The sequence below is a fragment of the Dactylosporangium sucinum genome (assembly GCF_014647515.1).
Classification (GTDB): Bacteria; Actinomycetota; Actinomycetes; order Mycobacteriales; family Micromonosporaceae; genus Dactylosporangium; species Dactylosporangium sucinum.
In genome coordinates this window covers 169155-226825 of the sequence record NZ_BMPI01000002.1, presented here as the reverse complement: position 1 = coordinate 226825, position 57671 = coordinate 169155, and the positions used below count along the sequence as shown (strand labels likewise).

Annotated in this window: 32 protein-coding genes (2 of these 32 cut by a window edge); 20 read left to right on the top strand and 12 right to left on the bottom strand. The window is 75.0% G+C overall.

Annotated features, from left to right (window positions below):
- The 3 genes from IEZ31_RS02040 to IEZ31_RS02030 all read left to right on the top strand — a co-directional run.
- Positions 1-153: the 3' portion of a LacI family DNA-binding transcriptional regulator gene (locus IEZ31_RS02040; RefSeq protein WP_190247945.1), read on the top strand. Its footprint begins 870 nt before the window's first position; the window shows 153 of its 1023 coding nt (coding positions 871-1023); the start codon falls outside the window, past its left edge; the stop codon is at positions 151-153.
- 84 nt (positions 154-237) lie between these two features.
- Positions 238-1194, top strand: coding sequence for a glycoside hydrolase family protein (locus IEZ31_RS02035; RefSeq protein WP_190247944.1), 957 nt, complete (start codon positions 238-240; stop codon positions 1192-1194).
- Positions 1194-2153 (top strand): carbohydrate kinase family protein, encoded by a 960-nt coding sequence (locus IEZ31_RS02030; RefSeq protein WP_190247943.1) that lies wholly within the window; start codon positions 1194-1196, stop codon positions 2151-2153. The genes IEZ31_RS02035 and IEZ31_RS02030 overlap by 1 nt, the downstream gene beginning before the upstream one ends.
- Here the strand turns inward: IEZ31_RS02030 and IEZ31_RS56005 are convergent.
- Positions 2140-2544: a ricin-type beta-trefoil lectin domain protein gene (locus tag IEZ31_RS56005; protein ID WP_229833981.1), complete on the bottom strand. Its 405-nt coding sequence runs from the start codon at positions 2542-2544 to the stop codon at positions 2140-2142. The two genes, IEZ31_RS02030 and IEZ31_RS56005, sit on opposite strands and share 14 nt — an antisense overlap.
- A gap of 251 nt (positions 2545-2795) precedes the next feature.
- On the opposite strand from IEZ31_RS56005, the gene IEZ31_RS02020 reads away from it, so the two are divergent.
- Positions 2796-4235: a family 43 glycosylhydrolase gene (locus IEZ31_RS02020; RefSeq protein WP_190247942.1), complete on the top strand. Its 1440-nt coding sequence runs from the start codon at positions 2796-2798 to the stop codon at positions 4233-4235.
- Between the two features lie 683 nt (positions 4236-4918).
- Entirely contained in the window at positions 4919-6376 is a 1458-nt protein-coding gene (locus IEZ31_RS02015) for a DUF1996 domain-containing protein (protein ID WP_190247941.1), read from the top strand.
- 63 nt (positions 6377-6439) lie between these two features.
- Here the strand turns inward: IEZ31_RS02015 and IEZ31_RS02010 are convergent, their stop codons facing one another.
- The 11 genes from IEZ31_RS02010 to IEZ31_RS01965 all read right to left on the bottom strand — a co-directional run bounded on the left by IEZ31_RS02010 (position 6440) and on the right by IEZ31_RS01965 (position 18163).
- Positions 6440-6982 (bottom strand): NUDIX hydrolase, encoded by a 543-nt coding sequence (locus tag IEZ31_RS02010; protein ID WP_229833980.1) that lies wholly within the window; start codon positions 6980-6982, stop codon positions 6440-6442.
- 452 nt (positions 6983-7434) lie between these two features.
- Entirely contained in the window at positions 7435-8013 is a 579-nt protein-coding gene (locus tag IEZ31_RS02005) for a GTP-binding protein (RefSeq protein WP_190247940.1), read from the bottom strand.
- Positions 7994-8305 carry a DUF742 domain-containing protein gene (locus IEZ31_RS02000; RefSeq protein ID WP_190248052.1) on the bottom strand — a complete coding sequence of 104 codons (312 nt, stop codon included), beginning with the start codon at positions 8303-8305 and terminating at the stop codon, positions 7994-7996. The genes IEZ31_RS02005 and IEZ31_RS02000 overlap by 20 nt, the downstream gene beginning before the upstream one ends.
- 56 nt (positions 8306-8361) lie before the next feature.
- The gene (locus IEZ31_RS01995; RefSeq protein WP_190247939.1) at positions 8362-8784 is read right to left on the bottom strand and encodes a roadblock/LC7 domain-containing protein; all 423 of its coding nucleotides are present in this window, start codon (positions 8782-8784) and stop codon (positions 8362-8364) included.
- Positions 8785-8799: 15 nt separating this feature from the next.
- The gene (locus tag IEZ31_RS01990; RefSeq protein WP_190247938.1) at positions 8800-11139 is read right to left on the bottom strand and encodes a sensor histidine kinase; all 2340 of its coding nucleotides are present in this window, start codon (positions 11137-11139) and stop codon (positions 8800-8802) included.
- Positions 11140-11265: 126 nt separating this feature from the next.
- The gene (locus IEZ31_RS01985) at positions 11266-12720 is read right to left on the bottom strand and encodes a prenyltransferase/squalene oxidase repeat-containing protein (RefSeq protein WP_229833979.1); all 1455 of its coding nucleotides are present in this window, start codon (positions 12718-12720) and stop codon (positions 11266-11268) included.
- On the bottom strand, positions 12717-13598 hold the full coding sequence (locus tag IEZ31_RS56000; RefSeq protein WP_229833978.1) for a terpene synthase family protein: 882 nt from the start codon (positions 13596-13598) through the stop codon (positions 12717-12719). Before IEZ31_RS56000 ends, IEZ31_RS01985 begins: the two co-directional genes overlap by 4 nt.
- 23 nt (positions 13599-13621) lie before the next feature.
- Entirely contained in the window at positions 13622-15007 is a 1386-nt protein-coding gene (locus IEZ31_RS01980; RefSeq protein ID WP_190247937.1) for a cytochrome P450, read from the bottom strand.
- Between the two features lie 242 nt (positions 15008-15249).
- The gene (locus tag IEZ31_RS01975; RefSeq protein ID WP_190247936.1) at positions 15250-16071 is read right to left on the bottom strand and encodes an ABC transporter ATP-binding protein; all 822 of its coding nucleotides are present in this window, start codon (positions 16069-16071) and stop codon (positions 15250-15252) included.
- A complete protein-coding gene (locus IEZ31_RS01970; RefSeq protein WP_190247935.1) occupies positions 16068-17123 on the bottom strand; it encodes a FecCD family ABC transporter permease in 1056 nt (351 codons plus the stop codon). Before IEZ31_RS01970 ends, IEZ31_RS01975 begins: the two co-directional genes overlap by 4 nt.
- The gene (locus IEZ31_RS01965; RefSeq protein WP_190247934.1) at positions 17120-18163 is read right to left on the bottom strand and encodes a FecCD family ABC transporter permease; all 1044 of its coding nucleotides are present in this window, start codon (positions 18161-18163) and stop codon (positions 17120-17122) included. Before IEZ31_RS01965 ends, IEZ31_RS01970 begins: the two co-directional genes overlap by 4 nt.
- Positions 18164-18294: 131 nt before the next feature.
- On the opposite strand from IEZ31_RS01965, the gene IEZ31_RS55995 reads away from it, so the two are divergent.
- The 15 genes from IEZ31_RS55995 to IEZ31_RS01895 all read left to right on the top strand — a co-directional run.
- Positions 18295-19311: an ABC transporter substrate-binding protein gene (locus tag IEZ31_RS55995; RefSeq protein WP_229833977.1), complete on the top strand. Its 1017-nt coding sequence runs from the start codon at positions 18295-18297 to the stop codon at positions 19309-19311.
- Entirely contained in the window at positions 19312-19902 is a 591-nt protein-coding gene (locus IEZ31_RS01960; RefSeq protein ID WP_229833976.1) for a GNAT family N-acetyltransferase, read from the top strand.
- A gap of 236 nt (positions 19903-20138) precedes the next feature.
- Positions 20139-20384, top strand: a complete 246-nt coding sequence (locus tag IEZ31_RS01955) for a phosphopantetheine-binding protein (RefSeq protein ID WP_190247933.1) — start codon at positions 20139-20141, stop codon at positions 20382-20384.
- Positions 20381-21874: a tryptophan 7-halogenase gene (locus tag IEZ31_RS01950; RefSeq protein ID WP_190247932.1), complete on the top strand. Its 1494-nt coding sequence runs from the start codon at positions 20381-20383 to the stop codon at positions 21872-21874. The genes IEZ31_RS01955 and IEZ31_RS01950 overlap by 4 nt, the downstream gene beginning before the upstream one ends.
- Positions 21871-22089: an MbtH family protein gene (locus tag IEZ31_RS01945; RefSeq protein ID WP_190247931.1), complete on the top strand. Its 219-nt coding sequence runs from the start codon at positions 21871-21873 to the stop codon at positions 22087-22089. The genes IEZ31_RS01950 and IEZ31_RS01945 overlap by 4 nt, the downstream gene beginning before the upstream one ends.
- Before the next feature lie 89 nt (positions 22090-22178).
- A complete protein-coding gene (locus tag IEZ31_RS01940) occupies positions 22179-36929 on the top strand; it encodes a non-ribosomal peptide synthetase (protein WP_190247930.1) in 14751 nt (4916 codons plus the stop codon).
- On the top strand, positions 36926-48475 hold the full coding sequence (locus IEZ31_RS01935) for a non-ribosomal peptide synthetase (RefSeq protein WP_190247929.1): 11550 nt from the start codon (positions 36926-36928) through the stop codon (positions 48473-48475). The genes IEZ31_RS01940 and IEZ31_RS01935 overlap by 4 nt, the downstream gene beginning before the upstream one ends.
- The gene (locus IEZ31_RS01930) at positions 48472-50142 is read left to right on the top strand and encodes an ABC transporter ATP-binding protein (RefSeq protein ID WP_190247928.1); all 1671 of its coding nucleotides are present in this window, start codon (positions 48472-48474) and stop codon (positions 50140-50142) included. Before IEZ31_RS01935 ends, IEZ31_RS01930 begins: the two co-directional genes overlap by 4 nt.
- Positions 50135-51826 carry an ABC transporter ATP-binding protein gene (locus IEZ31_RS01925; protein ID WP_190247927.1) on the top strand — a complete coding sequence of 564 codons (1692 nt, stop codon included), beginning with the start codon at positions 50135-50137 and terminating at the stop codon, positions 51824-51826. The genes IEZ31_RS01930 and IEZ31_RS01925 overlap by 8 nt, the downstream gene beginning before the upstream one ends.
- Entirely contained in the window at positions 51817-52623 is an 807-nt protein-coding gene (locus tag IEZ31_RS01920) for an alpha/beta fold hydrolase (RefSeq protein ID WP_190247926.1), read from the top strand. The genes IEZ31_RS01925 and IEZ31_RS01920 overlap by 10 nt, the downstream gene beginning before the upstream one ends.
- Positions 52620-53423 carry a siderophore-interacting protein gene (locus IEZ31_RS01915; RefSeq protein WP_190247925.1) on the top strand — a complete coding sequence of 268 codons (804 nt, stop codon included), beginning with the start codon at positions 52620-52622 and terminating at the stop codon, positions 53421-53423. The genes IEZ31_RS01920 and IEZ31_RS01915 overlap by 4 nt, the downstream gene beginning before the upstream one ends.
- Positions 53416-54741: a cation:proton antiporter gene (locus IEZ31_RS01910; RefSeq protein WP_190247924.1), complete on the top strand. Its 1326-nt coding sequence runs from the start codon at positions 53416-53418 to the stop codon at positions 54739-54741. Before IEZ31_RS01915 ends, IEZ31_RS01910 begins: the two co-directional genes overlap by 8 nt.
- Positions 54738-55469 (top strand): 2,3-dihydro-2,3-dihydroxybenzoate dehydrogenase, encoded by a 732-nt coding sequence (locus tag IEZ31_RS01905; protein ID WP_190247923.1) that lies wholly within the window; start codon positions 54738-54740, stop codon positions 55467-55469. Before IEZ31_RS01910 ends, IEZ31_RS01905 begins: the two co-directional genes overlap by 4 nt.
- A gap of 28 nt (positions 55470-55497) precedes the next feature.
- The gene (locus tag IEZ31_RS01900; RefSeq protein WP_190247922.1) at positions 55498-56682 is read left to right on the top strand and encodes an isochorismate synthase; all 1185 of its coding nucleotides are present in this window, start codon (positions 55498-55500) and stop codon (positions 56680-56682) included.
- On the top strand, positions 56672-57671 hold the 5' portion of the coding sequence (locus IEZ31_RS01895) for a (2,3-dihydroxybenzoyl)adenylate synthase (protein ID WP_190247921.1). The gene runs 581 nt beyond the window's last position; 1000 of the gene's 1581 nt are visible here — the first part of the coding sequence; its start codon is at positions 56672-56674; the stop codon falls past the right edge of the window. The genes IEZ31_RS01900 and IEZ31_RS01895 overlap by 11 nt, the downstream gene beginning before the upstream one ends.

Here is a 57671-nt window from a genome sequence, read left to right as displayed (position 1 = left end):
CTGACAACCGTGGCGCTGCCGCACTACGAGATGGGCGCGTGGGCGGTCTCGACGATGATCGCGCTCGTGGAGGGCGACGCCGCGCCGGGCGAAGTCCCCCCGGTCACCATGCCCTGCCCGCTCATCGAGCGCGGATCGGTCGCCGCGCTCTAGACCTTCCGCTGTACCGCACCCGTGCATCACACGGGTGCCGATGACGGCTGCCCTCGGTGGCCGTCCACGATGTGAGGAACGACGATGCTTCGACTTCCGGACGCCTGGGTGTGGGACTTCTGGCTCGCGCAGGACGGCGACACCTACCATCTGTACTTCCTGCGCGCCTCGCGGGCGCTCGGCGACCCGGACCGCCGGCACTTCCGGGCGAGTGTCGGCCACGCGGTCTCCACCGACCTGACCCACTGGACGCAGGTCGCCGACGCGCTCGTCCCCGCCGACCGCCCCGCGTTCGACGACGTCGCCACCTGGACCGGCTCGATCGTGCGCGACCCCGGCGGGCGCTGGCACCAGTTCTACACCGGCGCCGGCAGCACCGAGAACGCCCTGGTCCAGCGCATCGGCCTGGCCACCTCCGACGACCTGTACGCCTGGCAGCGCCACCCGGGCGGCCCGGTGCTCGAGGCCGACGCGCGCTGGTACGAGAAGCTCGGCACCAGCACCTGGCCCGACGAGGCCTGGCGCGACCCGTGGGTCTTCGCCGACCCGGGCGGCGACGGCTGGCACATGCTCGTCACCGCGCGCTCGAACCAGGGGCCGGTCGACGAGCGGGGCGTCATCGGCCACGCCCGCTCGGCCGACCTGGTCACCTGGCACGCCCAGCCGCCGCTCACCGCGCCCGGCGCCGGCTTCGGCCATCTCGAGGTGGCCCAGGTCGAGGTCGTCGACGGCCGGCCGGTGCTGCTGTTCTCCTGCCTGCGCCACGAGTTCGCGGCCCGGCGCAAGGAGACGGGGGCCACCGGCGGGGTGTGGGCGGTCGCCGGCGAGACGCTCCTCGGGCCGTTCGACCCGTCCGCGGCCCACCCGGTCACCGACTCGTCGCTCTACAGTGGACGGATCGTCCGCGACCCGTCCGGCCGGTGGGTGATGCTCGCCTTCCGCAACGTCGACGCCGGCAAGCGGTTCGTCGGCGAGCTGAGCGACCCGATGCCGGTCGAGCTCACGCCCGCGGGGCAGCTCAAGCTCGTGGCGGACCGCTGATGTCCACCGCCGCGTCCGCCGCCGCGTTCACTGTCGTGGGGGAGGCGGTCGTCGACCTCGTCGAGGACGGCGACGGCCGGTTCACCGCCCACCCCGGCGGCAGCCCGCTCAACGTCGCGGTGGCGCTGGCCCGCCTGGGCCATCCGACCGCGCTGCTGGCCCGGCTCTCCACCGGCGGCTTCGGCCGCCGGCTGCGCGAGCACGCGGCCGCCAACGGCGTCGCGCTCGACCGGGCGCCCGCCGCGCCGGAGCCGGCGACCCTGGCCGCGGTCACGCTCGACGGGCACGGCGCCGCCACCTACGACTTCTACACCGCCGGCACGGCCGACTGGCAGTGGACCGACGCCGAGCTGGCGGCGCTGCCCGCCGGTACCCGGGTCGTGCACACCGGCTCGCTGGCGACCGCCGTCGCGCCGGGCGCGGTCCGGATCCTCGCCCTGGTCGAGCGGCTCCGGCGGGCCGGCGGCACGCTGCTCAGCTACGACCCGAACGTGCGGGCCGGGCTGGTCGGCGACCTCGACGCCGCCCGGGCCGGTGCCGAGCGGTTCGTCGCCGCCGCGCACGTCGTGAAGGCCAGCGAGGACGACGTCCGGCTGCTGTACCCCGGCAGCGACCCCGTCGACGTGCTGCAGCGGTGGCGGGGCCTCGGCGCGTCGCTCGCCGTGCTCACGCGGGGCGCCGCCGGCGCGGTCGCGGTCGCGGCCGGCGGCGTGGTCCGCGAGCCCGGCCGCTCCGTGGCCGTGGTCGACACGATCGGCGCCGGTGACGCCTTCACCGGCGGCATGCTGTCCGCCCTCGCCGACGCCGGCCTGGCGACACCGGCGACCGTGGCCGGCCTGTCCGCCGGGCAGGCGGCCGACGTCCTGGCCGGCGCCGGCCGGGTCGCGGCGATCACGTGCACCCGGGCCGGCGCCGACCCGCCGGACCGGGCGGCACTGCGGGCGTTCAGCAGCGGCTGATCGTCGAGTTGTTCAGCGTCACGCCGGAGATCGTGAACCGGTCGGCACACGGGTTCTCCACGATGCGGTTGTTCGTCAGCGTGAAGTTTCGCAGCGTGATGTCGGCGTTGCCGGGGAACTCGGTGCGCTCGGCCAGCCGCACCTCGCCGCCGCCGCTGATCGTGCCGCCGTTCGTGGCGATGCTGTTGTAGCCGTCGGTGTCGGTGTACTGCGAGATGCGCCCGCCGTCGGCGGTCGACCACTCCCACAGGTCCATGGCCTTGCCGCTGTTGCGGTTCACCAGCACGTACCAGGCCGACGGGTCGACCGTGGCCGCTTCGGCGGCCGGCAGCCAGACGGCGCCCACCAGTGCGGTGACGGCCGCGGCGACGAGCAGGGCGATGCGTCTCATGGCTGGCACGCTCCTTCGCCTTCGTTGTCGTGGGAAAGCCCTTTCCCGATGAGTGTTCGGGCGAAGCTATCGGAGTGCATCGATGCCGTCAACCGTGGCTGAAAGTTTCAGGCGCCCTTGACAGGCTGTGTGTTAGCGATAACAATTCGGACCCACGCCGGTCGCCGCCAATCGACCGATGTTCCGCCACGTTCCGTTCCCGCTGCGCATCTTGTGAACGTTCACACCATCGCCGAGCCGGAAGGGCCACCATGGATCGCCGAACCTTCCTCGCCGCGTCCGCCTCCGCGGCCGGCGCCGGTCTGCTCGTCGCGCCCGGCCGGGCCGCTGCCGCCCCCGGAGACACCCCGGCGCGGTACACGAACTCGCTCATCGCCCAGCGCGCCGACCCGCACATCACCAGGCACACCGACGGGTACTACTACTTCACGGCCACCGCCCCGGAGTACGACCGCATCATCCTGCGCCGCGCCACGACGATCCAGGGCCTGGCCTCGGCGTCGGAGACGGTGGTCTGGCGCAAGCACGGCAGCGGCGACATGGGCGCCCACATCTGGGCCCCGGAGCTCCACTTCGTCAACGGCCGCTGGTACATCTACTTCGCCGCCGGCTCGACCGGCGACGTGTGGAAGATCCGCCCGTACGTCCTGGAGAACACGAGCGCCAACCCGCTGACCGGCACCTGGACCGAGCGCGGCCGCATCGCGCTGCCGCTCGACACGTTCTCGCTGGACGCCACGACGTTCGTGGTGGGCAGCACGCGCTACCTGTGCTGGGCCCAGAACGACCCGGCCGTGGGCACCGGCACGAACCTCTACCTGGCCGCGATGTCCAACCCCTACACCATCACCGGCACCGTGGCCCGGATCAGTGTGCCAACGTACTCGTGGGAGACGATCGGCCACCGGGTCAACGAGGGACCGGCCGCGATCCAGCGCAACGGCAAGGTGTTCCTGGCCTTCTCGGCGAGCGCCACCGACAGCAACTACTGCGTGGGCCTGCTGACGGCCTCCGCCTCGGCCAACCTCCTGTCGGCGTCCTCGTGGACCAAGACGGCGACCCCGGTCTTCGCCACCAACGCGGCCACCAGCCAGTACGGCCCGGGCCACAATTCCTTCACCGTCTCGGAGGACGGCCGCAGCGACATCCTCGTGTACCACGACCGCTCCTACCGCGACATCAGCGGCGACCCCCTGAACGACCCGAACCGCCGCACGAGGGTCCAGAAGCTGTACTGGAAGCCGGACGGCACTCCCGACTTCGGCATCCCGGTCCCGGACGGCGCGACCCCGGTCCGCCTGCGCTCGAACAACTTCCCGGACCGCTGCATCCGCCACTGGGAGTACCGCGCCCGCATCGACCCCAACGTGGCCCCGCTGGCAGACTCCCAGTTCCGCATCGTGACCGGGCTGGCGGGCACGGGCACGGTCTCGCTGGAGTCGACCAACTTCCCGGGCTACTACCTGCGCCACCGCAACAACGAGGCCTGGGTGGACCGCAACGACGGCACGGCGCAGTTCCGTTCCGATGCGAGCTTCTACCAGCGCGCGGGCCTGGCCGACAGTTCCGGCGCCTCGTTCGAGGCCTCCTCGGCCGCTGGCCGCTACCTCCGCCACTACAACTACCTGCTGGTGACCCAGCCGGTGAGCACGGCGACCGACCGCGCCGACGCCACGTTCCACCTGGAGTGAGTCCGCGAGACCCCGGGGCCGGGCCCGCCCGCCAGCCAGACCCGGCCCCGGTCCTCCGCGTGGCGGGGGTCCACTGTGGACCCTCTCCCGCAAGGGCACTCCGTCCCGACTCCCGCAGCCGGCCCACTTCGATGAGACCTCGGGCGGGGGCGGACCGTCGCGTCTCCTGCGGTCGGGCGACGACGATCGGATCGCCCTGGGCTGCAGCGGCTTGTCCCGTCTTCCGCCGGGCCGGGACGCGAGGCTCCGTCACGGGGCTCCCACAGCTGGCCGTTGCCGGTCCGCTCGCTCCGCGGCCGCCCGTCACGCGGGCTCCCGCAGCTGGCCGCTGCCGATCCGCTCGCCCCTCGGCCGTCCGTCACGAGGTCCGCAGCCGGGTGCTGCCGGTCTGCTCGCTCCGTGGCCGCCCGTCACGACGTCCGGAGCCGGCCGCTGCCGATCCGCTCGCCCCGAGCCCGGCGCTCCTCTGTGCGACCCCACCGACCGTGAGCGTGAGCCGCTTGAGGCCGCCGATCGGTTTGATCGGGCATCGTCACCGCGGCTAAGCAAAAATTAACGATTCAAGGTCCCAAAAAATGTAATCGAACGAAGTCCCGAGCCGGACCTGCGGTGCTGTCCGGAGGCCGTCGCAATTCTTTCTTTATTTGTTGAAGTAAGCCGGTTGAGCTGCGCATACTCGCCGCGTGAAAGGATTCGGAACGAAACGTCGCGGGCGGGTGCTGCTCGGGAGTGCGCTTGCGCTCGCCGTCGCGGCGACCGGGATCTACATCGCCACCGCGAGCGCGGACGAGATCGGCGCGGGCGGGGTGCGGCTGGAAGCGGAGAGCTACGCCGCGCACTCGGGAGCGCGCACCGAGAACACCGCCGACGCCGGCGGCGGCCGCAACGTCGGCTGGCTGGCCGACGGGGACTGGCTGCGGTACGACGGGATCACCATCGGCGGCGCGGACCTCACGGCGCGGATCGCCGCCCAGAACCCGGCCGGTGGCTCGATCGAGCTGCACCTCGGCTCGCCCACCGGCGAACTCCTCGCCACCTTCCCGGTCAAGGCGACCGGCGGCTGGCAACGCTGGACGACCGTCACCGCCAAGGCCCGCAGCGTGCCGGCCGGCAAGCAGACCCTGGTCGCGGTCATGAAGAGCGCGCAGGCCGCGGACTTCGTCAACATTAACTATTTTACCCTCGGCACCGGGGCGACCCGGCCGCCGGCCACGGCCACCGTCGCGCCGCCGACCACCGCCGCGCCCACCAGTGCCACCCCGACCGCGTCCACATCGGCGGCGCCGCCGCAGGCCGGCTGGGTACCCGTCGACCAGGCCGCCTGGCAACGCGAGCTCGACGCGTTCAACGCGATCAAGCAGTTGCCCGTCCCGGCCGGCACGACCCGCGTCGCCGAGTTCCACACCGACTGTTCGGTTGCGAACGAGGCACCCGACGACCCGATCGTCTTCCCCGGCCTGGCCGGCGCCTCGCACCAGCACACGTTCTTCGGCCCGGCCGTCACCGCGGCCACCAGGCCCGCCGACCTGTTCGCGCAGAAGACCAACTGCAACGCACCGGGCGACAACAGCGCCTACTGGGTGCCGCAGCTGCTCCGGAACGGGCAGCCGGTCAAGATCAAGAGCTTCCGGGTGTACTACGGATCCCGCCTCGCCGACCCCTCCGTCACCGTCCCGTTCCCACCCGGCCTGGTCATGGTGCACGGTGACGCGAAGCGGCAGGTGGCCACGCCGAAGGGCGCCAGCGGCCAGTTCTGGTGCGCGGGCAGCGCCGAGACCGGCCGCAGCGCCGACGGCAACTGGCCGGTCTGCGCGCCGGGCGGCAACCTCATCTTCCAGCTGGTGTTCCAGGACTGCTGGGACGGCAAGCACATCGACTCGCCCGACCACAGGTCCCACATGGGCCCGATGCAGGGCGGCAAGTGCGCGGGTCAGTACCCGGTCGCCGTCCCGAACCTCTCGTTCATGGTCAACTACGACTCCCTGGGCGGCGACGGCCTCGCCCTGTCGTCGGGCATGGCATCGTCGATGCACGGCGACTTCATGAACGCCTGGAAGCCCGAGAACCTCGGCCCCCTCGTGCGCGTCTGCCTCACCGCGAAGGCGAAGTGCGGCACGCAGCCCACCTTCACGGGCGGCTGACGACCGGCGACGTGTTCACCGAGGCGGGGAACGGCCACGGAAAGCCCGTGGCCGTTCCCACGGTCAGGCGGCGGGGAAGCGGCGGGCGACCCGCGTGATCGTCTCGCGGAGGTTGGGCTTGGTCGACGCCTCCAGCGCTTCCGGGACCGTGAGCCAGCGCAGCGGGGCGTCCGGCTTCTCGGGGCGGGCGGCGTCGGGGGTCGCGGTGGCGAGCACGAACCGGAGGTCGGCGTGCTCGTGCGCCGGCTCGTCGCCCTTGGCGTTCACCGGGACGATGACGACGTGGACGATCCCGGCGTCCGGCCACGGGGCCAGGTCCGGGAGATTGGTCTCCTCGGCGCCCTCGCGCAGCGCCACCGCCACCGGGTCGGTCTCGCCCGGGTCGCCGTGGCCGCCGACCTGCAGCCAGGCCTGCTGCCGCTCGTGCCACCGCAGCAGGATCCGGGCCGTCGGCGGGTGGACGACCAGGGCCGAGGCGGTCACGTGGAGCGGGATCGCGCGGGTCCACGGGTCGTCGGTGGAGGCCAGCAGCGACCGTACGCGGTCGACATCCGCGGCCTCGGCCGGGTCGGCGGCCTGGTATCGGGAAAGCAGGTCGGCAAGCACGACCAGCAGCCTAGACGCCCCGCTCGGACGCGCCGCGAGCAGGCCAAACGCCCACCGGTGGCCTGGACGCCGCGGCCGGGAGCCAGCCGCCCGCTCCGGCGTCGAGCCGACTCGACGTGACGACGGTCGATCTACCCTCACGCCGCCAAGATTCAACCGAGGGTAGATCGACCAACGTCTGTGGGTCGGACGCCGCGCTAGAGGTGGGGCGTGGAGCGGCACCGCGGCCAGCCAAGGACGCGAGACGGGCGCCTGGCGAGGCGTGAGACGGGCGCCCGGCCAGACGCGGGGCGGGCGCCCGTGCCGGGAAGCCCCGTAGCGCTCGCGCCGGGAAGCCGCGTAGCGCCCGTGCCGGCAAGCCGCGTAGGGCCCGTGCCGGCAAGCCGCGTAGCGCCCGTGCCGGCAAGCCGTGCGGAGAAATGGCGTGGCGCCCGCGCCGGAGGCCCCGGGGGTCAGGCCGGGACGCGGGCCCGTGCGCTGCCCGCGTGGCGGAGCAGCGTGATGAGCACGTCCTTGCCCGACTGCCGGTCGCGTGCGTCGCACAGCATGATCGGCACGTCCGACTCCAGGTTGAGGGCGAGCTTGATCTCGCCCACGTCGTACTGGCGGGCGCCGTCGAAGCAGTTCACCGCGATGATGAACGGTGTGCCCCGGCGCTCGAAGTAGTCTACCGACGGGAAGCAGTCCGCGAGACGCCGCGTGTCGGCCAGGACCACCGCGCCCGTGGCGCCCAGGGCGAGCTCGTCCCAGATGAACCAGAAGCGGTCCTGGCCCGGCGTGCCGAACAAGTACAGCACCAGCTGCTCGTTGATGGTGATCCGGCCGAAGTCCAGGGCGACCGTCGTCGTCGACTTCTGCTCGACGCCGGTCAGGCTGTCGACGCCTGCGCCCGTCTCGGTCAGGACCTCCTCGGTCCGCAGCGGGCCGGTCTCGCTGACCGCGCCGACCATCGTGGTCTTGCCCACGCCGAACCCGCCCGCGATGAGGATCTTGATCGCGGTGGGGACGCCGTCAGAGTGCCCGTAGGCCATTGATCGCCGCCTCGATGATGTCCGCGTCGGGACGCGTCCCGGCTGGGTGGGGTTCACGCACCAGTACGAGCCGCCGGTCGAGCAGGTCGCCGAGCATGACCCGGACGGTGCCGAGCGGCAGGTCGAGATAAGCGGCCAGCTCGGCCACCGACAGGGGCCGCTGGCACATGCGGATGATGGAGAGGTGCTCGGGCTCCATGCCGACCTCGGGCGCCGCCGTCGTCACCGCGGCCGTCACCAGCGAGATGAGGTCGAACGTGCCCCGCACCGGCTGCGTGCGCCCACGGGTCATCGCATAGGGCCGTACGACCGGCCCCGCGTGGTCGTCGACCCACTCCTCGGGCCCGGTCACCGCGCCTCCTCGGCCGCCTCGTTCAGCCGGGGCGGGGAGCCGAGGTACTTCCCGGCGCGCGTGACCAGCATGGCCATCTCGTAAGCGAGCAGGCCGAGGTCAGCTTCCTCGGTGGCCAGCACCGCCAGGCAGGAACCGTCGCCGGCCGCCGTGACGAGCAGCGACGCCCGTTTCATCTCGACGATCGTCTGTTGCAGCGGCCCGCCGTCGAACCGTTTGCCGGCCGCGCGGGCGAGGCTCTGGATGCCGGCCGCGATCGCGCACAGGTGCTCGGCATCGTCCTGGCCGAGCTTCTGTGACGACGCCTTCAGCAGGCCGTCGACGGAGAGCACGATCGCGTGCTGTGCCTGGTCGATGCGAGCGACGAAGTCGTCCAGCAGCCAGGTCAGGTCGGCATTGGCCGCAGTCTTCTGCACCACAGGTGTCCCCTTACCTCAGGCGTCGGGCTGTGCGGGATCGGCGGCGGGTGGAGGCAGGTCGGCGCGGCCGCGCCTTGTGCCCTCCTGGTACGACGAGATGCGACTGCGGACCTGCTCCGGGTCGGTCACCGCGGGCAGCGGCGGCTCGATCGGCGGCTCGCCGCCGCCGTCGTCGTCGTCGCGCAGCGGGGCGGCGATGTTGGCCTGCCGCACCCGGACCGGCAGCCCGTGCGGGGTGTAGGAGCTGTCCGCGAGCGGGTCGGGCTCGGGAACCGGCGGCACCACGCTCACCGGTCCGGCGGCTTCCGGCTCGGGCAGCGCGGGCCGCTCAGCAAGTGCGACGGAGCTGCGGGCGCTGGTCGTCGGCGTGGTGTCAACAATCCCCTCCAGCATCCGGTCCAGTTGGACGGTGGCGGTGGCGCGCACGCTCGCCGGGATCGCGCCGTTGGTGCCGGGATCGGCGTCCACGGGCAGGTCGACCCCGCCGAGCAGGTTCGGCGGGATCAGCACGACCGCGGTCGTGCCGCCATACGCCGACTCCTTCAGCTGGACCCGGATCCCGTGCCGCTCGGCGAGCCGGCTCACCACGAACAGGCCGAGCCGGGCGGCGCTGGTCAGGTTGAACTCGGGGTGGCTGGCGATGCGTGCGTTGAGCTCGGCGAGCTCGTCGGGCGCGATGCCCAGGCCCCGGTCCTCGACCTCCAGGACGTAGCCGTTGCCGACGAGCTGGCCCTTGATGTGGACCTCGGTGTGCGGCGGCGAGAACGACAGCGCGTTCTCGACGAGCTCGGCGACCAGGTGGATCACGTCGCTGACCGCGCGGCCGGCCAGCTCGACCTGGCCGATCGGGAACACGGTCACGCGGGCGTAGTCCTCGACCTCGGCGATCGCGCCGCGGACGATGTCGACCATCGGGACGGTGCGCCGCCAGACGCGGCCCGGGCTCGCGCCCGCCAGCACGATGAGGTTCTCCGCGTTGCGCCGCATGCGGGTGGCGAGGTGGTCGACGCGGAACAGGTCGTCGAGCTTGACCGCCTCGCTCTCCCGCCGCTCCATGCCGTCGAGCAGGGTGAGCTGGCGGTGGATGAGCGACTGGGAGCGCCGGGCGATGCTCAGGAAGACGTCGCGGACGCTGCGGCGCAGCTCGGCCTGCTCGACCGCGGCGCGGATCGCGGTCTCCTGCACCGCGTTGAACGCCTGCCCGACCTGGCCGATCTCGTCGTTGCCGAACTCCAGCGGCGGCGCCTCGGCCTTGACGTCGACCACCTCGCCGCGGCTGAGCCGGGAGACGACGCCGGGCAGCTGCTCGGTCGCGAGCCGCCGGGCCGCGTCGCGCAGCCGCTCCAGCTGGCGCAGCATCGCCCGGGCGGTGGTGATCGACACGATGATCGAGGCGATGACCGTGAGGAGGCCGAGGCCGGCGGCGAGCAGCAGGCGGACGATGACCCAGGCCGCGACCGGGGTGGCCCGCTCCACGACCGAGTCGCCGCCCTTGAGCACGACGTCGAGGATCTGCGACTGGGCGGCCGTGGCCGCGGCCTGCCAGCCGGCGGCATCGACGGGGAGCCTCAGCGAGGTGCGCGAGCCGGCGACGATCTGGTCCTCGATGGTGCGGAACCGGATGAACTCGGTGGTTTCGGTCATCGCGTCGTAGCGGGCCCGGTCGGCGGCCGGCAGCTTCCCGGCGACGTGGCCGGCGAGGAAGCGCTGGGCGCCGACGAGCTGGGTGAAGCGCGCGTACTCCACGTCGGTGAACCGGTTCGCGGCGAGCACGCCGGCGAGCAGCGCGTCCTCCTGCGAGACGATCTCGCGGACCTCGTTGAGCTGGATCAGCGTGACGGTGTCGTCGGCGATGGCCTGGTCGTCGAGCTTGCCCAGCGAGTAGTACACCTGGAAGATCGACTCGATGACGTCGGTGTAGGTGCCGGCCGCGGCGGCCCGGTCGACGGTGCGCCCGTCGACCGACGACCGCGTGTCCCCGAGCCCGTCGAGGCCGGTCAGCACGTCGGCGACCCGCCGCTCCAGGTCGGCGTCGGCGGCCCAGCGGGCCCACCGGTCCTGGGCCGACCGGCGGAACTCCGCGGCCAGCTCGTCGACCTTGCGGCGCTGGGTGTCGAGGTCCGCGGGCCGGCCGGCGCCCGGGGCGCCGAGATACACCACCGACATGCGCCGCTCGGTCTGCAGCTCGAGCAGCAGCGGCTCGCTCGGGTCGTAGATCTTGCTGTTGTAGGTCTGGACCCAGAGAAGGTTGACACCGTCCCGCAGCGTCACCCAGGCGGCGAACGCCCAGAGGGCGGTCAGCGACACCAGGAGCGCCGTAATCTTGGTGCGGAGCCGTGAACTGCGGGAAGCCATCACACCGTCCCAGTCGGCAGTCTCGAACGTGTCCGGCGGCGCGATGTATTCACCTCGGACACTCCCCGCGCCGGGACACCGACGCACGCTAGCAACTTCCCGCCGCGCATTCCAACTCGAACAGGGTCAATTTCTGTTACGAAGCATCAACCGCCGCGCGGCCAGCACCGCGGCCCGGATGATCGCATGCGGTGCATAGAGGTCCTTGTCGTGCCAGAGCGGCGGGTCGGTGTGCCGGCGCTCGGCGAGGTAGCGCTCGGTCGCCCCGAGCCCGGGCCAGCCGCCCGCACCCGGCGCGAGCAGCACGTGGACCGCGTAGGCGGTCTCCTCGGCGGTCCCGCCCCAGCGGCCCCAGGAGCCGTCGTGGCGCCGGGTCGCGGCCACCCACTCGGCGGCCCGGGCGATCGCGGCGGTGACCTCCGGCCCCCGGCCGAAGCGGGCCAGCGCGAGCACGCAGCAGGCGGTCGCGTAGTACGGCGAGCTGTGCCACCGGTCGTGCCAGGATCCGTCGTCGCGCTGTTGCCCGCAGAGCCATCGGGCGAGCCGGTCGACGACGTCGCGCCGCCCGGAAACGCCGTATGCGTCCAGCACGTGTGCGTTCGTGGTGACCGACGAGCCGTCCTCGCCGGGCCAGGTACAGAAGGATTCACCGACGTCATATTGCTGTAACACGTCGGGGTCGGCCGGGTGCCCGAGCTCGCCGAGCGCGAACAGGACGACGGCCGTGGTATCGGCGTCGGCCGGCAGGCCGGGCCCGGCGGCCGTGCCGGACGGTCCCCAGTCCGCGGTGAGGCTGGCGACGAGCCCGGCCGGCGCGGCGAAGGGCACGCCGGCCCGGGCCAGCCCGCCGAGCACCCAGGCCCGCTCGAACACGGTGATCGGGGTGGCGCAGGGCACCGGGCCGCCGTGGCGGCGGGCGGCGGCGCCGAGGTACGTGACGGCCGCCGGCGCCCGCGGAGCGCCGAGCCACGCGGCGGTCGCGGCGGGCGAGGCCCCGACGGCGCCGGGCCCGACCGGCCGCACCCCGGCCGCGTCGCGGGCCGACTCGCCGAGGACCTCCAGGGCATGCAGGAGTTTCTCCGGCACCTCGGCGCCACTGCGGAAGTACTGCCGGACGGCGGACAGTCGGCGGCCGTCGATGCCCGCCGGCAGTGGCAGTGCCTCCCCGGCGCGCTCGTTGATCCGCTCGACCAGCGCCGGCACGATCAGGTCGGCGGCCGGAGTGTCCGGAATGGACGATGCCGCCGGCAGCAGGCGGCGCAGGAACCGCAGCCCCCGCTCGGCCGCCGGGCGGGGACCGGCCGTCAGCAGCGCCTCGGTCGCGCTGAGCGTCGGCACGACCGCATACCCGCCCGGCGGCCCCCAGCCGCCGTCGGGCCGCTGCGCGCAGAGCAGGAACCGCAACCGCTCGGCCTGGCCCGGCACCCACGGCGCCAGGCTCGCCACCCGGGCGGTCTCGTAGACCGAGGCGGACACCTGCCCCCAAGGCTCCTTCGCCAGGCCTTCGAGGAGGTCGAGTACCTCATGTTCCGGGCCGGGCGCGACGTAGTGCCCGGCCGGGGCGACCTCGTCGACGCTCACAGTTCGCCCCAGAAGTCCGTCACCCGGTAGAAGCCGGTGCTGAAGCCGATCTGCCGGGCGAGGTACGCCGCCTCCTGCGGGCAGCGCCCGGCGAGCGTCTCCGCGGTGCCGAGCGCCTGCCGGGCGAGCTTGCCGATGAGCCGGCCGACCTCGTCGCGGTCGGCGCCGAGCAGCAGCGCGTTGAGGTCGCCCCAGCCGACGTCGCGCTCGTAGGTGGCGAGGTCGTTGACGAGGCGCAGCACCCGCTGGACCTCGCGCCCGGCCGCGGTCAGCGCCGGCAGGTGGTCGAGGGCACCGGGCTCGCCGGCGACGAGCCAGTGCGACACGTTGACCCAGGACGACCCGAAGTTGTCGGCGTTGTCGAGGTACACCTCGAGATCGGGCAGCGTGCGGGCGGACTTCCAGGCCCACTCGCGGCGCATCGCGGCGAGCATCCGCCGCAGCTCCTCGCGCCAGGCGGGCCGGTGCGCCGCGAACGACGGCGCGGCCGCGAGCTCGTCGCGGATGGCGGCGAGCAACCGCGACAGGTGGTCGCCGGCGTCGGGCTCGGCACCGTCGGCGGTGGACAGGCAGCGCTCGACCACGCCGTCGACGTCGTCGGTGGCGCGCGCGAGGTAGTCGATCCGCCAGTCGGCGGCGAACACCCACAGCGCCGTCAGGTTGGCGATGCGCAGCTGCTCGCGGGTGCACCACGGCGCGCCGAACGCGGTGGCCAGGGCGATCGTGCCGAACACCGCCGGGTCGAACGGGTTCGCCGGGAACAGCTCGGGGTAGGCGGCGGCGGTCGCCCGCAGGTCGCGCTGGCCGCCGGCGGCCAGGCCGGAGATCCGGCCCTGTTCGGCGGCGGCGGCCAGCTCGCCGCCGAGCGCTCCGTCCATCGTGGACATATGTCGGGCCCGGCTCAGATCAGGGCGCGGTCGCGGGGCAGGAGCGTCAGCTCGACCTTCGTCTTCGGCCGCAGCGACGCCGCCACCTGCGGCTCGGGGATCGCCGGATCGGCCAGCCGGAAGCGGAACCGGCTGAGGATCGTGGCGACGATGAGCTGCGCCTCCAGGTAGAACAGGTACTGCCCGAGGCACTGGTGCGGCCCGCCGCCGAAGGGGTAGTGCGCGTAGCGGTGGCGCCGCTCGGCCCGCGGCGAGGCGAAGCGGTCGGGATCGAACTCGTCCGGGCGGTCCCAGAACGTGGCCATGCGCTGGGTGATGTAGGGGCTGGCGAGGAGGTCGGACCCGGCCGGGATGTGCACCCCGCCGACGACGTCGTCGGCGACGCTGACGCGCGGGATGAGCCAGCCCACGGGGTACAGCCGCAGCAGTTCCTCCAGGACCATCTTGGTGTAGGTCAGCTCGCCCAGCTGGGCTCGGGTGATCGGCCCGTCGCCGACCACGCGGTCGACCTCTTCGTAGAGCCGCTCGGCCACGTGCGGGTGGGCCTGCAGGATCGGCCACAGCCAGGTGAGCACGCCGAATGTGGTCTCGGTCGTGGTGGCGAACATGGCTACGGTGTCGTTGCGGGCCTGCCGCTCGTCGATCGGCCGGCCCTCGGCGTCGACCGCCCGCGCGAGCGTCGAGATGATGTCGTCGCCGTCGTTGCCGTCGCCGCCGCGCTCGCGGGCGGTCCGCACGATCGGCAGGAGGATGTCGTCGATCTGCTGCACGGCGTCGCGGAACGGCCGGTCGCCCGGCATCGGCACCGCGTTGGGCACGAACGGCACGACGAGCCGGAAGACGATCGCGGTGGCGATGGTGTTCTGCGCTTCGACGATGCGCAGGGCCTCCGGCACGGTCACCTTGTCGGCGAACAGCACCCGCATGATGGCGCCGCACACGATCGTCGACAGTTCGGTGCCCATGTCGACCACGGTCCCGGCCCGGGCCGGCTCGTCGAGCCGCGCGACGGATTCGTGGACCGCCGCGGCCAGCCCGTCGACGAGCGCGTCGACCCGCTTGGCGGTGAACAGCGGCTGCAGCGTGTTGCGGCTCGCCGCCCAGACCTGCCCCTCGGCCAGGATGCCCTCGCCGAACAGCCGCTTGACCGAACGCCAGAGCATGCCCTTGCCGTCGCGCGTGAAGTTCGCCGCGTTGTCGCGCAGCACGTGCTGCACGTGGGCCGGGTTGGAGACGAGGTATGGTCGGAAGGCGCCGAGGTTGACCCGGACGACCTCGCCGCCGGCCTGCTCGGCGAAGCCGACGAGCGCGCCGAGCGGATCACGGGCGAGCCGGGGCACCGCCCGGTGGAACCCAACGGTGCCGGCTTTGCGCGCGGCGATCTCCTGGACGGTGGACATCAAACACCCCCACAGACCCGGGCATCGCGGCGCCCGGGCCGGCTCGCAACGTGCATTTCGAAACCTGCACGATCATCGCACCCGAAGGTCCGACCGGCCATCCCCAACTGTGATCGATATGCATATTTACCGGTTATGTAACTTGTGGCAGACCGGCATCCGTCCCGAAACATTCACCATGTGAACGCATGGGAACCATCGATCAGTACCACTATAAAGGCTGCCGCACCATTCGTGTTCCCCTATGTCGCCGGGGCGGGAACGGGGGACTCGGCGCGAGCCGGGCGGGGGAGCGGGACGACGAGCGGGGTGCCCGTGGCGGGGTCGGGGACGACGAGCGCGGCCAGGCCGAAAACGTCGGCCAGCAGGTCGACCGTGAACACCGACGAAGGCGGGCCCTGGGCGACGATCCGGCCGTCGCGCATGGCGACCACGTGGTCGGCGTAGCGGGCGGCCAGGCTCAGGTCGTGCAGCACCATGACGATCGTGCGGCCGCGCTCGCGGTGCAGCCGGGCGACCAGGTCCAGCACGTCGATCTGGTGGTTCAGGTCGAGGTATGTGGTGGGCTCGTCGAGCAGCAGGATCTCGGTGCCCTGCGCGAGGGCCATCGAGATCCAGGCCCGCTGGCGCTGCCCGCCGGACAGGGTGTCGACCGGCCGGTCCGCGAGGTCGCGGATGTCGGTCCACTCCAGCGCCTCGGTCACGATCTCCTGGTCCGCCCTCGACCACTGGCGCAACCAGTTCTGGTGCGGGTGGCGGCCGCGCATCACCAGGTCGGCGACCGTGAGCCCGTCGGGGGCGACCGGGCTCTGCGGCAGCATGCCGATGGCGCGGGCCACCTCGCGGGTCGGGATGCGGTCGAGCCGGCGGCCGTCGAGCAGGACCTCGCCGGCGCGCGGGCGCAGCAGCCGGCCCAGGGCGCGCAGCAGCGTCGACTTGCCGCAGCCGTTGGGGCCGACGACGGCGGTCACCGCGCCGTCGGGGACGTCGAGGTCGAGGCCGTCGACGACGACGGTGTCGCCGTAGCCGAGGCGCAACCCGCTTGCGCGCAGCCGTGCGGTCATGCCGACACCCTTCGGTTCGTGCGGATCAGCAGCCAGAGCAGGTACGGGGCGCCGACGATCGCGGTCACCAGCCCGACCGGCAGCTCCCGGTCGGGCAGCGCCGTGCGGGCGGCCAGGTCGGCGGCCGAGACGAGCAGCGCGCCCAGGATCGCCGACACGAGCAGCGGCGGGCGCGAGCCGCCGCACAGGCGCAGGGCGATCTGCGGTACCACGAACGCCACGAACTCGACCGGCCCCGCGGCGGAGACGGCCGCGGCGGCGAGCGCGACGGCGGTGAGGACGACCGCGAGGCGCGCCGGTTGCAGCCGTACCCCGAGCGACCGCGTCACGTCGTCGTCGAACTGCAGTGCCTGCAGCGTGAACGACGTCGCCACGGCGAGCGGCAGCAGGACGGCGAGCGCGCCGGCGAGCGGCCGCACCTGGGCCCACTCCGCGCCGGCGACCGAGCCGTTGAGCCACACCGTCGCCCGGGCGGCGTCGACGATCTCGGCCCGGACCAGGAACCACGACACGCCGCTCTGCACGATCTCGCCGACGCCGAGGCCGACGAGCACCAGCCGGTAGCCGTCGACGCCGCGCCGCCAGGCCAGCAGGTACACGAGCGTCGCCGCGACCAGCCCGCCGGCCAGCGCGGCCAGGGGCACCGCACCGGAGGCCGGCCCGGCGAGCACGATGACGGCGACCGCGCCCAGCGACGCGCCGGTGGTGACGCCGAGGACGTCGGGGCTGGCGAGCGGGTTGCGGGTGAACGTCTGGGTCAGCGCACCGGAGGCGGCCAGCGCCGCGCCGACGAGCAGCGCGGTGAGGATGCGGGGCAGCCGCAGGTCGAGCACGACCAGCCGTTGCGCCCCGGTGCCGCCGCCGAGCAGCACGTCGACGACGTCGGCCGGCGCGATCGTGAAGCTGCCCTGACCGATGCTCACCACGGCGACCGCGGCGGTGGCGACCAGGCCGGCGGCACCGACCACGACGGACCGGGCGGAGACGGTGGTGGAGAGCCGGCCCGCGCGCACCAGCCGGCGCCCGGCCGGCCGGACCAGCAGGGCTGTCACAGCTGCACCACGCCGCGGCGGCGGCGGACCAGGGCGATGAAGAACGGGGCGCCGACGGCGGCGAGGACGATGCCGGTCTGCAGCTCGGCCGGGCGGACCACGACCCGGCCGAGGACGTCGGCGGCCAGCAGCGCCGCCGCGCCGGTCAGCGCCGAGCACGGGATCAGCCAGCGGTGGTCGGGGCCGGTCAGCGCGCGGGCGGCGTGCGGGACCACCAGGCCGAGGAAGCCGATCGGGCCGCAGGCGGCGGTGGCCGCGCCGGTCAGCAGTACGATCGCCGCCACACCGACCGCCCGGGCGGCGAACACCCGCTGGCCCAGCGCGCGGGCCACGTCCTCGCCGAGGCCGAGGGCGTTGAGGGCGGGCGCGTTGACCAGGGCCAGCAGCAGCCCGGCGGCGATGAAGGGCGTCACCTGGGCGGCCACGCCGGCGTCGCGCCCGGACAGCGAGCCGACCACCCAGAAGCGGAAGACGTTGAGGCTGGCGTCGTCGGCCAGCAGCATCGCCTGGGTGAACGCCGAGAGCAGCGAGCTGATCGCCATGCCGGCCAGGGCGAGCGCGACCGGGGTGGGTCCGCCCTGCCGTCCGGCGGCGATGCCGAAGACGAGGACGCTGGCGAGCAGGGCGCCCGCGAAGGCGAACCAGACGTAGCCGGTGAGCGCGTCCGCGCCGAGCTGGATGCCGATGACGACCGCGAACGCGGCGCCGGCCGAGATGCCGAGCAGGCCGGGGTCGGCGATCGGGTTGCGGGTATGGCCCTGGGTCAGCGCGCCGGCCGCGCCGAGGGCCAGCCCGACCAGCAGGCCCAGGATCGTGCGGGGCAGGCGCAGGTCGCGGACGATCGCGGTGGCCTGCGCGCCGGGCTCGGGCCCGACGATCGCGTGCCAGACCTCGGCCGGGGTGAGCGCCTGCGCACCGACCGCGAGGCTGAGCACGACGGCGGCGGCCACGGCCGCGGCCAGGGCGGCGAGCGCCGCGCCGCGGCGGGGCCGGGACCGTCCGGACCGCGCCGGCCGGGCGAGCCGGAGAGTGGCCGTCATGAATATTTCGCCTCCGAGGTATCGCTGGACGGCAATGGAAGGTTAGCCTTACCACAGCAGGGCGCCGGCCTTGCCTTCGCGGGAGATCGTAGCTTAGGTTTGCCTAACCTAACTTCGACTGTGAGGTCCCCATGGCCTTTTCCCTGCGCTCCGCCCGTCGCGCCGCGGCGGCCGGCGTCGCGCTCGCCACCGCGCTCGCGCTGGTCAGTGCGTGCGGCAGCGACACCGAGGAGCCCTCGTCGCCGGCCTCGGCCGGCGCGGCGGCAAGCTACCCGGTCAGCCTGACGCACAAGCTCGGCACGGCCACCGTGTCCGCCGCCCCGAAGCGCATCGTCGCGCTCTCGGACGCGGACCTCGACGCGCTGCTGCTGCTCGGCGTCCAGCCGGTCGGCATCGCCGAGTCCTCGGGCGAGGGCGGCGTCACGGCGTGGGCCAAGCCGCGGCTCACCGGCTCGCCGACCGTGCTGACGGCCGGCGACACCGGCTTCGACGTCGAGAAGATCGCCGCGCTCAACCCGGACCTCATCCTGGCCGGCGGCGACTACTACATCGACGACGAGTACGCCAAGCTCAGCAAGCTCGCCCCGACCACCGCGTACGAGACGACGGGCGCCTTCGAGGATCCGTGGCAGACCACGCTGCGCCAGGTCGCCAAGGCGGTCGGCCGGACGGCCGAGGCCGAGAAGATCGTCACCGACGTCGAGGGCAGGATCGCCAAGGTCAAGACCGACCACCCGGAGCTGGCCGGCAAGAAGTTCGCCATCACGCAGGTCTGGGAGGCCGGCTCGGTCGGCGTCCTGCGCTCCGACAAGGACGCCGGGGTGAAGATGCTCAACGACTTCGGCATGACGCTCGCGCCGAGCGTGGCGAGCCTGCCGGGCGAGGAGTTCGCGGTCCAGGTGAGCCTGGAGAAGGTCAGCGTCCTCGACGCCGACGTGCTGCTCGCCTACTACACCGAGGACGGGCTGAAGACCGCGCTGGAGGGCAACGCGCTGTTCAAGAGCCTCAACGTGGTCAAGCGCGGCGCCTACGTGGCGCTGACCGAGGCCCAGTTCTCGTCGCTGCGCACGCCGACGCCGCTGTCGGTGCAGTACATCATCGAGAACGTCGTGCCGCTCGTCTCCACCGCCGCCAAGGCGGCTTCCTGAGTGTCCACGCGTGAGGTGACGGCAGGTCTCGCCGCGGCGGTCGTCGCGGCGGGGCCGCCGCCCGCCCCGCGGCTGTCCGACCCGTGGGCGGCCCGGGTGCTGACGGCCGACGACGCCGGGCTGGTCAGCGCGTGGATGAACGAGCCGCACGTGGAGCGGTTCTGGCAGCAGGCCTGGCCGCCCGCCCGGTGGGCCGGGGCGATCGCGGAGCAGCTGGCCGGCGAGCATTCGCGGCCGTACCTGGTCTCCTACGCGGGCTCGCCGCTCGCGTACGTCGAGATCTACCGCATCCCGCGCGACGTGGTCGGGCTGCGGTACCCCGCCGACCCCTACGACCTGGGCATCCACCTCGCCATCGGGGACCGTGACCGCACCGGCCAGGGCCTGGGCCGGGCGTTGGTGCGGGCCGTCGCGGAGGGCCTGTTCCTGGCCGACCCGCGCTGCCCGCGGGTGCTGGCCGACCCGGACGAGCGGCACGAGGTCGCGCTGCGGATGTTCGCCGGCGCCGGATTCCAGTCGCTGGGCGTGCGCGATCTCGGTCACAAGCGGGCTGCGCTGCTGTTTTGCGGCCTGGCGCCAAAAGAGGGCTGAAGCGCCTTTACTTGGGCGAAATAATCAGGTTAGCCTAACCTAACTAGCCCACGCGGCGGGTGAAGGCGGGGGAACAGCCGGCGCCGCGGGGGTCTGGAGATCACGGAACGCGGATCGTCGCAACGCCCGGGCCCCGGCAACCCGACCGAGGCGCCCCGCAGGCCTGGGCGTCCACATCAGACCGAGCGCAAGCCCGCAGCGCGGTGCGCCCGCGCGAAGGACCGAAGGAACCCCGCATGACCGCACCCCTGAGCCCATCGATGAGCCTGGAACAGCTGCGCGGCGACGTCGCCGAGGTGCTCGCCGAGGAGCCCGGCAGCTTCGCCGACGACGAGAACCTCATCGACCTCGGCCTCGACTCGATCCGGTTGATGAGCCTGGCGACCCGCTGGCGCGAGGCCGGCTTCGCGGCCGGCTACCTCGAGCTGGCCCAGGAGCCGACGGTCGCCGCGTGGTTCGACCTGCTGGAGGGGAAGCGTTGAGCCCGATCATCGAGAACACCGACGTCGTGGTCGTCGGGGGCGGACCCGGCGGGTCCACCGTGGCCACGCTGCTGGCCAAGCGGGGACACCGGGTCGTGCTGCTGGAGAAGGAGACCTTCCCGCGGTACCAGATCGGGGAGTCCCTCCTGCCGTCGACCGTGCACGGCATCGGCCGCCTGCTCGGGGTCACCGAGGAGCTGGAGCGGGCCGCGTTCACCGTCAAGCGCGGCGGCAGCTTCCGCTGGGGCACCAACCCGGTGCCGTGGAACTTCCTGTTCGCGATCGCGCCGGAGCTGTCCGGCCCGACGTCGCACGCGTACCAGGTCGAGCGGATGAAGTTCGACGAGATCCTGCTGCGCAACGCGGCGAGGCACGGCGTCGACGTGCGCGAGAACAGCCCGGTCACCGGCGTCGTCGACGACGAGGAGCGGGTCCGCGGCGTGCGGTACACCGACCCGGACGGCGTCGAGCGCGAGGTCCGCGCGGCGTTCGTCGTCGACGCCTCCGGCAACCGCAGCCGGGTCCACCAGCACGTCGGCGGCGAGCGGGTCTACTCCGAGTTCTTCCGCAACATCGCGCTCTTCGGCTACTTCGAGGGCGGCAAGCGGCTGCCCGCGCCCGACTCCGGCAACATCCTCTGCGCCGCGTTCGACGAGGGCTGGATCTGGTACATCCCGCTGTCCGACACGCTGACCAGCGTGGGCGCCGTGATCAGCCGGGAGCACGCCGCGCGCCTGCAGGGCGACCAGGAACAGGCGCTGCTCGGCTTCGTCGACCGCTGCGCGATCGTCAAGGACTTCCTGTCCGACGCGACGCGGGTCACCGAGGGCGTCTACGGCGAGCTGCGCACCCGCAAGGACTACTCGTACACCAACAGCACCTTCCACCGGCCCGGCATGGCGCTCGTCGGCGACGCGGCCTGCTTCATCGACCCGGTCTTCTCCACCGGCGTGCACCTGGCCACCTACGCCGGCCTGCTGGCCGCCCGGTCGATCAACAGCGTCCTCGCCGGAGACGTCGCCGAGGAGCGCGCGTTCGGCGAGTTCGAGGGCCGGTACCGCCGCGAGTACCGGGTCTTCTACGAGTTCCTCTCCGCGTTCTACGACATGCAGAGCAACGAGGAGTCGTACTTCTGGAAGGCCCGCAAGGTCACCAACTTCGCCACCACCGACCTGGAGGCATTCGTCAGCCTGGTCGGCGGCGTGCACTCCGGCGAGAACGCCCTCGCGGCCTTCCGCGACTCCTCGGGCGCGCTGGCCGACGCCGTCGAGCGCACCGGCGACATGCAGACGCCGTCCGGGGAGCGCATGCACCACCTCTTCGGCACCCCCGTGGTCCGGGAGGTCATGCAGGAGATGAACAACATCCAGGTCCGCGGCGTCCAGGGCGCCGCCGCCCGCGAGCTGCCGCTGCTCGACGGCGGGCTGGTGCCCGCGCCCGACGGGCTGTCCTGGCTGGAGCCCGCCGCGCGGGTGGAGGAGGCACGATGACGACCAACCCGTTCGAGGACCCCGACGGCCGGTACTTCGTCCTGGTCAACGACGAGGGCCAGCACTCGCTGTGGCCGTCGTTCGCCGACGTGCCGGCCGGCTGGACCGCCGTCTTCGGCGAGGAGGGCCGGGCCGCGTGCCTCGACTACGTCGAGACGCACTGGACCGACATGCGCCCCAAGAGCCTGATCGCCCAGATGGACGCGGCCGGCTGACGGCCGGCCGCCGACCTCACCGCACCCCGTCGCGCCCGTCCGGCGCGGCGGGGCCTGCGCTGCGCGCACCACCAGCGAGGAGCCCCCACGTGCCCGACCGTCTCGACCTCACCGGAGCCCAGGCCGGCGTCTGGTACGCCCAGCAGCTCGACCCCGGGCCGGCGTTCACCACCGCCGCCTGCGTCGACATCGCCGGCGAGCTCGACCCCGCGCGGTTCGAGCGGGCGCTGCGCGCCGTCGTCGCCGAGTCCGACGCGCTGCGGGCCCGGTTCACCGATGCCGGCGACGGCCCGGTGCAGGAGGTCGCCGACCGGCTCGACTGGGCGCTGACGGTCCTCGACCTCGACGACGCCGCCGCCGAGGCGTGGCTGCGCGCCGACCTCGCAGCCCCGATCGACCTCGCGAACGGGCCCGTGTTCGCGCAGGCGCTCATCCGGCGCGGCCCCGGGCGCTGGACGTGGTACCAGCGCTGCCACCACATCGTGATGGACGCGTACACGTTCGCCCTCCTCTCGCAGCGCCTCGCCACCGTGTACACCGCGCTCACCGAGGACGGTTCACTGCCCGGCGAAGCTTTCTTCGGCCGGCTGGGCGACGTCGTCGCCGAGGACGCCGCCTACCGGGCCTCGCCGCGCTTCGCCGCCGACCGCGACTTCTGGCGCTCGCACCTGGCCGGCGTCGAGGTGCCCGCGCTCGCCCCCGGCCCGGCCCGGCCGAGCCCGACGTTCCTGCGCCGCCGGATCACGCTGCCGGCGGCGGCCGGCCGCGGCCTGACCGGGCTCGGCGCCACCCGGGTCGAGGCGCTGCTCGCCGCCGTCGCCGTCTACGTGCACCGGCTCACCGGCAGCGCGGAGCCCGTGCTCGGCCTGCCGATGATGGGCCGGCTCGGCTCGGTCGCCGCGAAGGTGCCGGTCACGGCGGTCAACGTGCTGCCGCTGCGGGTGCCGGTCGCGCCCGCGGACACCATCGGCGACCTCGTCGGGCGCGTCTCGGCCGAGATCCGCGAGATTCGCCGTCATCAGCGCTACCGCGGTGAGGACATCCGCCGCGACCTCGGGCTCGTCGGCGGCGATCGGCGGCTCGTCGGTCCGTGGGTCAACATCAAGCCGTTCGGTGCGGCGCTCTCCTTCGCGGGCCTGACAGGCACCCCGCGCTACCTCTCCGCCGGCCCGGTCGACGACCTGTCGATCACCGTCGACGACCGGGGCGGCGACGTCCTGGAGGTCGTGCTCGACGCGAACCCGGCCCGCTACACCTCGGTTTCCCTCGACGGGCACGCCGCGCGCCTCGCCGACCTGCTGGCGGCGTTCGCCGCCGCGGCGCCGGAGACGCCGACCGGCCGGCTCGGCCTCGCCCGGCCGGTCGTCGACGACACCACCCGCGCGCTGCCCGCCGCCGGGCTCACCGACCTGTGGCTCGCGCAGGCTGCCCGCACCCCGGACGCCGTCGCCGTGGTCGCGCCGGGCGGTGCCTCGCTGACCTATGCGAACCTCGCGGCCCGGGTCGAGACGCTCGCCGGGGCCCTCGCGGCGCGCGGCGCGGCGCCCGGCCGGATCGTCGGCGTCTGCCTGCCCCGCACCGCCGACCTGCTCGTCACGCTCCTCGCTGTGCAGCGCACCGGCGCCGCCTACCTGCCGCTCGACCCCGACTTCCCGGCCGACCGCCTGGAGTGGATGGTCACCGACAGCGCCCCCGCGCTCGTGGTCACGCCGGCCGAGCTCTCCGTGCTGTCCGGCGTCGACGCCCCCTGCCCGCCCGTCGAGCACCGGCCGCACGACGCCGCCTACGTGCTCTACACGTCGGGGTCGACCGGCCGCCCCAAGGGCGTCGTCGTCACCCGCGAGAACCTGGTGAACTTCCTGCTCGCGATGCGCGAGACGGTGCCCCTCGGGCCGGCCGACCGGCTCGTCGCCGTCACCACGGTGAGCTTCGACATCTCCGGGCTCGAGCTGTACCTCCCGCTGCTCGACGGCGCCGCGGTCGTCCTCGCGCCGAAGGAGACCGTGCAGGACCCGGCGGCACTGACCGCCCTCGTGCGGGAGACCGGCGCGACCGTCGTGCAGGCCACCCCGACCCTGTGGCGGGCCCTCGTCGACGAACCCGGCGGGGCGCCGGCGCTCAGCGGGCTGCGGGTGCTCGCCGGCGGCGAGGCGCTGCCGCCCGAGCTGGCCGCCGAGCTGCGCAAGCACGCCGCCGAGGTGACCAACCTCTACGGGCCCACCGAGACCACCGTCTGGTCGACCGCCCAGCGGCTCACCGACGACACGGTCGGCGTCGGCGGCCCGATCTGGAACACCCGCGCCTACGTCCTCGACGCGGCGCTGCGCCCGGTGCCCGACGGCTTCCCCGGCGAGCTGTACCTGGCCGGCGCCGGCGTCGCCCGCGGCTACCTCGGCCGGCCCGGCCTCACCGCGTCCCGGTTCGTCGCCGACCCCTACCACGCCGGCGAGCGCATGTACCGCACCGGCGACCTCGCCCGCCGCCGCGCCGACGGCACCTTCGACGTCCTCGGCCGGGTCGACCACCAGGTGAAGCTGCGCGGCTTCCGGATCGAGCTCGGCGAGGTCGAGGCGGTCCTGGAGACCGACCCGGCGGTGCAGCGCGCGGTGGCGATCGTGCGCGAGGACCGGCCCGGCGACCGGCGGCTGGTCGCCTACGTCGTCGGGCCGCTGCCGGACGTCGCCGTCCTGCGCCGGAGGGCCGCCGAGGCGCTGCCCGACTACATGGTGCCGGCCGCGTTCGTCGCGCTCGACGCGCTGCCCACCACGCCCAACGGCAAGCTCGACCGGGGCGCGCTGCCCGCACCCGTGGCCGCGACCCCGGCGACCGAGGCGTTCCGCACGCCGGCCGAGGAGCTGCTCGCCGGGATCTTCGCCGACGTGCTCGGCGTGCCCGCGGTCGGCGCCCGCGACGACTTCTTCGCGCTCGGCGGGCACTCGCTGCTGGCCGCCCGGGTCACCGCCCGCGTCCGCGCGGTCCTCGGCGCCGACCTGGCGCTGCGCGACGTGTTCGACGCGCCGACCGTCGCCGGCCTGGCCGAACGCCTCCCCGCCGGCGCGGCCTCCGACCGGCCGGCGCTGCTGCCCGGCACCGGCGGGAACGCGATGTCGCCCGCCCAGCGGCGGCTGTGGTTCCTGTCCCGGCTCGACGGGCCCAGCGCCACCTACAACCTGCCGCTGGCGCTCGACCTCGACGGCCCGCTCGACCTGGCCGCGCTGCGCGCCGCGCTGGCCGACCTCGTCACCCGGCACGAGCCGCTGCGCACGGTCTTCGCCGACCGGGACGGCGCGCCCGTCCCGGTCGTCCGCGGGACCGGCGTCCGGCTCGCGGTGCTCGCGCTGACCGACGGCGCGGTCGAGGACGCGGTCCGGGTCCCGTTCGACATCGCCACCGAGACCCCGCTGCGGGCCACGGTGTTCACGGCCGGACCCGGCCGGCACGTCCTGCTGCTGCTCGTGCACCACATCGCCGGCGACGAATGGTCGCTCACGCCGATGCTCGACGACCTGGTCACCGCCTACGCGGCGCGCGCCGCCGGGCGCGCGCCGGCCTGGGCGCCGCTGCCGGTGCGCTACGCCGACTACGCCGCCTGGCAGGCCCGGCTGCCGATGGACGAGCACCTCGCGTACTGGCGCGCGGCCCTCGCCGGCGCCCCCGAGACGCTGCGGCTGCCGGCCGACCGTCCCCGCCCGGCCCGGGCGTCCGCGGCCGGTGGCACGGTCACCTTCCCGATCCCGCCGGACCTCTCGCACGCCCTGCGGCAACTGGCCCGCGAGCACGGCGTCACGCTGTTCATGACCGTGCAGGCCGCGGTCGCCGCGCTGCTCAGCCGGCTCGGCGCGGGCACCGACATCCCCCTCGGCACCCCGGTCGCCGGCCGCGGCGAGGACGCCCTGGAGCGGCTCGTCGGCTTCTTCGTCAACACCGTCGTCCTGCGCACGGACGTCTCCGGCGACCCGTCGTTCGCCGCGTTGCTGGCCCGCGTCCGCGCCCTCGACCTGGCCGCGCTGGCGCACCAGGACCTGCCGTTCGAGCAGCTGGTCGAGGCGCTGAACCCGCAGCGCTCGCTGGCCCACCACCCGCTGTTCCAGGTCATGGTCTCCTACCAGGCGGCCCTGCCCGACGTCGCCGGCTTCCCCGGCATCCGCGCGACCCCGCGGCTGGTGGCGACGGGCACGGCGAAGTTCGACCTCACGTTCGACGTCGCCGAGCGGCCCTCCGGTCTCGAGGGCAGCATCGAGTACCGCACCGGCCTCTTCGACCCGCCGACCGCCGCCGCGCTGGCCACCCGCTTCCTGCGCCTGCTGGAGGCGGTGACGCTGCACCCCGGCGCACCGCTGTCCACTGTGGACCTCGTGCTGGACGCGGAGCGGTCGCCGCTGCGCGGGGCGGCCCTCGACGGGCCGCCGCGGACCCTCGCCGAGCTGTTCGCCGAGCAGGTCGCGGCCCGGCCCGACGCTCCCGCCGTGGAGGACGGCGGCCGCACGCTCACCTACGCCGACCTCGACGCGCTCGCCGACCGGCTCGCCCGGCGCCTGATCGCCGGCGGGGCCGGACCGGAGCGGGTCGTCGCCGTGCGGCTGCCGCGCTCGGCCGACCTCGTCGTCGCGGTCCTCGCCGTCGCGAAGTCCGGCGCCTGCCTGCTGCCGCTCGACGTCCACCACCCGCAGGCGCGCATCGACCAGCAGCTCGCCGACGCGAACCCGGTCCTGGTCATCAACGCCCCGGACGCGGCCCCGGACGACGCCGACCGGCTCGCGCCGCTCGTGCCCGTGCTGCCCGGGCACGCCGCCTACATCATCTTCACCTCGGGGTCCACCGGCCGCCCCAAGGGCGTCGTGGTCCCGCACGCCGGCCTGACCGCGCTCGTGGCCGGCGTCCGAGCCGCGTTCGGCACCGGCCCCGGCGCCCGCGTCGCCCAGTTCGTCTCGCCGGCGGTCGACGTCGCGATCAGCGAGCTGGCCGCGTCGATCCTCTCCGGCGGCACGCTCGTCGTGGTGCCCGAGGAGGCCCGGCTCGGCGCGGCCCTCGGCGAGTTCGTCACCGCGGCCCGGCTGACCCACGCCGACCTGCCGCCCGCGCTGCTCGCCGCCCTCCCGGCCGGCGCGATCCCGGCGGGCGTCACGCTCACCATCGGCGGCGAGGCCGCCCCGCCGGACGTGGTCCGCCGCTGGTCGGACGGCCGCCGGCTGGTCAACGCGTACGGCCCCACCGAGGCCACCGTCACCGCCACCACCTGGCCTGCGACCCCGGACACCCCGGTCCTCATCGGCCGTCCCGACCCGGGCCGCACCGCCCACGTCCTCGACGCCCGGCTGCGCCCCGTCCCGGCCGGCGTCCCCGGCGAGCTGTACCTCGGCGGCACCGGCCTCGCCCGCGGCTACCTCGGCCGACCGGCGCTGACGGCCGAGCGGTTCGTCGCGGACCCGTACACCCCCGGCGCCCGCCTCTACCGCACCGGGGACCTCGTCCGGCGCACCGCGGACGGGCAGCTGGAGTTCCTCGGCCGCACCGACGACCAGGTCCAGGTCCGCGGCTTCCGGGTCGAACCGGCCGAGGTCGCCGCCGTCGTCGAGACCCACCCGGCGGTGGCCCAGGCGGTGGTCGTCCAGCGCGACGCGACGCTGGTCGCCTACGCCGTCCTGCGCTCCGCCGCCACCGCCGCCGAACTGCGCGACCACGCCGCGGCGGTGCTCCCGGCGGCGATCGTGCCGGTCGTGGTGGTGCTCGACGCGCTGCCGCTCACCGCGAGCGGCAAGGTGGACCGGGACGCGCTGCCCGCGCCCGCCCCCGCGGCGGCGACGGCGACCGAGCGGCCCGGAACCCCGGCCGAGGAGACCCTGGCCGCGCTGTTCGCGGCTCTGCTCGGGCTGGAGCCGGGCGCGGTCGGGCGGCACGACGGCTTCTTCGCCCTCGGCGGCGACAGCATCCTGTCCATCCAGCTCGTGTCCCGGGCCCGCGACGCCGGCCTGCGGCTCGCGCCCCGGGACGTCTTCGAGCACCAGACGGTCGCCTCCCTGGCGCGGGTCGCCGCGCCCGTCGCGGACGGACCGGCCCACGCGCCGGCGGCCGGGCACGGCCGGGTTCCCGAGACGCCCGTCATCGCCTGGCTGCGCGAGCTGGACGCCCCGGTCGGCCGGTACTCCCAGGCGCTCCTGCTCCGGACCCCGGCCGGCCTCGACGCGGCCGAGCTGGACCGCGTCCTGCGGACCGCCCTCGCCCCGCACGCCCTCCTCGGCGCCCGCCTGCTCACCGACGCCGGCCGGTGGGCGCTCGACGTGCCGGACGCCCCGGTCGACCCGCGGCTGCGGACCGTCCGCGGAGCCGACCTCGCCGGCCTCACCGCCGAACGCGAGGCCGCGGCCGACCGGCTCGACCCGGCCGCCGGCGTGATGCTGCAGACGGTGTGGTTCCCGGACCGCGACCGGCTGCTCCTCGTGGCCCACCACCTGGTCGTCGACGGCGTCTCGTGGCGCATCCTCGCCGAGGACCTGGCCGCGGCCGCCCGGGGCGAGACCCCGCGGCCGGAGGGCACGCCGTTCCGGGCCTGGGCCACCGGCCTGCGGGCGGCCACCGCCGACTGGGACCGCTGGCAGGCCGCGCTGGCCGGCCCGGTCACCGCGCTCGGCGGGCGCGCCGTCGACCCCACCACCGGCACCGCGGGCGGCCTGCGGCGCATCACCGTCACCCTCGACCCGTCGGTCACCGGGCCGCTGCTCACCACCGTCCCCGAGACGTTCCGGGCCGGCGTCCAGGACGTGCTGCTCGCCGGGCTCGTGCTCGCGCTGGCCCGCCGTACGGGCGCCGCCGCCGAACCGCTCGTCGCGCTGGAGGGCCACGGCCGCGAGGAGCAGCTCGTGCCGGGCGCCGACCTCGTCCGGACCGTCGGGTGGTTCACCAGCGAGTACCCGGTCCGCCTCCCCGCCGCCGCCGGTGGCGTGGCCGCCGTCGTCCGCGGGGTCAAGGAGCGGCTCCGGTCGGTGCCGGACGGCGGCGTCGGGTACGGGCTGCTGCGGTACCTCCGGGGAAGCACGCCCCACCAGGAACCGGAGGTGCTGTTCAACTATCTCGGCCGCTTCACCGCCGGTGACGCCGGGGACTGGGGGATCGCCCCCGAGCTGCCGCCCGCGCACGCCACCGCCGACCCGCGCATGCCGGTGCGGCACCGGCTCGCGGTCAACGCGTCCACCGTGGACACTCCGGACGGGCCGGCGCTGCGGACCGAGTTCGCGTACCCGGCCGGCGCCCTCGCCGACGCCGACGCGCACCGCATCGCCGACGACTGGCTCGCCGCGCTCGTCGCCGTGCAGGTCGCCGCCGGCCAGCCGGGCGCGGGCGCGCTCACCCCGTCGGACGTGCCGCTGGCCGGCCTCGACGCCGAGACGCTCGACGAGCTCACCGCCCGGCGGCCCGGCCTCGTCGACGTCCTGCCCCTGTCGCCGCTGCAGCACGGGTTGTACTTCCTGTCCGCGCTCGACGCCGACGACACCGACGTCTACACCGTCCAGCAGGTGTACACGCTCACCGGCCCGCTCGACGCCGCCCGGCTCCGGAGCGCGGCGGCCGCCCTGCTGGAGCGCTACCCGAACCTCCGCGGCGGATTCGACCGTACCGCCGCCGGCACCCCCGTCCAGTTCGTCCCGCCGGCGGTCGAGGTCCCGTTCACCGAGGTCGACGTTGCCGACGACCCCGGCTGGGCCCTGGCCGACCTCTGCTCCGCTGAGCGCCGCCGCCGGTTCGACCTGCAGGAACCGCCGCTGCTCCGGTTCGTGCTCGTCCGGCTCGCCCCGGACGAGCACCGGCTGGTCGTGACCCAGCACCACCTGCTGATGGACGGCTGGTCCGGCCCGCTCGCGATGCGCGACCTGTTCCAGTTGTACTGCGGGCGGCCCGGCCCCGCCCCCCGCCCCTACACCGACCACCTCGCCTGGCTCGCCGCCCAGGACCACCCGGCCGCCGAGCGGGCCTGGCGCGAGGCGCTCGCCGGCGTCGACGAGCCGACCCTGGTCGCGCCGTCCGCCCCGCGCGCCGCGCTGCTGCCGCAGGTCGCCGAGGTGCTGCTCGACGCCCCGGCCACCGCCCGCCTGACCGCCGCCGCCCGCCGGCACGGCCTGACCCTGAACACGGTCGTGCAGGGCGCCTGGGCCCTGGTCCTCGGCGAGCTGACCGGCCGCACCGACGTGGTGTTCGGCGCGACGGTGTCCGGCCGCCCGGCGACCCTGCCGGGCGTGGCGGACATGGTGGGCTTGTTCATCAACACGGTCCCGGTGCGGGTGCGCCCCCGCCCGGCCGACTCGTGGGCCGCGTACCTGGCCCGGTTGCAGGCGCAGCAGGCCGCGCTGCTCGACCATCAGTACCTGGGCCTGGCCGACATCCAGCGCCTCACCGATGTCGGCGGCGAGCTGTTCGACACGCTGACGGTCTTCGAGAGCTACCCGACGGGCACCGCGGTGCCGGCGGTGCCCGGCCTGACGATCGGCGGCGGCATCCCGGTGGACGCCACGCACTACCCGCTGAGCCTGGTCGTGGTGCCGGGCGCCCGGTTGCGGCTGCGCCTGGAGCACCGCCCGGACCTGTACACGGACCGCGCAGCGTCACGGATCCTGCACCGCTTCGCGCGGCTGCTGGAGTCGTTCGCGGACGACCAGTCGACGCGGCTGGCGCGCCTCCCGCCGGCATCTGCGCCGCACGTTCAGGAGAAGCCGGCCGATGCATGGGCGGAGGCGCTGGTCGATGTCCCTGCGGGGACGTTGGTCGATGTTTTGCGTTCGACGGTGGTTGCTTTCCCGGATGCGGTGGCGGTGCGGTTCGGTGCGGTGGCGTTGACCTATGCCGAGTTGTGGGGGCGTGTGGAGCGTCTGGCCCAGGTGCTGGTGGCGCGGGGTGCGGGTCCGGAGCGGGTGGTGGCGGTGTTGCTGCCGCGTACGGAGGACGCGATTGTCGCCTGGCTGGCGGCGCTGGTGTCGGGCGGTGCCTACCTGCCGATCGACGCCGGCTACCCGGCCGAGCGCATTGACTACTTGGTGAAGGATGCCGACCCGGCGGTGGTTGTCACGCCGGAGTTGTTGCTCGAAGCGGCCGCCGATGCGGAACTTTCGTCAGTAATCGATCCGGGGTCGGCTGCTTACGTCATCTATACATCTGGCTCGACCGGCAAGCCGAAGGGTGTGCTCGTCGAGCATCGGAGTTTGCTGAATCTCTTCGAGCATCATCGATCACGGTTCATGGAGCGGGAACGCATCCGGGTGGCGTTGTCCGCCGCGACCGTGTTCGACACGTCGTGGGAGGGGCTGCTGTGGCTCGTCGCGGGTCATGAGCTGCATCTGCTGGATGACGAGACGCGGCGGGATCCGGAGTTGTTCGTCGCGTACGTCGATCGCCATCGGATCGACTTTCTCGATGTCACGCCGTCGTTGGCGGGGCCGCTCGTCGCGGCCGGGCTGCTTGCCGGGGGGCGGCATCGCCCGGCGATGGTCGCGCTCGGGGGAGAGGCCGCCGATCCGGGGATCTGGGCCGCGCTTCGGGAGGCGCCGGGCACGGTTGGTGTGAATCTGTACGGGCCGACCGAGTGCACCGTGGACACCCTCATGGCTTGGGTGGCCGACAGCGAGACGCCGTCGGTGGGCAATCCGATCTCCAACACCCGCGCCCATGTTCTGGACGGCTGGTTGCGGCCGGTGCTGCCCGGGGTCGTGGGGGAGCTGTATCTGTCGGGGGCGCAGCTTGGTCGGGGGTATCTCAACCGGCCTGGGTTGACGGCCGCGAGGTTTGTTGCCGATCCGTTCCGGCCTGGAAAGCGGATGTATCGGACCGGGGACGTGGTCAGGGCGGCAGCCGATGGGTCGTTGGAGTTTGTCGGGCGGGTCGATGACCAGGTGAAGATCCGTGGGTTCCGGATCGAGCCGGGTGAGGTCGCGGCCGCCCTGGCCGAGCATCCCGCCGTTGGCCAGGCCGTCGTGGTCGCCGTCGACGGGCGGCTGGTCGCCTACGTCGTCGGGGACGCGCCCGAGCTGCGGCAGTGGGCCGCCGAGCGACTGCCCGACCACCTCGTGCCGGCCGCCGTGGTCCAGCTCGAACAGATACCCCTCACCGTCGCTGGGAAAGTTGACCGCACAGCGCTGCCGGCGCCCGAGTTCGGCGATGCCGCCGGTGGCGCAGCGCCGCGCAGCGCCACCGAAGAGATCCTTGCCGGCCTGTTCGCCGAGGTGCTCGGGCTGCCCGCCGTCGGCACCGGCGACGACTTCTTCGCCCTCGGCGGGCACTCGCTCACCGCCACCGCGCTCGCCGCGCGCGTGCGGGGCGTGTTCGATGTCTCGCTGCCGATCCGGGCCGTGTTCGACGCGCGGACCGTCGCCGGGCTCGCCGCGCACATCGAGCGCGGCGGTGACAGCGGCGGGCCGGTCCTCGGCGTTCGCGAGCGGCCCGAGCCGTTGCCCGTCTCGCCCGCCCAGCACCGGCTCTGGCTGCACCACCAGCTCAATGGGGCCGGGCCGACGTACAACGTCGCGTTCGCGCTGCGGCTCACCGGAGCGCTCGACGTCGGTGCGCTGCGGGCCGCGCTCGACGACGTGCTCGACCGCCACGAGAGTCTCCGTACCGTCTTCCCGACCGTCGACGGGCGGCCCGCCCAGCGCATCCTCGCCGAGCCGCAACCCGAGTGGCACCTTGCCGCGGCGACCGAGGACGAGCTGCCCGAGCGGCTGGCGGTCGCGGCCCGGCACGGGTTCGACCTCGCGCGCGAGCTGCTCGTGCGGCCGCACCTGTTCGCCGTCGGGCCGCAGCGGCACGTCCTGCTGCTCCTGCTGCACCACATCGTCACCGACGAGTGGTCGGAGGGGCGGCTCGTCGCCGACCTCGGCGTCGCGTACGCCGCCCGTGCCCGGGGGGCCGCGCCGGACTGGGATCCGTTGCCGGTGCAGTACGCCGACTACGCCTTGTGGCAGTACCACATCCTCGAAGAACAGCAGGAGCGCCAGCTCGCCTTCTGGCGCGAGGCCCTGGCCGGGCTGCCCGCCGAGGTGCCGCTGCCCACCGACCGGCCGCGGCCCGCCGTCCCCTCGCACGCCGGCGGCATCGTCCCGTTCGTCGTGCCGGCCTCAACCCACCGCGGGATCCGCGAGCTCGCCCGCCGAACCGGCGCGACCGCGTTCATGGTCGTGCAGGCCGCCCTCGCCGCGCTGCTCAGCCGGCTCGGCGCCGGCACCGACATCCCCCTCGGCAGCCCGGTCGCCGGCCGGGCCGACCAGCGCCTTGACGCGCTTGCCGGATTCTTCGTCAACACGTTGGTGCTGCGGGCCGACGTCAGCGGCGACCCCACCTTCGCCGACCTGGTGGGCCGGGTGCGCCGGGCCGACCTCGCCGCGTTCAGCCACGCGGACGTGCCCTTCGAGCGGGTCGTCGAGGCCGTCAACCCGGAGCGGTCGCTGGCCCGCAACCCGCTGTTCCAGGTGATGGTCGCGTTCCAGCACGTGCCCGGCGAGCTGCCCGGCCTGCCCGGCCTGGACACCGAGCCGGTGCCCGTCGACACCGGCGTCGCCCAGTTCGACCTCGGCATCGTGGTCACCGAGGACGACGGCCTGCGCGGGGTCGTCGAGTACAGCGCCGACCTCTTCGACCGGCCGACCGTCGTCGCGCTCGCCGAGCGGTTCGTCCGGCTCCTCGACGCCGCCGTGACCGCGCCCCGGCGGCGGGTGTCCGAACTCGACGTCCTGTCGCCGGCCGAGCGGGCCGCCCTCGCCGCCGACTGGCAGGGCACCGACGCGCCGCGGCCCGCGTCGACGCTGCCCGAGCTGTTCGCGGCGCAGGTCGCCCGCACGCCCGACGGGGTCGCGCTCGTCGACGGCGCGGTCCGCCTGACGTACGCCGAGCTCGACGCCCGGACCAACCGGCTCGCCCGGCGGCTCATCGCTCACGGCGTCGGGCCCGACCGGATCGTCATGGTGCTGCTGCCGCGCTCGGCCGACCTGTTCGTCGCGGAGCTGGCGATCGCCAAGGCGGGCGGCGCTTACCTGCCGGTCGACCCGGCCTATCCGGCCGAGCGGGTCGCCGGGCTGGCCGCCGACGCGTCCCCGGTGCTCGTCATCGCCGAGGGCGCCCCGGTGCTCCACGCCGCCGACGACGGCGACCCGGCGCCGGTCACCGACGCCGACCGGCTCGCGCCGCTGCGGCCCGCGCACGCCGCGTACGTCATCTACACCTCGGGCTCCACCGGACGCCCCAAGGGCGTCGTCGTCCCGCAGGCCGGCCTCGGCGACCTCGCCGACACGTTCGCCGAGCTGTGGCGGGTCGCGGCCGGCGACCGGATCGCCCAGTTCGCGTCGCCGAGCTTCGACGTCACCGTCGCCGAGCTCGCCGTCACCCTGCTGCGCGGCGCCACCCTCGTCGTCGTGCCGGAGGCGTCGCGGCTCGGCGCGCCGTTCGCCGGCTTCGTGCGGGACCAGCGGATCACCCACTTTGCCCTGCCGCCGGCCGCGCTCGGCGCCGTCCCGGCCGGCTCGCTGCCGCCCGGCGTCACGGTCGTCACCGGCGCCGACCGCTGCCCGCCCGAGCTGGTCGAGCGGTGGGCGCCGACGCACCGGATGCTCAACGCGTACGGCCCGACCGAGGCGACCGTCAACTCGACCTACTGGGTGTGCGAGCCCGGCCGCCCGGTGCTCATCGGCCGGCCCGACCGCAACAAGCGCGCCCACGTGCTCGACGCGGCGCTGCTGCCCGTGCCGCCCGGCGTCCCCGGCGAGCTGTACCTGGCCGGCGCCGGACTGGCCCGGGGCTACCTCGGCCGGCCCGCCCTGACCGCCGAGCGGTTCGTCGCCGATCCCTACGGGCCGCCGGGATCCCTGATGTACCGCACGGGCGACCTCGTCCGCCGCACCGCCGACGGGCAGATCGAGTTTCTCGGCCGGGCCGACGACCAGGTGAAGATCCGCGGCTTCCGGATCGAGCCCGGCGAGGTCGCCGCCGCCCTGGCCGCGCACCCGGACGTGCGCCACGCGTTCGTCGTCGCCCGCGACGACCGGCTCGTCGGCTACGTCGAGGGCACAGCGCCTGCCGACGCGGTGCGCTCGTTCGCCGCGCGGCGGCTGCCCGCGCACATGGTGCCCGCCGTCGTCGTGGTGCTCGACGCGCTGCCCCGCACCGCGGGCGGCAAGGTCGACCGGGCCGCGCTGCCCGAGCCGGCGGTGGAGCGGGTCGTCGAGCGGCCGGTCACCGGGCTGCAGGAGCTGCTCGCCACGCTCTTCGCCGAGGTGCTCGGCCTCGACGAGGTCGGCGTCGACGAGGGCTTCTTCGGCCTCGGCGGCGACAGCATCGTGGCGCTGCAGCTGGTGTCGCGGGCCCGCGCCGCCGGGCTCGAACTGTCCGCCCGGCAGGTCTTCGAGCACCAGACGGTCTCGGGGCTCGCCGCCGTGGTCGGTCCGGCCGCCACCGCCCCGGCGCTCGAGCCTCCGGGCGCGGGCATCGGCGAGGTGCCGCTGACCCCGATCATGGGTTGGCTGCGGGACCAGGACGCGCCGATCGGCAGCGTCAGCCAGGCGCTGCTGCTGCGAGTACCGGCGGCATTGACCGGCGACGGCCTGGCCGCGATCCTGCAGGCCGTCCTGGACCGGCACGACGCGCTGCGGGCCCGCTGGACGGGCGCCGGCCTGCTCGTGCCGCCGGCCGCCACGGTGACCGCCGCGGACCTGGTCCGCGTCGCCGCCGGTCCGCTCCAGGACGAGCACCTCGCGGCCGTCCGGCGGCTCGCCCCCGAGGCCGGCCGGATGCTGCAGGCCGTCTGGTTCCCGGCCGCCGGGCGGCTGCTGCTCGTCGCGCACCACCTCGTCGTCGACGGCGTCTCCTGGCGGATCCTGGCCGGGGACCTCGCGGCCGCCTGGGCGAGCGTCGCCCGCGGCGCGCGGCCCGAGCTGCCTCCGGTCGGCACCTCGCTGCGCGGCTGGGCCCGCGGCCTGGCCGCCACCGCCCGCGACCGTTCGGCCGAGCTGCCGTACTGGCTGTCCATCGTCGATGGTCCGGCCTGGTCGCTGGGTGCCGGATCGCCGGAGCGCGCCACCGTTGCCGGCCAGCGCGAGCACGTCGTGCGACTGTCCACCGAGGACACCCGGCCGTTGCTCACCGCCGTGCCCGAGGCGTTCCACGCCGGGGTGCAGGACGTGCTGCTCACCGGCCTCGCGCTCGCCGTCCGCGCGTGGCGCCCCGAGCGCCCGGCGACCGCCGGCTCGGGCGTGCTGCTGCGCCTGGAGGGCCATGGGCGCGAGGAGCACCTGGTGCCGGGCAGCGACCTCACCCGGACCGTGGGCTGGTTCACCACCGAGTACCCGGTCTGCCTCGACCCCGGCGGCGACGATGCCGCGGCGGCGTTGAAGCGGGTCAAGGAGCAGCTGCGCGCCGTGCCCGACAACGGCGCCGGGTACGGCCTGCTGCGGTACCTCAACCCGGACACCGCCGCCCGGCTCGCCGCCGCGCCGGCCCCCGAGATCCTGTTCAACTACCTCGGCCGCCGCGCCGCCGGCGACGACGCCGACTGGGTCGCGGCCCCCGAGGGCGACGCGCTCGGCGACGGCCTCGACCCGGACTTCCCGGTCGCCCAGCCGCTGGAGATCAACGCCGGCACCGCCGACCGCCCGACCGGCCCGTCGCTGGAGATCCGGATGACGTACCTCGACGGCGTCCTCACCGCCGCCGACGTGACCCGGCTGGGCGAGCTGTGGCTGGACGCCCTGGCCCGGCTGCGGACGGCCGCCGAGGCGCCGGGGGCCGGCGGGCACACCCCGTCCGACCTGACCCTGGTGACGCTGAGCCAGGACGAGATCGACGAGTTCGAGGACGAGTGGAGGCTCTCGTGACGACCCTGCAGGACATCCTGCCCCTGTCGCCGTTGCAGGAGGGGTTGTACTTCTTGTCGACGTACTCGTCCGGCGACCCCGACGTCTACGTCGTCCAGCAGGTCCTGACACTGGAGGGCGAGCTGGACGCGCCCCGGCTGCGCGCGGCGGCCCAGACGCTGCTGGACCGCCACGCGAACCTGCGCGCGGCGTTCCGCCCGCGCAAGGCCGGTCAGCCGGTCCAGCTCATCCCGTCGTCGGTCGAGGCCGACTGGACCGAGGCCGACGTCTCCACGTCGGCGGACGCGGTTGCGCGTGCGGAGGAGCTTGCGGCTGCGCAGCGGCGGCGGCCGTTCGACCTCGCGCGGCCGCCGTTGCTGCGCTGGCTGCTGATCCGGCTCGGCACCGACCGGCACCGGCTGGTGCTCACCAGCCACCACATCCTGCTCGACGGCTGGTCGGCGCCGTTGCTGGTGCGCGACCTGCTCACCCTGTACGCGGGGAACGAGCCGCCGCGCGCCCGCCCGTACAAGGACTACCTCGCGTGGGTCGCCCGCCAGGACCGGGCCGCCGCCGAGGCGACCTGGCGCGCCGCCCTCGCCGGCGTCGAGGAGGCCACGCTGGTGCGCCCGGGTGCCGCCCCGGCGGCGGCCGAGCCCGAGCTGGTCGAGGCGTACCTGGGTGCCGCCGAGACCACCGCCCTCACCGAGCGCGCCCGCGCCCTGGGCCTGACCGTGAACACGGTCGTGCAGGGCGCCTGGGCCCTGGTCCTCGGCGAGCTGACCGGCCGCGACGACGTCGTCTTCGGTGTTACCGTCTCCGGCCGACCCGCGACCCTGCCGGGCGTCGAGGACATGGTGGGGCTGTTCATCAACACGGTGCCGGTGCGGGTGCGCCCGAGCCCGCACGACACCTGGCACACCTTCCTGTCCCGCCTGCAGTCCGAGCAGGCCACGCTGCTCGACCACCAGCACGTCGGCCTGGCCGCGATCCAGCGGCAGGCGGGGATCGGCCCGCTGTTCGACACGCTGCTGGTGTTCGAGAGCTACCCCCTGGACGCCGCCGGCCTGCGCGCGCTGGAGGCGGCGGCGGGCCTGCGACTGGCCGAGGTGACCGGCCGGGACGCGACCCACTACCCGCTGACCCTGACGGTGGTCCCCGGCGACCGCCTCCACCTGGGCGCGGAGCACCGCCCGGACGTCCTGCCCCGCCCGGAGGCCGACCACGCACTGACCCGCCTGCGGGCGTTGCTGGCGTCGTTCGCCGCAAACCCGTCGACCCGCCTGGCCCACCTCCCGCCGGCGTTCGAGGCGGGCGCTGTGGGGTCGTCGGTCGCTGCGGGGGACGCATCGGTCGGTGTCGGGGTGGGGACGTTGGTAGACGTTTTGCGGTCGACGGTGGCTGCTTGTCCTGATGTGGTGGCGGTGCGTTTCGGTGCGGTGGCGTTGACGTATGGCGAGCTTTGGGTGCGTGTGGAGCGTTTGGCGCGGGTGTTGGTGGCGCGGGGTGTGGGTGCGGAGCGGGTGGTGGCGGTGGTGTTGCCGCGGACTGAGGACGCGATTGTTGCCTGGCTTGCGGTGCTGGTGTCGGGTGGCGTGTATCTGCCGGTCGATGCCGGCTATCCGGAGGAGCGCATTGATTACTTATTGAAGGATGCCGGCCCGGCGGTGGTCGTCACGCCGGAGCTGTTGGCCGAGGTCGTTGCCGAGCCCGTTGCCGTTGCCGAGGCCGAACTTTCTTTAGTAATCGATGCGCGTTCGGCTGCTTACCTGATTTATACGTCGGGGTCGACGGGGAAGCCGAAGGGTGTGCTTGTTGAGCATCGGAGTTTGCTGAATCTCTTCGAGCATCATCGATCACGGCTGATGGAGCGGGTCCGCGGTCGGGAGGGGCGTTCGCGCGTTCGGGTGGCGTTGTCGGCGGCGACGGTGTTCGACACGTCGTGGGAGGGGCTGCTGTGGCTCGTCGCGGGTCATGAGCTGCATCTGCTGGATGACGAGACGCGGCGGGATCCGGAGTTGTTCGTCGCGTACGTCGATCGGCATCGGATCGACTTTCTCGATGTCACGCCGTCGTTGGCGGGGCCGCTCGTCGCGGCCGGGTTGCTTGCCGGGGGACGGCATCGCCCGGCGATGGTCGCGCTCGGGGGAGAGGCCGCCGATCCGCGGATCTGGGCCGCGCTTCGGGAGGCGCCGGGCACGGTTGGTGTGAATCTGTACGGGCCGACCGAGTGTGCCGTGGACACCCTGATGGCGTGGGTGGCTGACAGTGCGACGCCGTCGGTGGGTCATCCGATCGCGAACACCCGCGGCTATGTGTTGGACGGCTGGTTGCGGCCGGTGCTGCCGGGGGTTGCGGGGGAGTTGTATCTGTCCGGGGCGCAGTTGGGCCGGGGGTATCTCAACCAGGCGGGGTTCACCGCCACTCGGTTTGTTGCCGATCCGTTCCAGTCGGGGGAGCGGATGTATCGGACCGGGGACGTCGTGAGGGCCGGCGCTGACGGGTCGCTGGAGTTTGTCGGGCGGGCCGATGATCAGGTGAAGATTCGCGGGTTCCGGATCGAGCCCGGGGAGGTTGCCGCCGTCCTCGCCGAGCATCCGGCTGTGCGGCAGGCTGTCGTGGTTGCCGTTGACGGGCGGCTCGTCGCCTACGTCGTCGGGGACGTGCCCGACCTGTGCCGGTGGGCGGCCGACCGGCTGCCGGAGCACCTGGTGCCGGCCGCCGTCGTCCAGCTCGAACACCTGCCCGTCACCATCGCCGGGAAAGTCGACCGTAGGGCGTTGCCCGCCGCTGACTTCGGGGCCCTCGTCCGTGGCGACGCGCCCCGGACGGCCGCCGAAGAAGTCCTTGCCGGGCTGTTCGCCGAGGTGCTCGGGCTGCCCGCCGTCGGGGTCGAGGACAGCTTCTTCACGCTCGGCGGTGACAGCATCGTCAGCATCCAGCTCGTCGCCCGCGCCCGGGCCGCCGGGTTGCGGATCACGCCGCGGCAGGTGTTCGAGCTGCGTACCGTGGCCGCGCTCGCCGCCGTCGCCACACCCGCCGAGCCGCGTCGGACCGCCGGGAGCGGGGTCGGGGACCTGCCCGACACGCCGATGCTCGCGTGGCTGCGGGAGGTCGGGGCGTCCGGCCGGTACAGCCAGTCGATGGAGCTGCGGGCCCCCGACGGGCTCACGCTCGACCGGCTGCATGCCGTCGTCCAGGTGCTCCTCGACCGGCACGACCTGCTCCGGGCCACCCGGACCGCCACCGGGCTCAGCGTCGCACCGCCCGGGACGATCCACGCCGAACAGGTGGTCCGGTACGAGACCGGGGAACCGGAGCCCGAGCGCGGCGGCATGGTCAGGGTCGTGTGGAGCGGGGACCGCGTCCGCTGCACCATCCACCACAGCGTCGTCGACGGGGTCTCCTGGCGGATCCTCCTCGCCGATCTCGCCCAGGCCTGGAACGCCGTCGTCGACGGGCGCGCGCCGCAGTTGCCGGCCCCGGGCACCTCCTTCCGGGAGTGGGCCACCGGGCTCGTCGCGGCCGCGCAGGACGCCACGCAGCTGGAGTACTGGCTTGCCGTACTCGGTGACCAGCCTGAGCCGCCACTCGGGGACCGGTACGTCGACCCGGGCCGGGACACCGTCGCCAGCGCCCGCACGGTCACCGTCGAGGTCGACGAAGCGCGCGTCGCCGGGCTGGCCGAGGCGTTCCACGCCGGCCTCGCCGACGTGCTCCTCGCCGGGCTGGCGGTCGCCGTCACCCGGCGGACCGGCCGGGAGGAACTGCTGGTCGAGCTCGAAGGGCACGGCCGCGAGGAACACCTCGTGCCCGGCAGCGACCTCAGCCGGACCGTCGGCTGGTTCACCACCGAGTACCCGGTCCGCCTGAGCCCGGGAGACGACGCCGTCAAGCGGGTCAAGGAGCAGCTGCGCGCCGTGCCCGACAACGGCGCCCGCTACGGCCTGCTCCGCCGGATCAACCCGCGGACCAGGGCGGCGCTGGCCGACCGGGCCGAGCCGCAGATCCTGTTCAACTTCCTCGGTCGCGTGAGCGACGCGCCGGCAGCGGAAGGCGCCTGGACGCCCCGGGGCGGGCTCGGCGGCGACGCCGACCCCGCGATGCCCGTGACGAGGGCGCTGGAGATCAACGCCGAGATCGTCGACGGGCGGCTCACCATGGCGCTGACCTATCCCGACGGCGTCTTCACCGAGGAGGCCGTCGAAGGCCTCGCCGGCGACTGGCTGGCCGCGCTGGCCACACTGTCCACGATGGACGGTGGCGGCCGCACACCCAGCGACCTCACGCTGCCCGGCCTCACCCAGGACGAGGTCGACGCGCTGGAGCGCCGGCCCGGCGGGCTCGCCGACGTGTGGCCGCTCTCCCCGCTGCAACAAGGCCTGGCGTTCCTCGCGGCGGTGGCGCAGGACGTCGACCCGTACGTCGTGCGGCAGGACATCGACCTCGAAGGACCCCTCGACCCGGCCCGCCTGCGCGCCGCCGCCCAGGCCCTCCTCGACCGGCACGACACCCTCCGGGTCTCGTTCGTCCCCGGCCCCGACGGCGCCCTCCGCCAGGTCGTCGGCGAGCGGGTCGAGCTGCCCTGGAGCGAGGCGGACGACGACGGCCGCCCGTTCGACCTGGCCACGCCGCCGCTGCTGCGGATGAGCCTGCTGCGCACCGGCGACGACCGGCACCGGCTCGTCCTCACCAACCACCACGTGCTCCTCGACGGCTGGTCGACGCCGCTGGCCGTCCGCGAGCTGTTCGACCTCTACGCCGGCCGGGACCTCCCCGCGCCCCGCAACTACCGGGACTATCTGCGCTGGCTCGGCGCCACCGACGGTACCGCCGGGGAAAACGCCTGGCGGGCGGCCCTCTCCGGACTGGACCAGCCCACCCTGGTCGCCCCCGGCGCGGGCGCGGTCCTCGCCGAGCGGCCCGGCCAGCTGGAACGCGAGCTGCCGGTCGAGGTCACCGAGCGGCTCGTCGCGCTGGCCCGCGAGCGGCAGGTGACGCTGAACACGGTCGTCCAGGCGGTGTGGGGGGTACTGCTGGTGCAGCTCACCGGCCGCACCGACGTCGTCTTCGGCACGACCGTGTCCGGGCGCCCCGCCCAGGTGCCCGGGGTCGAGGACATGATCGGCTTCTTCATCAACACGCTCCCGGTCCGCGTGGCGCTCGACCCTGCCGAGCCGTGGACCGCGCTGCTCGACCGGATGCGCGACGACCAGGCCCGGCTCCTCGACCACCAGCACCTGCCGCTCACCGACGTGCAGCGGCTCGCGGGGCCGGGCATCGAAGGCGGCCTGTTCGACACGCTCACCATCTTCGAGAGCTACCCGCTCGACGCCGCCGGCCTCGACGCCGCGACCGGCGGGGGCGGCCTGCGAATGACCGGGGTGACCGGCGACGACGCACCGCACTACCCGCTCACCCTGGCCGTCGCGCCCGGCGAGCGGCTGCGCCTCGGCCTCGCCTACCGCACCGACGTCTTCGCGCGGCAGGCCGCCGAGGAGATCCTCGACCGGTACGGCGCGCTGCTCGCCGAGCTGGCCGCCGCCCCCGCGGCCCCGGTCGGGCGGGCGCTCCCGGCGCCGGCCGACCCGCCCCCGGCCGCGCGGCCGGTGCCCGACACCACGCTGCCGGCGCTGTTCGCCGCGCAGGCCGCCCGCACGCCCGGTGCGATCGCGCTCGTCTTCGAGGACGAGCAGCTCACCTACGCCGAGCTCGACGCGCGGGTCGACCGGCTCGCCGCCGGGCTGCGCGAGCGGGGTGCCGGGCCGGAGACCGTGGTCGCCGTCGCGCTGCCCCGCTCGGTCGACCTCGTCGTCGCCCTGCACGCCGTGCACCGCGCGGGCGCGGCCTACCTGCCGCTCGACCCTTCGCACCCGAAGGACCGCAACGACCACCTGCTCGCCGACTCCGGCGCGACGATCGTCGTCACGCCGGACGACGTGCACGAGGAGGCCGCCGGGCCGGCGCCGCGACCGCACCTGCCGGGCGACGCCGCCGCGTACGTCATCTACACCTCCGGGTCCACCGGCCGGCCGAAGGGCGCGACCGTCACGCACCGGGCCATCGTCAACCGGCTGCTGTGGATGCAGCAGGAGTACCGCCTGGCGCCGGGCGAGCGGGTGCTGCAGAAGACGCCGGCCGGCTTCGACGTGTCGGTCTGGGAGTTCTTCTGGCCGCTGCTCGTGGGGGCGACCCTGGTGGTCGCGCGACCGGACGGGCACCGCGACCCCGCGTACCTCGCCGGGCTGATCCGCCGCGAGCGGGTCACCACCGTCCACTTCGTCCCGTCGATGCTGCGCGCGTTCCTCAGCGACGCGGACGCCCGGGACCTGCCGCTCACCCGGGTCATCTGCAGCGGCGAGGCCCTGCCGGCCGACCTGGCCCGCCGCTTCGGCGCCGTGCTGCCGGGCGTCGAGCTGCACAACCTCTACGGCCCGACCGAGGCCGCCGTCGACGTCACCCACCACGCCGTCGACACCGCCGCCGGCGCTGCGACCGTCCCCATCGGACGGCCGGTCTGGAACACCCGGCTCCACGTGCTCGACCCGTGGCTGCGACCGGTCCCGCCCGGCGTCACCGGCGAGCTGTACCTCGGCGGCGTCCAGCTCGCCCGCGGGTACCTGCGCCGGCCCGGCCTCACCGCCCAGCGGTTCGTCGCCGACCCGTTCGGCGGCCCCGGCGACCGCCTGTACCGCACCGGGGACCTCGCGCGGGTGGTGGACGGCGTGCTGCAGTACCACGGGCGCACCGACGACCAGGTGAAGATCCGCGGCCTGCGGGTCGAGCCCGGCGAGATCGAGGCGGCCCTCACCGCCCTGCCCGGGGTCACCGCCGCCGCGGTCGTGGCGCGCACCGACGGCCCCGCCGTCCGGCTCGTCGCGTACCTCGTCGGCGGACCCGGGGACCCCGGCGCCGAGCTGGCCCGCACGCTGCCCGAGCACCTCGTGCCGGCCGCGTTCGTGCGGCTCGCCGAGCTGCCGATCGGCCCGAACGGCAAGCTCGACCGGCGCCGGCTGCCCGCGCCCGACTTCGCCGGGAAGGCCGGGGACGACGCTCCCCGTACCGAGGCCGAAACCGTGCTCGCGGGACTCGTCGCCGACGTCCTCGGCCTGCCGCGGGCCGGCGTGCGGGACAGCTTCTTCGCCCTCGGCGGCGACAGCATCCTCGCGCTGCAGCTCACCGCCCGCGCCCGGGCCGCGGGCTGGCGGATCACCGCGCGGGACGTCTTCGCCCGGCCCACGGTCGAGGGCCTCGCCGCGGTGGCGACCCCCGTGGTGTCCGAGTCCTCCCCGGTCGAGGAGGGCTGGGGTTTCGTACCGGCGACGCCCGTCATGCTGGCGCTGGACGCGGCCGACCCGCGCCTGACCCAGTCGCTGCTCGTCCGGGTGCCGGCCGGGCTGACCGAGGCCGGCCTGACCGGCCGCCTGCAGGCCCTGCTCGACCGGCACGACCTGCTGCGGGCCCGCTGGACGGGCGCGGGCCTGGACGTGCCCCCGCCCGGCGCGGTCGACGCGGCCGGCCTGCTCGGCGCGCCGCTCGACCCGGCGGAAGGCCGGATGCTGAGCGCGTCGCTGTCCGGCGACCAGGTGCGGCTGACCGTGCACCACCTCGCCGTCGACGCCGTCTCCTGGCCGATCCTGCTGGCCGACCTGGCGGGCTCGGCAACGGCTCCCGGCACGCCGTTCCGTGCCTGGGCCCGCGCCCTCGCCGAAGCGGCCGGGCAACGAGCGGGCGAGCTGCCGTACTGGCGGTCCCAGTTCGACGGCCCGGACGCACTGTTCGCCGACCTCGAACTCGGGCCCGACGACACGCTCGGCACGCTCGACCAGGTCACCGTGCGGATCCCCGCCGACGTCACGGCCGTCGCCGCGGCGTACCGGGCCACCGTCCAGGACGTGCTCCTCGCCGGGCTGGCCGCCGCCGTGCCCGGCCGGGACCTGCTCGTCGAGCTGGAGGGCCACGGCCGGGAGGAGGCGCTGCTGCCCGGTGCCGACCTGTCCCGGACCGTCGGCTGGTTCACCACGATCCGGCCGCTGCGGGTGCCCGCCGGGGCCGGGCTCAAGCAGGTCAAGGAGCTGGTCCGGGCCGCGCCCGACGGCGGCATCGGCTACGGCCTGCTCCGCCACCTCGACCCCGCCACCGCGCCTTCGCTGGCCGGACTGGCGACCCCGCCGATCCAGCTGAACTACCTTGGCCGCGCCCAGAGCGAAACTGACGACACCGCGTGGACGCCGGTCGAAGCGCCCCGCGGCGACGCGAGCGACGACCTGCCCGCCCGCCACGTGCTCGCCGTCGAGGCGTCCATCGTGGACGGCCGGCTGGAGATCTCCGCCGCCTACCCGCGCCGGGTCCTCACCGAGCCGGCCGTGCGGGGGCTGCTCGACGCGTGGGCGGCCGCGCTGGACGGCCTCACCGCGACCCGGGGCGGCCTCACGCCGTCGGACGTGCTCGCCGCCGTCGACCAGGACGGGCTCGACGAGCTGTCGGCCCGGTACCCGGGACTCACCGACGTGCTGCCCCTCACCCCGCTGCAGGAGGGCCTGTACTACCTGCACTCCCTCGACGCCGCCGGCGACGTCTACACCGTCCAGCAGCAGCTCGACCTCGACGGCACCGTCGACGAGCCGCGGCTCGCCGACGCCGCCCGCACCCTGCTCGACCGGCACCCCAACCTGCGCGCCGCGTTCACCACGACGGCCACCGGGACGCCGGTGCAGGCGATCCCGGGGCCGATTCCGCCACCGTGGCGGGCCGAGGACCTCACCGGCCTGCCCGAGGCCGAGCGCCGCGCCGCCGCCGACCGGCTCGCCGACGCCGAGCGGGCCGCGCCGTTCGACCCGGCGGACCCGCCGCTGCTGCGGTTCCTGCTGCTGCGGCTCGGCGCCGACCGGCACCGGCTCGTCCTCACCCAGCACCACCTGCTGGTCGACGGCTGGTCCGGCCCGCTCGTCGCCCGCGAGCTGTTCGCCGCCTACGCCGGGACGCTGCCCGCGCCGGCCCGCCCGTACCGCGACTTCCTCGCCGGCCTGGCCGCCGCCGACACGGCCGCGGCGGTCGCCGCCTGGCGCGACGCGCTCGCCGGGCTGACCGGGCCGACGCTCGTCGCGCCCGGCGCCACCGGCACCGGCGGGCCGCCCGGCTCGTTGCCCGGCTCGTTGCCTGGCTCGCTGTCCGGCTCGTTGCCTGGCTCGCTGCCCGGCGAGGTCACCGCCGAGCTGCCGGCCGCGACCGCCGCCCTCGCCCGGGCGCACGGCCTGACCCCGAACACGCTCGTCCAGGGCCTCTGGGCGGTGCTGCTCGGCCGGCTCACCGGCCGCGACGACGTCGTCTTCGGCGCCACCGTCGCCGGCCGCCCGCCGGAGATGGGCGACACGATCGGCCTGTTCATCAACACCGTCCCGGTCCGCGTGCGGCTGGCCCCGGGCGAGACGTGGGCCGGTTTCCTGGGCCGGCTGCAGGCCGAGCAGTCCGCGCTGCTCGACCACCAGCACCTCGGGCTGGCCCGCATCCAGCAGCTCACCGATGCCGGCGCGCTGTTCGACACCCTCGTGGTGTTCGAGAGCTACCCGGTCGACCAGGAGCGGCTCGACGAGAGCCAGCGGGCCGCCGGGCTCAAGCTCGCCGGGGTCACCGGCCGCGACGCCACCCACTACCCGCTCACCCTGGTCGCCGCGGACGACGACGGGCTGCACCTCGCCCTGGAGTACCGCCCGGACGTCTTCGACGCGGCGACGGCGCGCCTGCTGCTCGACCGCCTCGTCGCGCTGGCGGCGGAGGTCACCGCCGATTTCGGTCGGTCGACCGACCGAACGGACGCCCTCACCGCGGCGGAGCGCCACCGCATCCTCGCCGAGTGGAACGCCGGGGAACTGCCGGTCCCGCAGGCGACCCTGCCGGGCCTGGTGCGGGGGTGGGCGGACCGGACGCCCGACGCGACGGCACTGGTGGCCGGCGGCCGACGGTGGTCGTACCGGCAGCTGGTCGCCGACGCCGACCGCGTCGCCGCGGCCCTGGCCGCCGGCAACGCCGGACCCGGCGCGATCGTCGCCCTGCTGCTGCCCCGCGGTGAGCACATCGTGCCGGCCATCCTCGGCGCGATGGCGTCCGGCGCCGCGTACCTGCCGATCGACCCCGAGTATCCGCCCGCCCGCATCGCCGCCATGCTCGACGACGCCCGGCCGGTGGTGACGCTCGCCGACCGGTCCACGGCCGGCCTGCTGCCGCCCGGCACAGCCGTGCTCGACCTCGACGGCCCCCTGCCGGAGGGGCCGGTGCCGGCCGGGCCCGGCCCCGACCACCCGGCGTACGTCATCTACACCTCCGGCTCCACCGGCCGGCCCAAGGGCGTGCTCGTGCCGCACCGGACCGTGGTCAACCTGTTCCACAGCCACCGGCACCGCATCCTCGGCCCGGCGGCCCAGCGGCTCGGCCGGCCGCTGCGGGTCGCGCACAACTGGTCGTTCGCGTTCGACGCGTCGTGGCAGCCGCTGCTCGCCCTGCTCGGCGGCGACGAGCTGCACCTGGTCACCGACGAGCCGCGGCGCGACCCGCGGCTGCTCGCGGCGCTGCTGCGCGACCGCGGCATCGACGTCGTCGAGCTGGCGCCGTCGCACCTGGAGCAGGTGCTGGCGGCCGGCTTCGACGCCGCCGGGCTGGCCGTGCTCGGCGTGGGCGGCGAGGCGGTACCGGATCCACTGTGGACGGCCCTGGCCGCCCTGCCGGACACCGAGTCCTACAACTTCTACGGCCCCACCGAGTGCACCGTCGACGCCGTCGTCCAGCGGGTCAGGGAGGTGCCGCGGGCCATCATCGGCCGCACGGTCGCCAACACCACCGCCTACGTCCTCGACGCCCGGCTGCGGCCCGTCCCGCCCGGCGTGGCGGGGGAGCTGTACCTCGGCGGCGCCCAGCTCGCGCTCGGCTACCTCCGCCGGCCCGGCCTGACCGCCGGCCGGTTCGTCGCGGACCCGTTCGGCAACGAACCGGGCGCCCGCCTGTACCGCACCGGCGACGTCGTCCGGTGGACGCCCGACGGCCGGCTGGACTACCTGGGCCGCGCCGACGACCAGGTAAAGATCCGCGGGCACCGGGTCGAGCCGGGCGAGGTCGCCGCCGCCCTCGCCGGTCACCCGGACGTGCGCCAGGCGGTGGTCGTCGCCGACGGCGGCCGGCTGGTCGCCTACACCGTCGGCCCCGCCGACCCGGTGGGGCTGCGCGCCTGGGCCGGGCAGCGGCTGCCCGCGCACCTCGTCCCGGCCGCGGTCGTGCCGATCCCGGCGGTACCGCTCACCGTCAACGGCAAGCTGGACCGGGCCGCGCTGCCCCGCCCGTCGTACGCCGCCGGCCGCCCGCCGTCCGGTCCCCGCGAGGAGCGGCTCGCGGCGCTGTTCGCCGAGGCGCTCGGCCTCGACCGGGTCGGCGCCGACGACAGCTTCTACGACCTCGGCGGCGACAGCATCGCGGCGATGCGCCTCACCAGCCGGGCCCGCGCCGCCGGGATCGAGCTGCGGCTGCGCGACCTCGTGGAGCTGCAGACCGTCGAGCAGCTGGCGGAGGTGCTCGCATGACCGCCGCCGACGTGCTGCGCTGGGCGCTGCGGCGCTCCGCCCGCGGGGTGACCGCGTCGTGGGTCGGCGGCCTGGGGTACCAGGCCGGGCTGATCCTGCTGCCGTGGTGCCTCGGCCGGGCGCTCGACGCCGGTATCACCACCGGCGACCGGCGGGCGCTGCTGCTGTGGGCCGGCGCCGCCCTCGCCGTGTCCGCCGGGCTGGCCGCCGCCGAGTTCGCGATGCGCTGGTGGTCGACGCTCGCCGGCGTCCGCACCGGCAACGCGCTGCTGCTGCGGCTGGCCGGGCGGGTGCTCGGCTGGGACGCGGCGACCGCGCACCGCTTCTCGGCCGGCGATCTCGTCGTGCGGGCCACCCGCGACGTCGAGACGGTCGTCGTGTGGTTGTCGACGGTGCCGTCGCTGGCCAGCGGCGTGCTCGGGTTCGTGGCGGTCGTCGCGGTCGTCGCCACCCTCGACCCGCTGCTCGCGGTGGTCGGGCTGGCGACGGTGCCGCTGCTCGTGCTGGTCAACCTGTGGTACCCCCGCCGCTATGAACGGGCGAACGCGGCCCTCTCCGCCGCGCACGGCGCCCGCGCGGACGCCGTCGAGGATCTCCTCTCCGCCAGTACCGCGGTGCGCGGCCTCGGCGGCGAGACCGTCCTCGTCGAGCGGCACCACGCGGCCAGCGCCACCGTCCGCGACCGCACCCTGGCGCTGGCCCGCGTCGCCGCCGCCTGGTCGGCGCACGCGCCGTTCGTGCCGTGGCTCGCCACCGCGATCGGCGTCGCGGCCGGCGGCCTGGCGGTGCTCGACGGCCGGTTCTCGGTCGGCGGGCTGGTCGCCTTCGCCAGCTGGATGATGCTGCTGGGCCGCCAGGTCATGATGCTGACGTTCCGCTTCAACCAGCTCGGCGACGCGTGGACCGCCGCCGGCCGCATCGGCGCCGTGCTCGGCGCCGCGCCCGCCCTGACCGACCCGGCGATCCCGGTGGGGCTGCCCGCGGCGGGCGCGCTGCGGGCCGAGGACCTCACGGTCGAGACCGAGGGGCGCACGCTGCGGCTGCCGGACCTGACCGTCGAGCCCGGCGAGTTCGTCGCCGTCACCGGCGCGGTCGGGACCGGGAAGTCGACGCTGCTGCGCCTGCTGGCCCGGCTGGCCGACCCGGCGAGCGGCCGGGTCTCGTACGGCGGCACCGACCTGCGCGTCGCCGCCCTCGACGACGTCCGGTCGGCGGTGACGCTGGTGCCGCAGCGGCCGCTGCTGCTGTCCGGCACCATCGAGGACAACCTGCGCCTCGGCCGGTCCCGGATCACCGACGCCGACCTGCGCGGGGCGTGCCGGGTCGCGGCGATCCTCGACTTCGTCGAGGCGCTGCCCGGCGGCCTCGGCACCGAGGTGGGGGAGCGGGGCAGCGCCGTCTCGGGCGGCCAGTTGCAGCGCCTCGCCCTCGCCCGCGGCCTGCTGCGCGGGGCCAGGGTCCTGCTGCTCGACGACGTGACCTCGGCCGTCGACGGGGATACCGAGCGGCGCATCCTCGACGGCCTGCGCGGCCGTGCCGGAACTGGCGTCACGATCGTGTTCGCCACCTCCCGCCCGGCCGTCGTCGCCGCCGCCGACCGCGTCCTCGACCTCGGCGGCGCCGACGCCGCCGCGGAGACCGCAGGGGAGCTGGTGGGTCGTGGCTGACGTGCGCATGCTCAGCGAGGAGCCGGACCAGCGGCGCGTGCTGCGCCGGGCCTGGCCGCACCTGCGCCCGCACCGCGGCCCGATCGCCGCCGCCGTCGCGGTCAACCTCCTGTCGACGCTCGCGCTGACGCTCGTGCCGGTGCTCATCGGCCGGGCCGTCGACCGCCTCCTCGACCACGACCGCGACGGCCTGCTCGGCGCCGCCGGCGCCGTCCTCGCCCTGGTAGTCGCCCGGATGCTGCTGCTGCGGGCGTCCGAGGTCCTGCTGACCAGGGCCGGCGAGCGGGTCGTCCACGACCTGCGCGACCTCGTCGTGCAGCGCCTCGGCAGCACCCCGCTGCGGTTCCTGGAGGCCCACCGGGGCGGCGACCTGCTGCAGCGCTCCACCGTCGAGGTCGCCGAGCTGGCCACGTTCGTGCGCAGCCAGCTGCCCGACCTCATCTCCCTCGGCGGCTACCTGGTCTTCACCACGATCGTCCTCGTCAGCTCGTCGTGGCAGCTGTCCGCCCTGCTCTTCGTCGTGTTTGCGCCGCCGATGTGGCTGCTCGCCCGGGTCTTCCGGCGGGCCGCCGGGCGGGCGTACCCGGCCGAGGCCGCCGCCCAGGCGACCGTCGCGGCCACGTTCGCGGAGAGCCTGCAGGCGCGCGAGCAGCTGCAGCTCGACGGCGCGACCGGCAGGTGGCTCGACCGGCTGCGGGCCGACGCCGACGGGTACCACGCGGCGGCCCGCACCGCCCAGCGCGCCGCGACCTGGATCGACGGCACCTGGATCGTGCAGGGCCTGACCACCGCCGCGCTGCTCGTCGGCGGCGGCCTGCTGGCCGGGGCCGACGTGGTCACGGTCGGCGTCGTGGTCACGTTCGTGCTCGCCAGCCGCGACCTGTTCAGCTCGGTGGACGACTTCACCCTCGTCGCCGGCGAGCTGCTGGAGTCGCGCACCGGCCTGGCCCGCCTGCTCGACCTGCTCGACGCCACCGCACCCGGGCGGCCGGCCGCGGAACCGCCGGCGCCCGGCAGCGGCCTCACCGCCGAGGGGGTCGGCTACGCGTACCGCTCCGGCCGCCCGGTCCTGCACGACGTGACCGTCCACTTCGGACCGGGCGAGCACGCCGGCATCGCCGGCGAGACCGGATCCGGCAAGACCACCCTGGCCAAGCTGCTGTGCGGCCTGTACTCGCCGGACACCGGCACCGTCCGCCTCGGCGGCGCCGACCTGGCCGCGCTCGACCCGGGCGAGCTGCGCCGGCGGCTCGTCCTCATCCCGCAGCAGGTGCACCTCGTCGGCGGCACGCTCGCCGACAACCTGGCCCTCACGCCCGGCCGGCCGGGGCGGGACGACTTCGCCCGGGCCGCCGACCGGCTCGGGCTGACCGGCTGGGTCGCCGGGCTGCCCGGCGGGTTCGACGCCGACCTCGGCCGGCGCGGCGAGCGGCTGTCGGCCGGCGAACGCCAGCTGGTCGGGCTGCTGCGCGCCGCGATGATCGACCCGGAGGTACTGCTCCTGGACGAGGCCACGGCCGACCTCGACCCGGCGACGGCGCACCGCATCGAGGCCGCCCTGGCCCGGCTGCGCGCGGACCGCACGGTGCTCGTCATCGCCCACCGCCAGACCACCATCGACCGCCTGCCCCGCGTCGTGCGCCTGCGCGCGGGCCGGATCGCCCAGGAGGAGCCGTGCCGCTGATCGACGGCCTGCACTACGAGGAGCGCGGCAGCGGCCCGGCGGTGCTGCTCATCGCCGGCACCGGCGCCCGTGGCCGGACCTGGCACCTGCACCAGGTGCCGGCGCTCGTGGCCGCCGGCTACCGGGTGGTCACCTTCGACACCCGCGGCATCCCGCCGAGCGACACCCCGGCCGTGGTCACCGCGGCCGGCCAGGTCGCCGACGCGGCCATGCTCGTCGAGCGCCTCGGCCTGGCCCCGTGCCGGGTCGCCGGCTCGTCGATGGGCGCGCGGGTCGCCGCCGAACTCTGCGTGCAGCGGCCCGACCTGGTCGACCGGGCGGTGCTCATGGCGGTCTTCGGCGGCCGGAACGTCTTCCGGCAGGCCATGGAGGACGCCGAGCGGGCACTCGAAGGGACGTCGCTGCCCCCGGAGTACGGCGCGATGGTCCGCGCCGCCCTGAACCTCTCGCCCCGCACGATCGCCGACGACCGCCAGGCCCGGGACTGGCTCGACGTGTTCCAGCTGCCGGCGCCCGGCGCGGGCGGCACCACCCGGCTGGAGCTCGGCACCCACGTCGACCGCCTCGACGCGTACGCCGGGATCACCGTGCCCTGCCTCGTGGTCGGCTTCGCGGACGACCTCATCGCGCCGGCCGTGGGCTGCCAGGAGGTCGCCAAGGCGATCCCGGGCGCCCGGTACGCCGAGATCCCCGACGCCGGCCACTACGGCTACCTCGAACAGCCCGCGCGGCTCAACGCCGAGCTGCTCGCCTTCCTGCGTCCCGAAGCCTTCCCGGATCCCAAGGAGACCGCATGACCACCGCCCGCGAGGTCGAACTCGTCTGGCACGACCTCACCCCACGCCTGCTGGAGGTCCGCCGGGTGCACCGGCTCAGCCCGCGCATGGTCCGCGTGACGCTGGGCGGCGAGCAGCTCGACGGCTTCTGCTACGCGGCCCCCGACGACCACGTGAAGGTCTTCTTCCCCGAGCCGGGTGCCGAGCTGCCGGTCATGCCGACGCTCGGCGAGGACGGCCTGGAGCCTCCGCCACCCGGCGCGCCGCTGCCGATCTACCGCGACTACACCGTGCGGCACCTGCGGCCCGAGCAGCGCGAGCTCGACATCGACTTCGCCCTGCACGGCCACGGCCCGGGCGCGTCGTGGGCGGCCCGGGCAACCCCCGGCCAGCGCATCGGCGTCCTCGGCCCGCGCGGGTCGAACCTGGTGCCGTTCAGCTTCGACTGGTACCTCCTCGGCGCCGACGAGACCGCCCTGCCCGCCCTCGCCGCTTGGCTGGAGCAGCTCCCCGACGGCGCGACGGTGCTCGCGTTCGTCGAGGTCGCCGACGCGGGCGAGGAGCAGGAGCTCACCACGAAGACCGCCGCCACCGTCCGCTGGCTGCACCGCGACCGCGGCGAGTCGCTCGAGACCGCGGTCCCGGCGGCCGCGCTGCCCCCGGGCGACGGCTACGTCTGGATCGCCGGCGAGGCGAGCGGCCTCAAGCCCATCCGCCGCCACCTGCGCGGCCTCGGCCTCAACCGGGACTGGCTGGAGGTCGACGGCTACTGGAAGCGCGGCACCGTCAACCTGGACCACCACGAGGACGACGATGAGTAGCCCGGTGCCCAGCCTCGACCCGCACGCCCTGCTCGTCTTCCTGCTCCAGGCGGCGCTGCTGCTGCTCGTGGCGCTCGCGCTGGGCCGCCTGGCCACCCGGTTCGGCCTGCCGGCCCTCGTCGGCGAGCTGCTCACCGGCGTCATCCTCGGCCCGTCGCTGCTCGGGGCGCTCGCCCCGGGCGCCCTGTCGTTCGTGCTGCCGGCCGACGCCGACCAGCTGCACCTGCTCGACGCGGTCGGCCAGCTCGGCGTGCTGCTGCTCGTCGGCGTCACCGGCGCGCAGCTCGACCTCGCGATGCTGCGCCGCCGCGGCGCCACCGGCGTGCGGGTCAGCCTGGCCGGGCTGATCGTCCCGCTCGCCCTCGGCGTCGGCGCGGGGTTCCTCGTCCCGGCCGCACTGCTCACCGACACCTCCGAGCGCGCGGTCTTCGCCCTGTTCCTCGGGGTCGCCATGTGCGTCACCGCGATCCCGGTGATCGCCAAGACGCTCGCCGACATGGGCCTGTTGCACCGCGACATCGGCCAGCTGACGCTCGGCGCCGGCATGGTCGACGACGCCGTCGGCTGGTTCCTGCTGTCGATCGTCTCGGCGGCGGCGACCACCGGCGTGCACGGCGGCACGGTCAGCCTCTCGGTCGTGTACCTCCTCGGCCTCGTCGCCGCCGCGATCCTCGTCGGCCGCCCGGTCGTCCGGTGGGCGCTGCGGCTGGCCGGCCGGGCCAAGGACGGCGGCCCCCGGGTCACCGTCGCGGTCATCGTCGTGCTGCTCGGCGCGGCCGCCACCCATGCGATGGGGATGGAGGCGCTGTTCGGCGCGTTCGTCGCCGGCATCCTCATCGGGCAGGCCCGGGCCGACGACGAGGGCGCCCCGCGGAGGCTCTGGCAGGATCTCGCGCCGCTGCGGACCGTCGTGCTGTCGGTCCTCGCGCCGCTGTTCCTGGCCACCGCCGGCCTGCGGATGGACCTCACCGCCCTGGCCGACCCGAAGGTGCTCGTCGCGGCGGTCGCGCTGCTCGCCATCGCGATCGTCGGCAAGTTCACCGGCGCCTACCTCGGTGCCCGGGCCAGCCGCCTGTCGCACTGGGAGGGCATCGCGCTCGGCGCCGGGATGAACGCCCGCGGGATCGTCGAGGTCGTGGTCGCCACGGCCGGGCTGCGGCTCGGGGTGCTCTCGATCGCGACGTACACCGTCGTCGTCCTCATCGCCGTGGTCACCTCGGTGATGGGACCGCCGATCCTGCGCCGCGCCATGGCCCGCGTCGAGCTGACCGAGGCCGAGGCCGAGCGCGAGCTGGCGCTGGCGGGGAGGCCGGCATGATCGCCTTGGTGACCGGGGCGGGGCAGGGCATCGGGCGGGCGGTCGCGCTCGCGTTCGCCGCCCAGGGCGTCCCGGTGGCGGCCGCCGACCGTGATCCCAAGGGCGTCGAGCACCACCCCGGGATCACCGCCCACGTGGTCGACGTTGCCGACGCCCGGCAGGTCGACGCGCTCGTCGACGAGGTCGAGCGCACCGGCCCGATCGGGGTGCTCGTCAACGTCGCCGGGGTGCTGCGCACCGGGGCCGTGGTCGACTACGCCGACGACGACTGGGCGGCCACGTTCGCGGTCAACGCGACCGGGGTCTTCCACGCCAGCCGCGCGGTGGCCCGGCGGATGGTCCCGCGGCGCTCCGGCGTCATCGTGACGGTCTCGTCGAACGCGGCCGGCGTCCCGCGCGCCGGCATGGCCGCGTACGCCGCCTCCAAGGCGGCCGCCACCCACTTCACCAAGAGCCTGGGGCTGGAGCTGGCGCGGTACAACATCCGCTGCAACGTCGTCGCGCCCGGCTCGACCGACACGCCCATGCAGCGCGCGCTCTGGACCGACGCCGGGCCGGCCGCCGTGATCGCGGGCGACCCCGCCGCGTTCCGGGCCGGGATCCCGCTCGGCCGGATCGCCGAGCCGGAGGACATCGCCGACGCCGTGCTCTTCCTCGCCTCGGACCGGGCGCGGCACATCACCATGCACGACCTGTACGTCGACGGCGGCGCCACGCTGCGCGCCTGAGCGCCGCCGCCCGAAGGGAGAACCCCGCGTGACCACCCTGTCAGCCGCGACGACAGCGGCCGAGCTGCTCGCCGGCTACCGCCCCGGCAGCTCGTCGCTGTTCGCCTCGCCCCGCGGCACCCTCCTGGCCGAGGGCACCTACTTCGCGGTGCCGCCGTCCGGCCGCCCCGACGGCCTGGCCGACCTGGCGCGGCGGGTCGACGCCGTGCTCGGCGTGGCCGAGGCGGCCGGCCACGAGGTCCGCACCGTGGTCGGCGCCGTGCCGTTCGCGCCCGGCGCTCCCGCGCAGCTCGTCGTGCCGCTGCGGCTGCGCCGGGGCGGGCCGCCGTCCGCCGCCTCCACAGTGGACCTGCCGGTGGGCGTGGCCGGGGTCCGTCCGGTGCCGCCGCCGGACCGCTACGCCGCCGCGGTCGCCGAGGCGGTCCGCCGGATCCGCGCCGGCGCCTACACCAAGGTGGTCCTGGCCCGGTCGCTGCGGGTCGACGCGCCCGGCTTCGACCCGGCCCCGGTCGTGCGGGCCCTGGCGGCGCGCGAGCCCGGCGGGTACACCTTCGGCGTCGACGTCGGCGGCGGCCGCACGCTGCTCGGCGCCAGCCCCGAGCTGCTCGTCTCCCGGCACGGCCGGACGGTCACCGCGAACCCGCTCGCCGGGTCCGCGGCCCGCAGCGCCGACCCGGCCGAGGACCACCGCCGCGCCGCCGCGCTGCTGCGCTCGGCCAAGGACCGGCACGAGCACGCGGTGGTGAGCGAGGCGGTCGCCGGCGCGCTGCGCCCGTACTGCGCCGAGCTCACCGTGCCGGCCGAGCCTTCGCTGGTCGGCACCGCGACGATGTGGCACCTGTCCACCCTGGTCACCGGCACGGTCGCCGACCCGGCCGTCTCCGCGCTGACCCTGGCCACCGCGCTGCACCCGACGCCCGCGGTGTGCGGCACGCCGACGGCCGCCGCCCGGGCCGCGATCGCCGAGCTGGAGCCGTTCGACCGCGGCCTCTACACCGGCCTGGTCGGCTGGGTCGACGCGGCGGGCGACGGCGAGTGGGCGGTCACCATCCGGTGCGCCACCGCCGACCCGGGCGGGCTCGACCTGTTCGCCGGCGCCGGCGTGGTGGCCGACTCCGACCCGGCGGCCGAGCTTGCCGAGACGACCGCGAAGCTCGGCACGATGCTCGCCGCGCTCGGGCTCGACCGGTCGGAGCGCGACGATGTGGCCTGAGGAGTTCGCCCGGCGGTACCGCGAGCGCGGCTACTGGACCGGCCAGACCTTCGACGACCTGCTCCGCGAGCGGGCGTCCACGCACGGCGACCGGGTCGCGGTCGTCGACGGCGACCGGCACGTCACCTACCGGGAGCTGCGCGACAACGCGCTGCGCCTGGCGAGCGGCCTGCACCGCCTCGGCGTCCGGCGCGGCGACCGGGTCGTCGTGCAGCTGCCGAACGCCGCGGAGTACTTCGACGTCGTCTTCGCCCTGTTCCGCCTCGGCGCCCTGCCGGTCTTCGCGCTGCCGGCCCACCGCGCCGCCGAGATCGGCTACTTCTGCGCCCACACCGAGGCCGTCGCGTACGTCACCACCGACGTCCACGAGGGCTTCGACCACCGCACCCTCGCCGCCGCGGCGGGGCCGGCGACGGTGATCGTCGCCGGTTCCCCGGGCCCGTTCACGGCGCTCGCCGACCTCTACGACGACCCGGCCGGCCTGCCGCCCGGGCCGTGGCCCGGCGAGACCGCGTTCCTGCAGCTGTCCGGCGGGAGCACCGGGCTGCCGAAGCTCATCCCGCGCACGCACGACGACTACCTGTACAGCGTGCGGGCCAGCGCCGAGATCTGCGGCCTGACCCAGGACAGCGTCTACCTGGCCGTGCTGCCGGTCGCGCACAACTTCACGATGTCCTCGCCGGGGGTCCTCGGGGTGTTCCACGCGGGCGGCCGGGTCGTGCTGGCCCGGCGGGCGGATCCGGCGACGGTACTGCCGCTGATCGCCCGCGAGCAGGTGACGATCACGGCGGTGGTGCCGCCGCTGGCCCTGTTGTGGCTGGATGCGCTTTCCGGCAAGCGGGGCTTGTCGAGCCTGCAGGTACTCCAGGTCGGCGGCGCCAAGCTCGCCGGCTCCGTCGCCGAGCGGATCACCCCCGTCCTCGGCTGCAAGCTGCAGCAGGTCTTCGGCATGGCCGAGGGCCTGGTGAACTACACCCGGCTCGACGACC

Bases quoted from the DNA above. Each gene is read 5' to 3' on its own strand.
- IEZ31_RS02035 (WP_190247944.1), top strand. From the start codon at position 238: ATGCTTCGACTTCCGGACGCCTGGGTGTGGGACTTCTGGCTCGCGCAG.
- IEZ31_RS02030 (WP_190247943.1), top strand. From the start codon at position 1,194: ATGTCCACCGCCGCGTCCGCCGCCGCGTTCACTGTCGTGGGGGAGGCG.
- IEZ31_RS56005 (WP_229833981.1), bottom strand. From the start codon at position 2,544: ATGAGACGCATCGCCCTGCTCGTCGCCGCGGCCGTCACCGCACTGGTG.
- IEZ31_RS02020 (WP_190247942.1), top strand. From the start codon at position 2,796: ATGGATCGCCGAACCTTCCTCGCCGCGTCCGCCTCCGCGGCCGGCGCC.
- IEZ31_RS02005 (WP_190247940.1), bottom strand. From the start codon at position 8,013: ATGGCCTACGGGCACTCTGACGGCGTCCCCACCGCGATCAAGATCCTC.
- IEZ31_RS02000 (WP_190248052.1), bottom strand. From the start codon at position 8,305: ATGACCCGTGGGCGCACGCAGCCGGTGCGGGGCACGTTCGACCTCATC.
- IEZ31_RS01990 (WP_190247938.1), bottom strand. From the start codon at position 11,139: ATGGCTTCCCGCAGTTCACGGCTCCGCACCAAGATTACGGCGCTCCTG.
- IEZ31_RS56000 (WP_229833978.1), bottom strand. From the start codon at position 13,598: ATGGACGGAGCGCTCGGCGGCGAGCTGGCCGCCGCCGCCGAACAGGGC.
- IEZ31_RS01980 (WP_190247937.1), bottom strand. From the start codon at position 15,007: ATGTCCACCGTCCAGGAGATCGCCGCGCGCAAAGCCGGCACCGTTGGG.
- IEZ31_RS01975 (WP_190247936.1), bottom strand. From the start codon at position 16,071: ATGACCGCACGGCTGCGCGCAAGCGGGTTGCGCCTCGGCTACGGCGAC.
- IEZ31_RS01965 (WP_190247934.1), bottom strand. From the start codon at position 18,163: ATGACGGCCACTCTCCGGCTCGCCCGGCCGGCGCGGTCCGGACGGTCC.
- IEZ31_RS55995 (WP_229833977.1), top strand. From the start codon at position 18,295: ATGGCCTTTTCCCTGCGCTCCGCCCGTCGCGCCGCGGCGGCCGGCGTC.
- IEZ31_RS01955 (WP_190247933.1), top strand. From the start codon at position 20,139: ATGACCGCACCCCTGAGCCCATCGATGAGCCTGGAACAGCTGCGCGGC.
- IEZ31_RS01945 (WP_190247931.1), top strand. From the start codon at position 21,871: ATGACGACCAACCCGTTCGAGGACCCCGACGGCCGGTACTTCGTCCTG.
- IEZ31_RS01930 (WP_190247928.1), top strand. From the start codon at position 48,472: ATGACCGCCGCCGACGTGCTGCGCTGGGCGCTGCGGCGCTCCGCCCGC.
- IEZ31_RS01915 (WP_190247925.1), top strand. From the start codon at position 52,620: ATGACCACCGCCCGCGAGGTCGAACTCGTCTGGCACGACCTCACCCCA.
- IEZ31_RS01910 (WP_190247924.1), top strand. From the start codon at position 53,416: ATGAGTAGCCCGGTGCCCAGCCTCGACCCGCACGCCCTGCTCGTCTTC.
- IEZ31_RS01905 (WP_190247923.1), top strand. From the start codon at position 54,738: ATGATCGCCTTGGTGACCGGGGCGGGGCAGGGCATCGGGCGGGCGGTC.